We start from the raw sequence: 57,671 nt of genomic DNA on the forward strand, positions 1-57,671 counted from the left end.
TAATCAAACCAACCAGATGAGCCACATCCTCTCTTAGATCAGAGCGCCATCTGTCCCAAAATCCCTGACGACGGACAGACCAAGAAGCGTAAGGGAATGGTCAAGATGCCTGGCACGCTCCACGCGGAGATGAAGACCTGGGCCCAGGAGGGGCGCCACGTGGTGTCGCTTAAGGGGGCGCCGATAAATCGGATCGACAAGGCCTTTCGTGCGGCTGTCCAGCGGGCCGGTCTTAAGGACGTGACGCCGCACACCCTAAAGCACACTGCGGTTACCTGGGCGTTCATGCACGGCATGACGCTGGAGGACGTCACGGCCTATTTTGCAACCTCGCGCGAGACCTTGGAAAACGTCTATCGGTCCTACAGCCCAGATGCGCTTAAGAACGCAGCGGGAATTATGGACTGGAAGATATGAAGTGCTAATTCGGTAGTTGGTGGATGCCGGTAGTGAACGAACTGAGCACATCTATCGAACGAAACGTTGCGGATATCGTTGCGACGATTCCTCTCAAAACAACAAAGGCGCCCTCAGGTGCCTTGTTTTGTTGGTCGGAGTGAGAGGATTCGAACCTCCGACCCCTGCCTCCCGAAGACAGTGCTTGGTCGGCTTTTTGTCTGTCGCTGACACGTACTGCACGTCATCTGCAAGCGCAAGAACGTCCGTGTTGTCAGTGAGTTGACAGTCGCACGCATCGACACTGGTTGCAACATGCATTGTACGTACCGCTTGGGGCACCGCTACACTTGATGGGAGCAGATTGCAGCGCATCGCAGCGGAAGTGCAGCCAACAACTAGCGCCGCGTGTCGATGATGTTGACCAAATAAGCAACGATACGATGATGTTGGTTGTTCCGCCACAATGCACATACTCGTGTACCGCACTGAACCGCCCACCCTCTATCCGCGCAACATCCCCCCCGCCTAAGCCAAACATGGGGTATTTGATGCTGTGCTCTGCGCGGGGATGTCGGTCGTTCACCCCTTTATGTGAACCGGGAGCGTATAACGAAGTCTGCTGCATGCAGCGGCACGTATGGTCATCCAAAACAACACTGTGTAAACTTTACACAACTCTGTGGTGTATCCGCAGGCACAACACAACAAAATATAGCAGTGAGGTAGGGTTGATGGCCGATCCCAAGGTGAGTGGTCTCAGTTCGTTCGTATGGTCCATCTCGGAGATACTTCGCGGTTACTTCTTCAACAGGGCGATGCGCGCTGCACGTGAGGGATCTGCTGTATGAACCCGTACTACGGGGTCAGAAGACCTAGTCAGTTCGCAAAGCCTAATACGGAACAGCTTCGCAAGCTGATTGACAAAGACGCCCGTATCATCGGTTTGGCCATCGAACACGATGGCGTTTTCATCTTCACCGACCGAAATCACTGGGTGGATCAGTTCGGAAATGGCACGTTTAGGGCTGATAACGAAGCAGAGGTGGTGAAGCTCTTTAACCAAAATGTCCAGTCTTTAAGGGAGTTCTACGAGAAAAAGCTTCGGAACGAGCCCGAACGCTATAACAATTATGGTGCCGATGAGCCCGAGGATATCGAGGAGTTGATTTCGCGCCACCAGACTGTTTGGCACTCCGAGGAGGCGGATTTCTTGCCGCCGACCCGACAAGAGCTTGATTTCATCAAAAAGTACCTTCCGAAGTCTGAGAGGCCAGATTTTAAGAACGCTAGTGAAGCGGGAAGAAGGGATTGGTTAGAAACACGTGGCTACAGTCAAAGGTTCTCCCAAGACTGGCCCACACATCGGATCTTGTTGGAGCTCGCGGCGTTTGAAGAGAGACTTCAAAAGCAGCAGGAGGAAGAAAAGCGTAGCGACAAGAAAGTAGGGTTGATCTTTTACGCTCTGATGGCCGCGATTTTTGTTGGAGCACTTCTGTTCGGTAGGTGATGCAGTGCTCACTGTACCGCGATGTCGCACTTCACACGAGTTAGATTTGTTAACGGGCCACACCGGTCAAAGCGTGTGTATCCCCTGACAGCTTGGGTTTTGCTGGCACACTCAACAACTGTGACGGCTGCAACAAGACTTGACGTGCACCTCACACCATGTCTCCACCGTCAGACTACAGAGGGAGAGCATCATCCATGGGCCATCACGCAACATTGAACTGGACAAAGATCTGGAGCCGCCTCGGTTGGCACAACTGTTGGATGCCTCGCCATTTCTTTTATCGTTAGCAGGTCATCATCAACGAACCGCAACTCGGTCATCGCCTACGTCGCAGTCCGCGCCAGACCACCAGATGCTCTCATCGACAACCAAACACGATGTCATGGACGATGATTTGACTGAGATGCTTCGCAACAACGCACCTGATGCCGTCTTCAACGCGTTCAAGCAGGCGTATTTCATGGGTGCGGTCAAGTCGTTCGGTCGTGATGCAGAGATGAAGAACATCTTCATGCAGGACGAAGAAGTGCGCGAACGGGTCATCAAGCACATGTTTGGTAGAGCGATGCGTGAGGCGTGTGAAGGGAACGCCGCTTAGCTTGTTGCCTTGCGATACTTGGCATCGGGCAGTTAACGATCGCCACTCGCATACAGCACTGTGCAAAGAACCACGTTACTACGTGAAACCAAGCACGGTTTTCGCAGCTACGAACAAGTGTGCATCCCCTTGTTTCATAGGTTTGAACCGGTACACGCATCACTGTGACTGTTGCGATACTTCCTCGCTCGAAGTCGAAGATCTATGTGTTCGTTACGAGGCCTACCCCATACAAGAGACTAATTGCCCCATTGGTTACGTTCTTACTTGCCTTTCATGGCATCAGGGTGGAGCTATCGCACGAGGCTTTTGATAGCTTGCTAACAAACCATTCAATGTCAGGGCGAATGTGTGAAACGAATAGTAATAATCTTTGTGACGGTAGTGATCGCTATCGTGGTAGGCGCTGGTATTGTTGGGGTCATCGATAAGCCAAGTAATAACTTTCCCTCAGCAAAAATATCAATTGTTGCGGATGGCTGGACAAGCTTTCAGTGGCAGGACAAGAGCGGATACAAATGTGAACTTCGGGGTCCATCTCCATATGCTGACGAACCTGAGTTTGAATATAGGCTAACGTCTACCATCCCGGAAACCGACGACGAATGGGGGGATTACATTGAAACCAACACTCCGCCTTGGCGCGCGGAAGTACCACGAGAGGCTCAGGAGTGGATGTGGGATTGTGAGGTTGAGGCAATGTCAAAGATAGGCGCAGCACAAATATTGAAAGACTTGGAATAAGGACCACAGGCTACAGGGCTTTGTTGGAGGGAAGAACAAGGGAGGTACGCACTCATGTGAGTGTTGCCTCCTTTTCTCATTTATCGGGGCTGTGTGAGCCCCTTGTTTTCATAGCTTAGTCAGGCAATCCACCAATAGTTGCGGCGGTTTGCCGTTCGTCGTGCGAAGACGTTGCACAGGTCCCTTCGGACGCCTTCGGCGGGATCGGTTGCAAGGCTTGTAGCCGAGCTTAGCTGATTGAACTGCTCGCTAAGACCAAGTGGCCCCGTTTATCGTGCAACGGAGTGTTCGTGCCTGCTTCAACACCCGTGCCTCCGCCATCTGCGTCGTGACCAAACTCAAACAAGCGATGTGCGATGCTACCGAACAACGGGTGCATCTCGTGGTTTCCGAGGTCGTTGAAACGCATCAGACCGACAGCATGCAGTTCTTCCAGAACGCGCCACGTAAGTGTCCTGCCGCCCAGTGCGCGAACAGCATCTTCAAAGTTGCAGCTACCGCCGCCTCTATCCGCGTGCACAGTGATCATCCCAAGTAACAAACGCCGCGCTGCAGGCGAGAGCACGGCTAATGCACGTGCAGCAGCGTTGTTGCTGAGTGGTACTGAGCTTTCCGTCAGCGCCGTTTGCTTCATCCGCGCTAGTCGCTCAAAGGCTGCCCGCTCCTTAGCTTTCGCGGTACTTTGCGCCGCGTCTTTGAGTCTTGTTGCTCTATTGCTCATCTCTGCTGCTGCCTCCTCGTCCTTTCTGCGATCACCGATCCGTCGTCGGGCATATCGCCGCGCGCCTTGAGAGGTGACCCAACACCCCCGACTACGTTCAACTCTCGTTGCAGATCAGCGATCACACGCTGGGCTGCTTCCACGTTTTCGAACCTCCCTTGCAGCGCGGCCCGTACATAGATATTGCCTCCTGCCAGTCTCGGCGCAGCCTGCCAGACACGTCGCTTGGCTTCCGTGGTGACCGTTTCGTTTATGATGCCGTGCTTCTTCAACAGTCGGATAGTATCCCGCAAGTGCTGCTGCTTGGCGATGCCCATCTCTTCGCGGGCAGTTTTGTCGAAGATGTCTCCCGTCCTCCCAAACGGATGCAAAGCCTGCATCAACGTACCCGTACGGTTGGATAGCGGTTCCCAAGTTCCGACGTCGGTACCTTTGCAGATCACGCGAACATCGCCCGTCCGGTTGTCGATGCGACCAAACAACCACTCCATCATCCGCAGTGCGTTGTTCTGTTGGTGTCTAGTCAGGGTTTGGTCGGCCAAGATCAACTTGCCGACACTGCTGCGTTCGACATGAGCTGGACGGATGCGGTTTCGCTTTCCGTCAAGCCGCTTTGGTTTAGGCGTTTGAAACAGCGGTGTACGGTGCCGCTCGTGCAGGGCTGGTCGCCCGTTTACCCATGCCAACGGTGTAACCTCGACGTCGATGCTGAACAGAAAGGCTCGGTTTTCCCGTAGCTTCGCGAGTTCCAGAGCATCATCGAGATGGATCGAAGGTAAGGCGAAATCCTCTCTTGGTACGCGACCCGCCTGTGGGTCGTCATCTTCTGGCGCGACCCACGGGTGGGTCGTTGCCTCGGACGTATTGCTCGCTTGTAAAGATCTGATCTTGTACACTAATATTTCTCCTGTGGCGTCAGCTCATCGAGACAAGCTGGGCTATGCAATAAGCGACAACCACCGAAACGCTTGCTTCGCTTTTCAGACGTGCTTTCGGCTCCGCGATCCGGGATGAAGCACGCCACTGTACCGTGAGATCGCCCTCCCCAGCCTTCGTCCCGACCACCAGCCGCGCCACAGTCGCCCTGGCATCCCCTCGATGGTCTGAGTGGCCTTCCGTAGCCAAGCGGCCCGTGTGATGATCTGGGCTATCATCAAGCTTCTGCCTCCTGCATTGGACGGATGCCGGTCGCAGTCATCGCCCGCTGAATAGCCAACTGAACGTACTGAACACCTGCTCCTGTCTTCCGAGCCTCGCGCTCTTTGGCTTTCTCACTGGTTTCGATCAACATCGTGGCAACATGCTCGGGCGTGTCACCGGCACGGAGCATCACACACGCAACCTCGAAGTCAGCACGGCTCCGATCACCGCCATGCCGTGAGACCGCTTCGGCCAACATCGCCGCGACTTCCCGGCAGGCATGGTCGTCGCTGAAGGACGCAAGACCGCACAGCTTTTTGCTCTCTACGGCATCTTGCACGTCTTGCGCCGCTCGATCCTCTGCGTCGGCAAGTAAACGCGGTGACGGCGTAAACCGTGCGCGTTTCACAGTCACCAAGGGTGGTGTACCGTCTGACAACGCGCGACTTGGCTTCGGGTTCCTAGTACCGGGAAGTCTGCCGAGCTGGGATGGTTTTGCACTTCCGGGGTCACCACCGTAGCGCTCAGCCAGTATCTTGCATGCCGCTCGGTGAACTTCGACGCTGTGGTCACGTCCCGGAAGCGAACACCACGCTTGTGCATGGCCCGGCGATGTCTCCACGACCAGCGATGGCGTGATGCCGTCTAAGGCCATCAGGTTGAGTACTTCATCGAGCGCGTCTGGTGTATCCAAGTCTAGCAACACGTGCATCGGACCGCCGACTGGTCGCGTGAACACGTTCAGCCGTTGTGCCGACCATCCGCCAAACAGCTTCCACTGGCTGATCATCTCGTCCGGCGACAGTATCAACGTCTTGATGCATCGGCCTTGAGTACCGTCGGTCGGCTGAGTGATCAGTCTGATCTCGAAGCTCTTGCAAAGTAGCGCTTTCTTCACGTCCCGCATAATCCATCTGCGCCAGTCAGCGGCCATCAGACTGCCCTCCCGTAGAGCCAACCTCGACCCCGGCGGAGCCGCCCCTTGGGCACCTGTGGACGTTATCTTGCCAAGCTTCCCAGATGTGTAGCCAAGTGTGCCCGTGCTTGATGTTGCTGATCGTAGTCAGATTGCAATCGAACCGTTGTGCGATATCGGTCAGTGACATGCTTCCAGCGTTGACCATGTCCAACACCTGCCAAACTTGTTTGGCGGTCAGTTTCACGTTTGGCGCACGATCACCGACAGGCGCCGTGCCCTGTTCGTAACGATCAAGCGCGTTCTGCTGTCTTGTGCCATGCCGCAGGTGATCAAGGTTGACGCAAGCGCGGTTGTTGCATGTGTGCCGGGTGTCCCACTCGTCGCGCATGTTTAGGTCATCACGGCAGGCGACGATAAATCGAGCTACCCGCATCTTGCTTCGGCCACTACCGATTTGAGGTCTACCGTTGTCTCCATGGTTGCCGCTCAGGATGATGCACCCGCCATCCGTAAGGCGTTCGAACCGCGCAGCGATCTTGTTTAGTAGCGCACGGTCATCGAGATGTACTTGGAGTGTAGCCAACTGGACCTCAAGCACGCTCATCGCATTACTCCCGACCGCTTCTTGGGCTGCACTTCGCGTTGCTTGCGTTCGTAGTCACGCACATCGATCAGCTTATAGCGTATTGCACCTGCGATCTTGGTGAACGGCACAGGCGAGTTACATGCGCTGCGCTGGTTGGCGAGCCACTTTGCGCTGACCTTCCAGCGGTCTGCGAGTTCGATGGTGGTAAGGAAGATATCGTCGTCAAAAGTCGGCATGGCTGCTCCAGTCAGGTTGGCTGCAGCCTCCCCAACGCCACTTCGACGGAAGTGATAGCACGTTGCGTTCTTTGGTCCGACTTACGTTTTAACTTGAAACCATTCTAGTCCACCCCAGACCCGAGATCAAGCCCTCAAAACACCATATATTGTGTTTTAGATGGTCAAATTTTATGTTATACACAACATGCAGTGTATGCATGTGCGCGCAGCATCACTCCCTAACGCGCTCTGCGTGCAACTTCGCAACCACGTCCGTCGCACGAAGTCTCGCGTATCGTTCGAGCAGCACGCCGGCGTCACGATGCCCGGTCAACACCTGCACCTCGGCGACTGACCAACCGTCGAGTAGCTTGTCCGTCGCGGCTTGCGCACGCAGATCGTGCAGTCGTATGTCGGCAATGCCAGCACGGGCACGCAACCGTTGCCAAGCCAGCCTTACCGCGTTTGTTGTTATCGGAAGTACGCGTTCATCGTTACGGTGCAACTCGGCAAGAATGCCAACTGCTTTTGGCGACAGTGGCACCAGTCTGGCGTGTCCGTTCTTGGTCTGCGGCAGCAACACGGTGCATGCATCAAGGTCAACGTTGCACCACTCCATCGACAGCAACTCGCCTCGCCGCATCGCTGTCTCGCGTGCCAGCACGAGTAGGGGCCGCATCAATGGGTTCAAACACTCACCGGCAGCATCAAGCAACCGTTGCCACTCATGATCTGTTAGTCTGCGCTCGCGTCGGTCAACAACGCGTGGCCGCTTCAAGTGCCGTACCGGGTTTGCGGTGCTGTCGGCATACTCGCCAAGCTGCCTGTCGATGGCAGTCTGCATAAGTGACAACTCACGCACCACAGTTGATGGCTTGGCATCCAACATGCGCTGGTCACGCCACTGTGCGAAGTCATCGACAGTCAGCACGTTGATGCGCAACTTTGCCACCTGTGTTCTTGCCAGTGCGTTCAGCCGCCACCGTTCGCCAATTTGCTCGTTTGCCAAATGACGCAGGGCATCTGCCAAAGTAAACGCATTTGCTGTATCGGCACCTGCCAATGCGCGGTGGCTCACGATACCAGTGCGTTCGGCTTCAGTCTCAACAACTCTCGCCCACTTCAAGGCGTCGGCTCGCTTGGTGAATGTCTTGCTCGTACTGCGGCCTGCACGTCGCACCGTCGCTTGCCATTTGCCGCTCGGTCGCTTGTTGATCGTCGCCATCTCGCATCTCTCCTTGTGCGATAGGGGACGTGCTTGGTGTAGCAGATTGAGTGCAGTTGGCGTGTTGAGTGCAGCGGAAGTGCAGCGATCAGACGAGCAACGCGCTTACGTTGTGTGCAACTGCTTCGAGATGTTGTTGCATATCACGCAGTTACATTGGTCGGAGTGAGAGGATTCGAACCTCCGACCCCTGCCTCCCGAAGACAGTGCTCTACCAGGCTGAGCTACACTCCGACCGTGGCGCGTGATCTATACTCGCATTTTTGGATGTGCAAGGGGGTTTCCGTCCCGTTTGTGCGAATTGCCTTCGTCGTTTCCCTACATCAGGTCAGTCCAGCACACCGGTTCGATACAGTCGGATTTTGGTGCCGCCGTGGTCCACAATTGGCCCCGGGGGCAACAGCTGCAGACGGGTTGATCGAGCTAGGCCTGCGTTGCTTGTCACGATACCAACACGCCAGCCCTTGAACTTGGTTTGCAGTACCTTGCCCAAGCTGCCGTAAACGGATCGCAGGCGTTTTTCATCCCCGATCCGGGCACCATAGGGTGGATTGACAATAACAAGACCCGCAGAATCTGACGGGGGTTTTATGTCGCTGACCGAGCGCGTTTGAAACATGGTGAGATCGGCAACCCCGGCGCGGTCAGCATTTTTGGTCGAGGCCTCAATCGCTCCGCTATTGCGGTCCGAGCCATGGAAAACCACGTCCGGTTTGGCCGTAGGCTGCTGTTGGCGCATTGAGGACCAGACGTCGGGGTCAAAACTCGGTAGATTTTCAAATGCAAAGCTGCGGGAACGGCCGGGACGCAGCCCCAGCGCGATTTCGGCGGCTTCAATGACAAAGGTGCCAGAGCCGCACATCGGGTCCAGAACTGGCTCGGACCCATCAAATTCACACTCTCGGAGGAACATCGCGGCCATCGTTTCGCGCATCGGCGCTTTGGCGACAGCCGGTTTGTGACCCCGCTTGTGCAATGGCTCGCCGGAACTGTCGATCGAAAATGTGCACAGGTCCTTTTCGATGCGCACCAGGACGCGTACGGCCGCATCAGATGAAACCGGTGCGCCCAGCGTTTCCGAAATTGCCACTTCGATACGTTGCCGGGCGGCCCCTGCATGGTAGATTCGGGACTTGCGACTTGTCGCTTCGACTTTGACCGGCACATCGGGGCGCAAAAAATCGGCCCAGGGAAATTTTCGGGCCCGTTTATCCAGTTGTGCCAAATGAACTGCGGGAAACCCGCCCAGTCGCACCAGAACTTTGTTCGCGCCACGCAGACACAGGTTCGCGCGCCAGACTTCAGGCCAGCCTCCGCGACTGGTGACGCCGCCGGGTACGGGCTTTGCATCTGCGAATCCTTGTTCGACCGCTTCAGCATGCAGCGGGGCTTCAAGACCCGGCGTTGCGACCAGAAATATCTCAAAATCGTTGTTTAGTTCCATCCCGGGTGCTTACACCGGAAGTGTTGCGGGTGCGATATGCAATTTCAACAGGTCCAAAATGCAGCCCTTCAAGTTAATTTGACAAAATATCGGCAATTTAGGCGGCAACGGGTTTGCGTTTGGCAACATCCCCGCGTAAAGGGACCGTGATCAAAACGAAGCTTGGAATGAAAACAGGTGCCATGCGCCTTTTTTGCTCACAGGCTCCCACATACAGATCGTTTTGTGCCACTATGCAGTGGTGGGAACGATGTGTTGCAGGAAAGAGGCTTGGAAGACAGTAGCGACATGCAAACTTTCAAACTGAAAAAAGGGTTGGAGCTGCCGGTGCAAGGCACGCCAGAGCAGACGATCCAACCGGGTCCTGAATTCAGGTCTGTCGGGGTTTTGGGGGCTGATTATCTGGGCCTGAAACCGCGCATGCTGGTTCAAGAGGGTGAAGAGGTTCAGCGGGGCACACCGTTGTTTTGCCACAAGGACGTGCCCGTGGCGATGATGGTCGCCCCGCTCAGCGGCAAGATCGTGGCCATCAACCGTGGTGCGCGTCGGGTGTTGCAGAGCGTCGTGATCGAAGTCTCGGACGTCAACGACACAGGTCTGGATTTCTCGGCTGTGGGCGACGCCGATACCGCCGAGGGCGTGACCGAACGTCTATGTGCGGCTGGCCTGTGGACCGCTTTCCGCACGCGGCCCTATTCCAAGATGCCCGCACCGGGTACCAAGCCCACAGCAATTTTTGTGACCGCGATGGATAGTGAGCCTCTGGCCGCTGATGCCGAGATCATTATCCAGGATGCGGGTGACGCCTTTGCTGTCGGCTTGAGCGCAGTTGCCAAGCTGACCGATGGCAAGACGTATCTGTGCCAAAATGAGGGCGCAGCCCTGCCGGGCGCCGACATTCCGGGTGTTGAAGCCGCAGCATTTTCCGGACCGCACCCCGCAGGCCTGGCTGGAACCCACATCCACTTCCTTGAGCCACTGGCCGGCGAAAAGCAGGTTTGGACAATTGGCTATCAGGATGTCATCGCGATTGGTCGTCTGATGCAAACGGGTCATCTGGATCCGAACATCGTGGTTGCCCTTTCAGGCCCCGGCGCGCGTCAGCCCCGCCTGATCCGCACTGTCATGGGGGCATCGACTGATGATCTGACCCGCGACGAAATTAATGTGGACGGGACTGCCCGTGTGATCTCAGGCTCGATCCTGTCGGGCCGCCATGCAGAGGGGCCACAAGCCTACCTGGGCCGTTTCGCGCGCCAGATCAGCATCATCCGCGAAGACCATGATCAGCATACGTTGGGCTGGATTCTTCCGATGCCGTCGAAATACGCGGTTCAGCCAGTTCTCGGCTCGGCCTTTGCCAAGAAGCTGTTTGCATTCACGTCCAATCTGAATGGCGGACGCCGTGCAATGGTGCCGACCGGTACGTTCGAACAGTTGATGCCGCAGGACTATTTGCCGACGCAATTGCTACGCGCTTTGCTGGTAATGGACACCGATACTGCACAGGCGCTGGGTGCGCTGGAGCTGGACGAAGAGGACCTTGGCCTTATCGGCTTTGCCTGTCCGGCGAAATATGAATATGGGCTGGCGCTGCGCGACTGCCTGACAAAGATTGAAAAGGAGGGCTGATCCGAATGGGTTTGCGCAACTTCTTTGACCGGATCGAGCCGAACTTTACCAAAGGCGGCAAGTACGAGAAGTATTTCCCCATCTACGAGATGGTCGAAAGCTTCATCTACACTCCGAAAACCGTAACCTCCGTTGCACCCCATGCGCGGTCCTACGTGGATATGAAGCGGATCATGACTTATGTCGTGATCGCCACGATCCCCTGTATCCTGTGGGGAATGTACAATACCGGCTTTCAGGCGAACTCGGCCATTGCCGCGCTTGGACCCGATTCAGCCACTGGCTGGCGGATCGCCATTCTGCAGATGTTCGGTATCTCGCTGAACCCCGCCAGCATCTTTGCCAATGTGATGCACGGGATGATGTATTTCCTGCCGATTTACATCGTCACTCTGGTTGCAGGCGGTATCTTCGAGGTCATCTTTGCGACTGTTCGCGGCCATGAAGTGAACGAGGGTTTCCTCGTAACTTCCATGCTTTACACGCTAATCTTGCCCGCATCTACGCCACTTTGGCAGGTTGCGTTGGGCATCATCTTCGGGGTGGTAATTGGTAAAGAAGTCTTTGGTGGCACTGGCAAGAACTTCCTGAACCCAGCACTCGTCGGTCGTGCGTTCCTGTACTTTGCCTATCCGGCGAACATGTCAGGTGACACGGTTTGGACCCCGGTTGATGGCTTTTCAGGCGCGACAGCTCTGTCGGTATCCGCCTCAGAAGGATATCAGGCGTTGGCCACCGAGGGGCTGACATGGTGGAATGCATTTCTTGGTCAGATGCAGGGCAGCTTTGGTGAAACATCAACGCTGGCTTGTATGATCGGTCTGGCATTCCTGCTAACGACCCGCATCGCCAATTTCCGACTGATTGTCGGCTGTCTGGCTGGGACCATAGGTCTGACGCTGCTGTTTAACCTCATTGGGTCGGATACCAACCCGATGTTCGCGATGCCATGGTACTGGCACGTCGTCGTCGGTGGTTACGCTTTCGGTCTGGCTTTCATGGTGACCGAGCCCGTTTCAGCCAGCCATACCAACATGGGCCGGTATATCTACGGTGCTCTGATCGGTATCATGGTTGTGTTGATCCGTGTGGTGAACCCCGCTTTCCCCGAAGGCATGATGCTGGCAATCCTGTTCGGTAACGTCTTTGCACCGCTGATTGACTACTTCGTCGTTCAGGCAAACATCAAACGGAGGGCGCGTCGCCATGTCTGATACGCAATCCCCAGAACCCAAGGGCGCGATTGCCAAGTTTCTGGCGGCCTCGCCGGACTCGGTCGGTAAAACGATCTTTATCGCCGTCGCCGTTTGTCTGGTGGCCTCGATGGTCGTGTCAGCCGCAGCCGTTAGCCTGCGCCCGGTCCAGGAAGCCAACGCGCTGAAGGACAAGCAGATCAACGTTCTGCAGGTAGCTGGTGTTTATGAACCCGGCACCGACGTGTCTGAGGCGTTCGCCGCATTCGAGCCGCACGTTGTTGAACTTTCGACGGGTGAGTTCGTCGACGACCGGTTCGATCCCGCAACATTCGACGATCTGGCCGCCGCAAGCGATCCAGAGCTGAGTGTCGCACTGGACGATGACCCGGCTGGTATCGGTCGCAAGGCGTTGTACCGTGTTGTCTACCTGCTGCGCGACGAATCCGGCGAGTTGGACAAGGTGATCCTGCCGCTGCACGGCTACGGTCTGTGGTCGACGCTCTATGGCTTTATCGCGCTGGAAAACAACGGCAACGATATCTACGGCCTGCAATTTTACCAGCACGGCGAAACCCCCGGTCTTGGCGCCGAAGTGGACAATCCGCGTTGGAAAGCGTTGTGGAACGGCAAGAAGCTGCGGGATGATGCCGGTGATCTGCAGATCACAGTATCCAAGTCGCAACCTGCCGCTGGCCCCGACTTTTATGTAGATGCGCTGGCCGGTGCCACGCTGACCTCGGTTGGCGTTGATAACCTGGTGAAATTCTGGATGGGTGATGCGGGCTTCGCTCCGTTCCTGGCCAAACTGCAAGCAGGAGAGTTCTGATGTCCCAGACCAAGAGAGAGATGCTGGTCGACCCGCTTGTCGACAACAACCCGATCACACTGCAGGTGCTGGGTATCTGTTCGGCACTGGCGGTAACCTCTTCGCTGCAGGTTTCCTTCGTGATGGCGCTGGCGGTTACCTTCGTGACCTCGTTCTCGTCCTTCTTCATCTCATGCCTGCGCAACCAGATCCCGGGCTCGATCCGGATTATCGTCCAGATGGTGATCATCGCCTCGCTGGTGATCCTGGTGGATCAGGTTCTCAAGGCTTACGCCTTTGAGATTTCCAAAACCTTGTCGGTTTTTGTCGGCCTGATCATCACCAACTGTATCGTGATGGGCCGCGCCGAAGCATTTGCGATGAAGAACCCGCCCGTCGCGTCCTTCATTGACGGCCTGGGCAACGGAATGGGCTACGGTCTGATCCTGCTGCTTGTTGGCTTCATTCGCGAACTGTTCGGCAACGGGTCGCTGTTTGGCGTCACCATTCTGGAGACCGTCAACAATGGTGGCTGGTACGTGCCCAACGGCATGCTGCTGCTGCCGCCGTCCGCGTTCTTTATCATCGGCCTGATCATCTGGGCCTTCCGCACATGGAAGCCGAACCAGGTCGAAGAACGTGAATACAAAATTCAGCAGGTAGAGGCCCACTGATGGAAGGTCTGATTTCACTGGCCGTAAAGGCCATCTTTGTTGAAAACCTCGCGCTCAGCTTCTTCCTCGGGATGTGTACATTCATCGCCGTGTCCAAGAAGATCTCGACTGCGCTGGGTCTGGGTATTTCGGTGATGGTTGTGCAGGCGATCACCGTTCCCACGAACAACCTGCTGCTCAGCTATCTGCTGAAGCCCGGCGCGTTGGCCTGGGCGGGTTTCCCTGATGTGGACCTGACCTTCCTTGGTCTGATTTCCTACATCGGCGTGATCGCGGCGATGGTGCAGATCCTCGAGATGGTTTTGGATAAGTATTTCCCGCCGCTCTACAACGCGCTGGGGATCTTCCTGCCGCTGATCACGGTGAACTGCGCCATTCTGGGTGGATCGCTGTTCATGGTCGAGCGTGATTATAACTTCGCCGAAGCCGCCACCTATGGTCTGTCTTCGGGCTTTGGTTGGGCGCTGGCGATCACTGCGATGGCTGGTGTGCGTGAAAAGCTGAAGTACTCGGACATTCCGGATGGTTTGCAGGGTCTTGGCATCACCTTCATCACCGCGGGACTGATGGCTATGGCCTTCATGTCTTTCTCGGGCGTGAAGCTGTAAGGAGGGACGAATGGAAACTTTTAGCCTGGGCGTCGTCCTTTTCACCCTGATCGTTGTCGCTTTGGTGGCCCTCATCATGGCCGCCCGTTCGAAACTGGTATCGACCGGCGATGTGAACATCACAATCAACGGCGAAAAAACCATCTCCGTTCCCGCAGGTGGCAAATTGCTGCAGACATTGGCGGCCGAAAAGCTGTTTGTGCCTTCTGCCTGCGGCGGTGGTGGCACCTGTGCGCAGTGCCGTGTGCGTGTGCATTCAGGCGGTGGTTCAATCCTTCCTACCGAAGAAAGCCACATCACCAAGCGCGAAGCCTCCTGCGGCGACCGCTTGTCCTGTCAGGTTGCGGTCAAGCAGGACATGGACATCGAAGTTCCTGAAGAGGTCTTTGGTGTCAAGAAATGGGAATGCACGGTTCGCTCGAACGAAAACGTCGCAACCTTCATCAAAGCGCTGACGCTGGATCTGCCCGAGGGCGAGGACGTGAATTTCCGCGCTGGCGGATACATCCAAATCGAAGCCCCTGCGCATGCGTTGAAATACACTGATTTCGACGTGGAAGAGGAATACCGCGAAGATTGGGACCGCTTCAATCTGTGGCAGTATGAATCGGTTGTGAACGAACCGATCGAGCGCGCGTATTCAATGGCCAACTACCCGGACGAAAAAGGCATGATCATGCTGAACGTCCGCGTTGCCTCGCCACCTCCTGGTTCCGAGGGTATCCCAGCGGGTCAGATGTCGTCCTACATCTTCAACCTGAAACCGGGTGATAAGGTTACCATCTCGGGCCCGTTCGGCGAATTCTTTGCCCGCGACACCCAGAAAGAGATGGTCTTTATCGGCGGTGGCGCCGGTATGGCGCCCATGCGCAGCCACATCTTCGACCAGCTCAAGCGTCTGGAAAATCGCGACCGCAAAATCAGCTTCTGGTACGGCGCACGGTCCAAGAAAGAGATGTTCTTTGTCGAGGATTTCGACACTCTGGCCGAGGAATTCGACAACTTCGAATGGCACGTAGCCCTGTCGGATGCGCAGCCAGAGGACGATTGGAAAGGCTACACCGGCTTTATCCACAACGTTCTGTTCGAAGAATATCTCAAGAACCACCCTGCGCCTGAGGACTGCGAGTTCTACATGTGTGGCCCACCAATCATGAACCAGTCGGTCATCAACATGCTGCTGGATCTGGGTGTGGACCGCGAAGACATCATGCTCGACGATTTCGGCGGGTAAGAAACAAAGAACCGGCGCTTATAGCGCCGGTTTTCTTTTGTGCTTAAAGACGAAGGTCGCTGGCCTCTATCGGTAGAACCGACTTAACGTCGAAGACCACGCTTGTGTCTTTTCCATACGCTCTGATTTGCGCGGGTTTGACATCTAGGAATTCCTGATGTGCGACGGATAAAACGACGCCGTCATAGGCGCGTTCATTGGGGGTGACGACAAGGGAAATACCATACTCGGCCAACGCTTCGGCGGCATCGGCGTGCGGGTCGTGCACATCGACCTCCATACCGTAATCCTTAAGTTCGTCTATGATATCGACGACCCTTGTGTTGCGCAGATCCGGGCAGTTTTCCTTGAATGTCAGCCCCATGACCAGCACGCGCGCCGATCCTACGTCAATCCCGACGCGGGTCATCCGCTTTACCAGTTGCGACACGACATAGCCGCCCATGCTGTCGTTCAGGCGTCGCCCAGCCAGAATGATCTGTGGATGATGGCCGACCGCCTCTGCCTTATGTGTCAGGTAATAAGGATCGACGCCGATGCAGTGTCCGCCGACCAGGCCAGGACGGAATGGCAAAAAATTCCACTTGGTGCCAGCTGCGCGCAAAACGGCATCAGTATCAATGCCCAGGCGTCCAAAAATCATCGCCAATTCATTGACCAGCGCGATGTTCAGGTCGCGTTGGGTGTTTTCGATAACTTTCGCGGCTTCGGCCACGCGGATGCTTTCCGCTTTGTGCGTACCCGCCGCGATAATCCGGCCATAAAGCGCATCTACCAAATCGGCAACTTCGGGGGTTGAACCCGAGGTCACCTTGCAAATGTCCGAGATCCGATGGGCCTTATCACCGGGGTTAATCCGCTCTGGGCTGTATCCGGCAAAGAAATCCATGTTGAATTTAAGTCCTGAAACCCGCTCGAGGACAGGCACACAGTCTTCCTCGGTTGCACCTGGATAAACCGTGGACTCGTAAATCACCAAGTCACCCTTTTTCAAAACACGTCCGACCGTCTCGGACGCACTTAGCAAGGGCGACAAATCCGGTTGTTTGCCCGCCGTGATTGGCGTTGGAACCGTCACAATAAAGGTGTCACATCCCGCCAGATCGGTAGGTTCCGAAGTAAAGATCAAACCTGTCGCAGCGGTCAGATTTTCGCGTTCTACTTCCTGAGTGTTGTCCAGCCCCGCGCGCAACGCGTCAATGCGTTCGGCATTGATATCAAACCCAATGACCGGACCAGTCCCGGCAAATGCCACTGCCAGTGGCAGGCCGACATAACCCAGGCCGATGACGGCAATTCTACGGGAATTGGGGTTTGTTTCGAACATTCGGGAAATCAGCTCATTTTCCATGATAGTCGCGGAACCATTCCACGAACTGGGCAATCCCGACCTTGAAATCGGTTTGTGGACGATACCCGGTTAACCGCTGCAACAGATCGGTATCGGCCCAGGTGGCCGGGACATCGCCCATCTGTATGGGCATATAGTTTCTGACTGCTTTCTTGCCGACAGCTTCTTCAATCGCCTCTACAAAATCCAACAGGCGCACTTTGTCGCCGTTACCGATATTAACCACGCGCCAAGGCGCCACGGGCGAAAGGCTGTCGCCTTCTTCGATGTCATCTGCGCTGTCGGGGCGCGCGGGCGGGCTGTCGATCAACAGCCGGATTCCGCGGACAAGATCATCCACATTGGTAAAATCGCGATACATGTCGCCATGATTGTAGATGTCGATCGGACGGTCATCCAGAATGGCATCCACAAACTTGTACAGTGCCAGGTCAGGGCGTCCCCAGGTCCCATAGACAGTGAAGAACCTAAACATCGTCGTGGGCAAGTTCCAAAGATGCGCATAGGAATGCCCCATGGCCTCGTTGGCCTTTTTGGTCGCCGAATAGATGGTCAGAGGCGTGTCGGCCTTTTCAACCTCGGTAAAGGGCATAACCTCATTCGCGCCATAGACCGACGATGTTGAGGCCATCAAAAGATGTTCAACATTATGTTCGCGTGCAACTTCCATCACGTTGAACGTGCCGACAATGTTCGAGTCGATATAGCTGCGCGGATCCTCCAAGCTGTAACGCACGCCTGCCTGACCAGCGAGGTGCACGATCACGTCAGGTTGAAACTCATCACCAACCTGCTTGAGCTTTTCGTGATTTTCCAACAGATCCTCGGTGACGGAAAACCCAGGGTTTTGCAGCAGCATCTGATGCCGGCGGTTTTTTAGCGCGACATCATAGTAATCGGTCATCCCGTCATAGCCGTGCACCCGGAATCCTTCCGAAAGCAGCAGTTTCGCAAGATGGAACCCGATGAAACCCGCTGTACCCGTTACCAGAACGTGCTTCATTTTACCCTCGACCTTCAACCGAACAAATTTTTGCATCAAGGATACTGTCAGTCAGCCAAGGTCAAGGGCTTTCTACCGGAAGGGTCAGCCTACGATCATTTGTTTCATACGCAACGCTTCATACTCCAGCTCTTTTAGTCGGAAATGAACAACGTCACCGATTGTGATTACGCCGCGCAGTTTCCCGTCGCCAACAACGGGCATGTGGCGAAAACGTCCTTCGGTCATGGTTTTCAGGACATCATTCAACAGATCGTCTGGTGAACATGTCTTGACCTCGCGCGTCATCAGATCCTCGACGGATTGTGGCAAGGTCTGGCCGGGCGTATCAGCCATGCGCCGGACGATGTCACGTTCGGACAGAATACCCTGAAGGGTGCCGTTCTGGTCGGTCACGACCACGGCACCAATCCGCTTTTCACTGAGGGTATTCACGACCGAATGGATCGTGTCGTTTGGGCGCACCGCAAATACAGCATCCCCTTTACCCGCAAGCAATTTTGCCACCGTCGTCTGCGAGTGCGACAGATTGGATTCAACCGATTGGCTGTGCGTGCTTGTATCGGTCTTGTCGCCGCGGGTAGGGGGCTGATATGAGGTTGGGGCCATTGGCAATCTCCTCTTATTTTTGAGATGGCTTCCCTTACACCTTACCGCAGCAATGCGGCCTGTATAGGGTGCAAATGCCCAAACCGGGGAAAACTGCCGCTAAACAAGGATATCCAGCCTGTTGTCTGACCTGTACCTTACCCCGCCCGTCGCAGTGCTGATTTTCTTTGCCGTGGTCGTATGCGGGCATAACTTTAGAATGGCCTGGAAACAGCAGGCAGTTGGCTGGCAAAAGAAAGCTTGGCTATTTGGTGTGCCTGCCGGCATCGGGCTGCTTATGTTGGGCTTCCTGCCGCTAAAGCTGTGAAGTCGGTTTGACTCTGCAAGGGGCCGCTGGCATATGCCGGGCACAGTTTTCCTCTGGAGGTCTCTCGATGCGCCTTTTGCCTGTTCTGGCTGTTGCAACACTTGTTTCAGGATGTCTCTTTGACAAAGAACCCGAGGTTGTGCGCCTGTCGGGTGAGACCATGGGTACTACGTTCAACATCACCGCTATCGGCACGGATGTGGATGAGACTGCATTGGGGTCTGCCGTCGAAGAGACGTTGGCAGGCGTGAACGCCAAGATGTCCAACTGGGACCCCAACTCAGAGGTTTCGACATTTTCGGCGTCGTCCAGCACGGAACCCACCGAGGTTTCCGAAGAATTTGCGCTGGTTTTAGGTGCAGCAAATGACGTGCACGATAAATCGGGCGGCACGTTCGACGTAACGCTTGGCCCGCTGATCGAACTGTGGGGCTTTGGTCCGCGCAAGCCAGAAGATCCGGTGCCATCAGATGCCGAGATACAGGCGGCGCTGGAGAGCGTTGGGCAGGAACGCCTGCTGACGTTGAATAGAGACAACGGAACTTTGGCCAAATCAGATGCTGACGTGGGCATCAACCTGTCAGCAATCGCCAAAGGATATGGCATCGACGCGGTGGCTGCGACGCTGCGCGACGCTGGGATCGAAAACTATATGGTCGAGATCGGTGGTGATTTGGTCACCATGGGCCAGAACGACAAGGGTGAGGCTTGGCGGATCGGGATTGAAAAGCCCGAAGCGGGGGCCCAAAATCTGCAGTTGGTAGTTGAGCTGGACAACCTCGGTATGGCGACCTCTGGCGACTACAAGAATTTCTTTGAACAGGACGGCGTGCGGTATTCGCATATCATCGATCCAACAACAGGTCGTCCGATCACGCATCGCACGACCTCGGTCACGGTTCTGGCCGAAAATGCGATGATGGCGGATGCCTGGGCGACGGCAATGCTGGCGTTGGGTCAGGAAAAGGGCCTGGAACTGGCCGAAGAACATAAACTTGCCGTGTATTTCATCTCGCGGGATGTGACAGGCGGCGACGATGCCTATATTACCGTTCACAGCACTGCGTTCAAAAACGCACTGGGCACCAACTGACAAGTAGGAACCGCGATGAGCACCTTTATCATAGCTTTTTTTCTGCTTTTGATCATCGTGGTTGGCATGTCGCTGGGCGTCATGCTGATGGGCAAGACGATCAAAGGCAGCTGTGGTGGTCTGAACGCAATCTCGGGCGCGGACAAATGTGTGGTCTGCCAAAAGGATGTCGACCCGGACTCGCCCCTGCGAGATCAGTTGCAATGCAAACGTGCCAAAAAGATGCTTGAGCAGATGGAGCGTCAGGCCTGAACGCAGATTGCGCTTCGATGTAGTGATGGCAATGGCTAAATAAACCCCTGAGGCATCTTGCGGGAGGGCGCGGGTTTGGCCAAAGCTAAAAACATCCTGTTTATCATGTTCGATCAGCTGCGCTGGAATTACCTCAGCTGTTACGGGCATCCGCATTTGCACACCCCCAACATTGACCGGCTGGCTGCTGACGGAGCCCGCTTTGATCGGGCCTACATCCAGTCCCCGATTTGCGGCAGTTCGCGCATGTCGACTTATACCGGCCGCTACGTGCATTCACACGGTGCCTCATGGAATGGCATTCCGCTGAAAGTTGGTGAAATCACGATGGGGGATCACCTGCGCAAGGCAGGCATGGACTGCTGGTTGGTCGGCAAGACCCATATGCGCGCAGATGCGGAAGGCATGGAGCGGCTGGGGTTGGAGCCTGACAGTCTGATCGGCGCGCGCGTCGCGGAATGCGGGTTTGATGTATATGAACGCGATGACGGTATGCTGCCCGAAGGGCCCGACGGTTTTTATGATCCCGATGATGCGAAGGAATACAATAAGCATCTGGCTGCAAAAGGGTATGAGAGTGACAACCCCTGGCACGACTTTGCCAATTCGGGGCTGGATGAGGATGGCAATGTCCTGTCCGGCTGGTTTTTGAAGAACTCAACCGAGGCGGCCAACATAGCGGAAGAGGACAGCGAAACCCCTTATCTGACCGGACGAGGCATCAAATTCATGGATACCCATGATGGCCCGTGGTGCTGTCATCTGAGCTTTATCAAGCCGCATTGGCCATACATCGTGCCGGAACCTTATGCCTCGATGTACGGGCCGGGACATGTTCTGCCGGTTGTGCGCTCCGACGCGGAACGTCAGAATGCGCATCCGGTGCTCAAGGCGTTCATGGATACAAAAGTGGGGCAAGCGTTCTCGCGGCAGGATGTACGTGATGCGGTGATCCCGGCCTATATGGGGCTGATCAAGCAGGCCGATGACCAGATGGGGCGACTGTTTGCCTGGATGGAGAAGACCGGCCGGATGGAGGACACAATGATCGTGCTGACATCCGATCACGGCGATTTTCTGGGTGATCACTGGATGGGCGAGAAAACGTTCTTTCAGGATGCCTCGACCAAGGTGCCGCTGATCATCTACGATCCCTCGCCTGAGGCGGATGGAACGCGCGGAACCGTCAGCGATGCGCTGGTCGAATCCATCGACCTTGCTCCGACATTTGTGGATGTGGCGGGCGGTGAGATCGCAGGGCATATCCTTGAAGGGCATTCCTTGCTTCCGATCCTGTATGGGCAGCAGAACGAAACACCCCGCGATGTGGTGATTTGTGAGTACGATTACTCCGCATCACCAATTGCAGACATGCTGAATGCCTCTGTCCGGGACGCAGTAATGTTCATGGCAGCTAACAAAAAATGGAAGCTGATCCACTGCGAAGGCGGCCATCGGCCTATTCTGTTCGATCTGGAAAATGACCCTAATGAGCTTGTCGATCTGGGGGACAATGCCGATCACGCCGATGTAATTGCCAAAATGTACGACCATCTTTTCGTTTGGACACGCCGCCAGTCGCAACGCACCACGCGGTCGGAACAGCAGTTGATTGAGATGCGGAGCAAAAGCCGGGGCAGGGGGATCATGGTCGGGGTCTATGATGAAAAAGATGCGCCGCTGGACCTGACCGTCAAGTATCGCGGTCGCACGGCGCGTCCGTATACGGAATTGATAAACAAGGGTTGGGCGGCCTAAGTATTAAATCTGCACGACCGCGCACAAAATAAGGTTCAATTGCCCGAGGGCAGGCGATACAAGACCGACCAGAGCAGAAATCCGGAGAGCCGCAATGACCGCCCCCAAACCTGTCGTCCTGTGCATTCTTGATGGTTGGGGCCTGTCCGAAGACACACGGTCTAACGCGCCGTATCTTGCAAACACGCCGACCTTTGATGCGATCATGACCAATGGGCCGCACGCGACCATAGTTACACATGGCCCTGATGCCGGCTTGCCCAGCGGCCAGATGGGCAATTCCGAGGTTGGCCACACCAATATTGGCGCGGGCCGTGTTGTTGCGATGGATCTGGGGCAGATCGACCTGGCAATTGAAGACGGCAGCTTTTTCGACAGTGCCGCATTGCAGACCTTCATCGCAAAGGTGAAGGCAGCGGGTGGAACGGCGCATCTAATGGGTTTGGTCTCGGACGGTGGTGTCCACGGTCATTTGAACCACATCGTCGCTGCTGCCAAGGCGATCACCGATGCGGGCGTTCCGGTGGCGTTGCACGCCATGACGGACGGGCGCGACGTCGCTCCGAAATCGGCATTCACCTACCTATCGGAACTTGAAGATCGTTTGCCCGACGGGGCGCGTATCGTCACGGTTTGCGGTCGGTATTTTGCAATGGATCGGGACAATCGCTGGGAACGCGTCAGCGAGGCTTATGATGCGATGGTCAAAGGCCAGGGTCGGGCTGCCACAACCGCGCATGGCGCTGTGGATCACGCATATAACCAGTCTGAAACCGATGAGTTCATCGCTCCCACTGTTCTGGAAGGTTACGGCGGCATTCAGGATGGTGACGGGGTTTTCTGTTTGAATTTCCGAGCGGACCGCGCCCGTGAAATCTTGCGTGCGATTGGCGAACCGGGCTTTTCGGACTTCGATACGGGCCCGCGCCCGCAGCTTTCCGCCCTGTTGGGAATGGTCGAGTATTCCGACGGTCACAATGCCTATATGACAACCGTGTTCCCCAAGCGGAAAATCGTGAACACTTTGGGTGAGTGGGTTGCCAAGAAAGGATTGCGCCAGTTCCGTCTGGCCGAGACCGAAAAATACCCTCATGTCACGTTCTTCCTCAATGGTGGCAAGGAAACGCCCGAGGAAGGCGAAGACCGGTATATGCCAAAATCGCCCAAAGTGGCCACCTATGACCTGCAGCCCGAGATGTCTTCGGCCGAAGTGACGGCGAAATTTGTCGAGGCGATCGAGGCGGACTATGACCTGATCGTCACGAATTATGCCAACCCCGACATGGTTGGTCACACCGGCGATCTGCAAGCCGCAATCAAGGCATGTGAGGCCGTCGATCAAGGCTTGTCGCAGGTTGTCGAGGCACTGAACAAGGTCGGTGGCGCGATGATCGTCACTGCGGATCACGGCAATTGCGAGGTCATGGTTGACCCCGAAACCGGCGGGCCGCACACCGCGCATACTCTGAACCCGGTTCCCGTGGCGCTGGTCGGTGGGCCAAAAGGTGTCTCGTTGCGCAACGGCCGCCTTTCCGATCTAGCCCCGACGCTGTTGGACATGATGGGTCTTGAGCAACCGCCCGAGATGACGGGGCAGAGCCTGCTGTCATGAGGATGCGCGCGCTTATCTTTGCGATATGTCTTGCGTCGCCTGCCAGCGCGCAGAATGATCCGTCCACAGCAGCCTTGAATGCGGCGCGCATGCTGGAACAGGCCTCGATCAACCTGACTGAAGCCGACGGTGCCCGCGACCGCGTGCGTGCCCTGACCGAAACTATCCAGGCTTATGAGGCCGGGCTTTCAGCGATGCGGGACGGGTTGCGCATGGCAGCGACCCGCGAGGCACAGCTGACAGCAGAATTGCGGTCGCGGGAACAGGAGGTCGCGCAGCTGCTGGGTGTATTGCAGACCATTGAGACCACGGCACCACCCGTTCTGATGCTGCACCCGTCCGGGCCCCTTGGTTCCGCGCGGGCAGGCATGATGCTGTCCGAAGTTACTCCCGGACTGAACGCGCGCGCGCAGGCACTGGCCCATGATCTGCAAGAGGTCCAGACCCTTCGAAAACTTCAGCAAAGTGCTGCAGACACTCTGGTCGAAGGGTTAACCGGTGTGCAAAACGCGCGCACCAGCCTCAGTGAAGCCATCGCTGACCGCACGGATTTGCCCCGTCGCTTTGTCGAAGATCCGGTTCGCACGGCCATCCTGATCTCATCAACTGAGACGCTGGATGGGTTTGCCAGCGGATTGTCCGAAATCCCGGAAGGCGAAATTGCTGAAACAGACGCGGATGTCTCTGACCGTAAGGGGCGGATTGAATTGCCGACCCAAGGTGTTGTTTTGCACCGCGCGGATGAGACTGACGCGGCTGGTGTGACGCGCCCCGGTGTGGTTTTGGCCACCCGTCCTCGGGCAATTGTTACAGCGCCAACCGCGGCAACGATCCGGTATCGTGGACCATTGCTGGAGCTCGGGAACGTCATGATCCTCGAGCCGCAACCGGGCTTGTTGTTCGTGTTCGCCGGGCTGCAAGACGTTTACGGAGACATGGGCGAGGTCATCCCCGAAGGCACTCCGGTGGGTTTGATGCCGGGTGAATCGCCCGAAATCGGCGCAATTTTGTCAACAAGCGGTGATGGCACTGGAACTGACCGGTCAGAAACGCTCTATATAGAGGTAAGACAGAATAACAGCCCCGTGGACCCGGAATCATGGTTTCGGACCGACAAGGATGGATAAACGAGTATGAAGAAATTTCTGATGGCCGGTCTGGCCGGAACCGTGGCAGGTGTAATCGCAACTACACAAATCGCTGGTCCTTTGCTGGCGCAAGAAGCTGACCGCAAGGCCAGCGTGTACGAGCAATTGGATCTGTTTGGCGATATTTTCGAACGTATCCGCGCCCAGTATGTCGAAGACGTTGAGCCGGAAGAGCTGATTGAGGCGGCCATTGACGGCATGCTCACGTCGCTTGACCCGCATTCCAGCTACCTTTCACCCGATGATGCCGAGCAGATGCGCGTGCAGACACGGGGCGAATTTGGCGGATTGGGCATTGAGGTCACGCAAGAAGAAGGGTATGTCAAAGTTGTCTCGCCAATCGACGACACGCCTGCGGATGAGGCTGGTATCGAAGCAGGTGATTTCATCACTCATGTCGATGGGGAAAGCATCCTTGGCCTGACATTGGACAAGGCCGTCGATCTGATGCGTGGCCCGGTCGGGTCGGAAATCGTGATCACAGTCGTCCGCGAAGGCGAGCAAGAGCCGTTTGATATCACCATCATTCGCGACACTATCAAACTGACAGCCGTGCGTGCCCGGACCGAAGGCACCAGCGTAGTCCTACGCGTCACCACCTTCAACGATCAGACATTCCCGAACCTGCAAGAAGGCCTAAATGAGCAGATTGAGGAAGCCGGTGGTCTGGACAAGGTCAATGGTGTTGTCCTTGATCTGCGGAACAATCCCGGCGGGTTGCTGACCCAGGCGATCAAAGTTTCGGACGCATTCCTGAACGAAGGCGAGATCGTGTCCACGCGTGGTCGCGACCCAAGCGATGGTGAGCGGTTCAACGCAACGCTGGGTGATTTGGCCGAAGGCAAGCCGATTGTTGTTCTGATCAATGGCGGTTCGGCATCAGCCTCGGAAATCGTAGCTGGCGCATTGCAAGATCACCGTCGTGCGATCGTTGTCGGCACCAAGAGTTTTGGCAAAGGATCGGTGCAAACGGTCATGCCGTTGCGCGGCGATGGTGCAATGCGCCTGACGACTTCGCGCTACTACACGCCCTCGGGTCGTTCAATTCAGGCACTTGGCGTCAGTCCCGACATCATCGTTGAACAGCCGCGCCCGGCGCCGGATGCCGAGGAAGAGGAAGCCAACGCCCGCACGCGGTCCGAAGCTGATCTGCGCGGCAGCCTGAACAATGACAGCCTGAGCGAAGATGAAATCCGTCAAATCGAAGAAGATCGCGCCAAAGCCGAAGCCACGGCTGAATTGCGGGAAGAGGATTATCAGCTGGCCTACGCCATCGACATCCTCAAAGGTTTGTCGGCGTTCAACCCCAACGGACCGTCTCAGTAAGACAAACAGGGCCGCCGATACTGGCGGCCCTTTCTTCAAAGGCCGGGATCAACCCTCAACCTTGTGCAGTTTCTCTTCGTCAAGCATCATCGCCAGAACAATGCCTATCGAGACCGAAATGGCCGCAAAGACAAAGGCCATGTTCATGCCTGCATCAAATGCGGCAGCGATGGCAGATTTGACCTTTTCAGCCTCTTCCGAGCTTAGCTTTTCCATAACAGCGCGGGCTGTACCGGTCGTAAGCGTTCCACCGTTGATCGCCTTTTGATCGGTTACAGACATGTTGATCCCATCCGCAACCAGCTGTTTGCTGAGGCTGGACAGGCTGACAACATACATAATTGCGGTCGCGAAGGCGACGGAAATGGCGCCATATACCAGATGGGTCATAAAGCTCAGGCCGCCCACAAGGCCAGCGCGTTCAGGTTTGACGGCGCACACGGCTGCAGTGCCTGACGGCCCAACCGTCAGTGTTGCGCCCAGCCCGATCATCGCCATGCCAGGCAAAATCTGAAAATAGCCCAGCCCCGCCGGCAAGATGATAATGCTGAGAACGCCAGTCGTTGCGATCAAATACCCCCAGAACAGCAGGCGCTTTGGCCCGAAATCATTATAAAGAGTGCCCGAAACAATCGAACCGACGGCCAGCAGGAGTGTCAGCGGGGCAAGCCCAATCGCCGACTCAAACACAGACCAACCAAGGACCTTTTGCATGTATTGAGGGAAGTATAGCAGCCCGACAAAGGCCGCCGACACGTTGAACATGTTCAGTCCCAGCGTGATCCGAAACTCGCGGTTCTGCATCATTTGTGGCAGCAAGAGAGGCTCTTTCACGCGCTTTTCGACTTGCGGGAAAAAGAAGAACAGCGCGGCGCTGACGAAAAACAACATCAGCAGCGGGACAGACGTCCAGCCCCAGTCCGCACCGACGTCCAGCCCATAAAGCAGCAAAAGAACAGCAAGCGAGAGAATACCCATCCCGGCAAAGTCAATATGTTCGCCCTTTTTATGTTGGGTTTCACGTTCCATAAGGATCAAGGCCGTAACCATCGAAATGGTCGAGAACACAACGTTTGCCAGGAAGAAAAACCGCCAATCCCCAAAGCTGACTGCGGCACCGCTGATCAGCGGACCAAAGACATTGCCGCTGGTCACACCGGCCAGGATCATGCCCATGATCATGGCGCGGTGTTCGGGGCGCGAGACTTTGGTTGCGCCAAAAGCCAATGTGCAAGGCCAAACGCAGCCGGAGCCAATCCCCTGCAATGCGCGAGCCACAATCAGAAAGTCGAGACTGGGAGAGACAAAGCACATGACGGACGCAAACAGAAAGATTGCCAGCCCAATGATCATCATCTTGCGGTGCCCAAACATGTCCCCCATGCGCCCCCCGGCGACCATAGTCATGGCAAAAAACAAGGCGTAGATGTTCAGCACCCACTGGGTGCTGGTAATATCAGCGTCAAAACTGTTTTCGATGGCGGGGACAAGAATAAGAGCGCCGGTAAAGTCGATACCGATCCCGAACCCTGTCACCATCAGAGCGATGACCTTGACGATACTGCTGCGGTCCATTTTCGCACCCGGGTTGCTTCGGATGACATTTATGATGCACGGATTCCGCCTGAAAGATAGACAAAGGCTTGGAAACGAAGAAAACCCGGATCAGTCCGAAGGTACCTGAGACCGTCTAAACGCCCGTTTCAACAAGTCGAGTTCCGCCCGCAACAAAGCGATTTCGGTCCGCAAATCATCCGCGGTTGATGCCCCCGCAATGATTGTGAATTCACCGATCTTCTGTGATGTGTTTGCATCGGCTATTACAAAGCAATGAACCCCGTCGGCAATCGCGGTTGATGGCACTGGCACACTCAGCTCCCAACCACCATCGGTGGCGGTCATGAATACACCCTCCAGCGCCTGGCCCATATAACGGACTTCGACGTGCGGTTCAGTGTCGGCCTGCAGGTACCCGCGCCAGAGGCCGTTTTCGAACAGGGTTGGGGTCAGGGTTGGTTGTGTCATGGCCAATGCTCTCACATGTCGGCGCGGTGGTGGCGGCAAAGGGTCAGGTCCCGCAGAACTATGCGGTTCATAGCCGGATTGGTCAGAACCAGATCCAGCCAGATCTTGTCTATACGCCGTTCGTTCAGCGGCAAATTGGCAAGATCGAAATCCAGAACATTCGAACTTGTCGACAAATCAAGAGACCGTGGAACGGAATCAGTGTTTGGGCCGTGCCGAATATTCAATCGCGCGGTCACGTCCAGCGGACGCTCTGTTTCAATCTGGGCATCGACCCGCATCAGGTGCTGCCGCGTCAGACCTTGCACAGCCTCGGGCGGCAAATCCAGCGACACGGACAGGAATGACCCCGCAAAGCCAAACACTTCGACGCCAAGTCCAAAAGCGGCTAGGTCCTTTTCGTCCATGTTCCGTGCCTGTCGAACACTGATCTCGGATAGAGCGCAGTCATGGAATATCTTTACCTGTTGATCCAACTCGACCTTACGCGGGATTGAGGCGAGACCAGGCCGGGGCAAGGGACCCCGCCACAAATCAGGTCGCCAGCACCAGTCAGTACCCAGCGGCTTGGGGAATTGCTTTGATCCAATCAGGGGCAGCGTTAGTCTTTCGTTTGCTTCCCGTAGCAAACGGTCCAATTGCGCACGCAGTTTGCGCGCCTCGTCGCGCTGTTGACGCAATTGGGGGTTCGTGGCCCAGGCCGCGTCTTGAACGGCCCGTTGCCAACGCGCAATAGTTTTGCGGTGTAGATATCGTTCGAGAAGTTTGCCCATGATCCCATCGTCTGAACTTGACCTTCTTTAGTCAAAGACAACGGCGAGGATAAGGCCGAATTGGTGAAATCCGCATAAAACTATCCGACACTAACGTTGTTGTGACTGGGCGGTTTTGGTTGTGTCTGCTAAGGCCCCGATCGCCGTTCTTGCAATCATCTGGGACTGTGCGTACCGTCCGGCACCTGATTGCTTTGGATTATCCGAAAAACCGCGTACTAAATTCTTTGAGGCAAGGCCGGGGCATGGAACCCACACTATTTTCGTTCATCTGGAAACACTCGAAAAAGCAGCAGCTTGTGCTGTTGTTTCTGACGGTGTTGTCGTTTCCGTTTCTCTACGCCTCGCTTGAGCTGCCAAAACAGATCATCAACGACGCAATTGGTGCGCCCAACGATAGCGTTACACTTTTTGGGTTCACCTTCACGCAGGTCCAATATCTGCTAATCCTCTGTTTTGCATTTTTGGCCACTGTAATCGCCAGCGGCTTGATGAAGATGCGCATCAACACGATGAAGGGCATATTGGCCGAGCGTATGCTGCGCCGGCTTCGGTTCACGCTGATTCACCGCGCGATGCGATTCCCGAAATCGTATTTTGCCACCACCAGCCAAGGTGAACTTGTTTCAATGATCACCTCTGAGGCCGAACCGATGGGCGGCCTGATGGGTGATGCGATTGCCCAGCCGGTGTTCCAGTTTGGTCAGATGATGACCATTGTCACCTTTCTGTTCATGCAAAGCGTTTGGTTCGGTCTGGCCAGCATCGCGTTGATTCCGTTGCAGGCATGGCTGATCCCAAAACTGCAGCGCCAGATCAACCTGCTGAACAAGGAACGTATTCAGCAGGTCCGCCACCTCAGCTCGGAAATTGGCGAAAGCGCAGCGGGCATCAGCGATTTGCGGGCCAATGGCGGCTGGCGCTATCGGTTGGCACAATTCAGCCATCGGTTGGGAACCTTGTTCGAGATCCGGTTCAAGATCTACAACAAGAAGTTCTTTATGAAGTTCCTCAACAATCTGATCACTCAGATGACGCCGTTCCTGTTCTATTCGGTCGGTGGCTATCTGGCGATCACGGGTGAAGTGACAGTGGGTGCGTTGGTCGCGGCGCTTGGGGCATACAAGGACCTTAGCGGCCCATGGAAAGATTTGCTGACCTATTACAACCAGGTTCAGGATATGTCGTTGCGTTGGGAAATCGTGATTGAACGCTTTGCCCCGGACAACATGATCCCTGAAGAGCTATTTGTGGGTGAGCCAGAGTCCATTCCGCATCTCAGCGGCGATATCGAACTGCGCAATGTAACAGTGCGCGATGATGACGGGAAAACCATCCTTGAAGATATCGATCTGACCATCCCCAAGGGCGCCCGCGTTGCTATTCAGTCGTCAAGCGCCGCCGAGCGCGGCGCGTTGGCGCAACTGCTGACACGAGAGCTTTTGCCGATACAAGGCAGCGTCACAATTGCGGGTCACGATTTGCTAAAACTCCATCAGACGGTAATTGCGGCGCGGATCGGCTATGCCTATTCGCGACCCTATCTGTTTGACGGGACTTTAGGCGATAACCTTTTGATGCCGTTGCGAACCCATCCACAACACGAACCCGACGCAAAGAAGGCCCCAAGCCGGTGGCAGATCGAAGCGGTGCGGGCCGGGAACCCTCCGGATTCTCTGTCGGATGAGTGGATCGATCCCGGCCTGGCAGGGTTGGAAGACATCGAGGATATCCGCAACTGGTGGTTTCAGCTGGTCGAGGCGATGGGCATCGACGAGTTCATGTTCCGCCGGACATTACGTACCCAGTTCGATCCAGTGCAACATTCTGCCCTGGCGCGTGATATCGTAAATCTGCGCGATACGGTCGCGCAGAGGTTGGAAGAAAAAGACCTGGCGCGGTATGTCTATCGGTTCGAACCGGACCGCTTTAACCCGGCTGTTCCGCTGGGGGGCAACCTGCTGTTTGCCGCTCCGTCTCGCGATATCTCACCGGATATTCTGGCGGGCGATGATCGGTTCATGTGGATGCTGCGCCATCACGATCTGGATGATGATGCAATGAGCATTGCAAGCGCGGTGCTGGAAACACTGCACCAGACGTTTGGGCGGGACGGGGCAGATCACCCGCTGTTCCTTCGTCTGGGTATGGCCAAGGATATGTTCCACCGCCTGCTTGATATCGAGGATCGGCGCAAAGCCAAAGGGGATGAAGCAATCAGCGAGGGCGAGCGTGCCTTGTTGCTGACCGTTCCGTTCCTGCTGACCGCGGAACAGATCGGGCCTGATTTTCCGGACGAGTACAAAGATAAGATCTTGGCCATCCGAAGGGGGCAAGCGGAACAGCTGCGTGCCTCGATGGATGGGATGTTCGTTCCGGTCACGCCGGATGCATATATTGAACGCATGACTGTCATGGAAAATGCCCTGTTCGGGCGGGTTTCTTTGATGGCCGGGGCGCACACGGATGAAATCGAAGATGTCGTCGCCGAAGCCATGAACGAAGCTGGTCTGCGCCGCCGGGCGGCGGCCATTATCTATGACCTGCCCTCGGGTCTGGGTGGGAATAACCTGCCGACGGTATTTCAGGAACGCGCCGCATTCTCGCGCGCGGGAATCAAGCGTCCTGATGTGTTGATCCTGGACAAAGCTCTGGCCAGCCATGATTCCGAGAGTAGGCTGAGAACTCGGCTGAAACTGCGGGAATTGTTGCCGGATTCCATCATGGTCTTCATGGAGGATTACTTTGCCCATCCCGAAGCCTATGATCTGTTCGTCGAGATCAAGGATGGTCGAATTGACGGCGTCTCGCGAACCCGTCCAGAAGAAGAGGCCAGCTCAACAGATGACCTGAGCCGCAAGCTCAAGATTATCTCGTCGACCGAGCTGTTATCCGGCATTGACGGTCGCAACCAGCGCCTTCTGGCGTTTTCGGCGCAATGGTACGATGCCGCAGCCGGGCAGATCATCTTTTCCGAAGGGCAAACGCCAGATGCCGCTTATCTGTGTATTTCGGGCGAAGCCGACCTGATCTGGAATGAAGGGAACGGAACCGCGCGTACGATCTCGGTCATCGAGCCGGGGCGTCTGATCGGAGACTTGTCGATCATCACGGGTGAAATTCGGCAATTTGATTTGGTCGCGGTCAAGAATTGTTCGTTCCTGCGCATTGGGGCCGAGGAATTGCGCGCGGTTATTGAAAGTGACGCAGGTGTTGCGATGCAGCTGCTGCAGACGGTTGCCGGCTATCTGACTACGATTTCCCAAAGGCTGAACGCCGCCAATGCAACCTCATTGATCTTCGACGATGACGCGCCGAACCGGGATGTGGCCGACAATGCCTGACGCCCACCCCGGCAGATACATAGCGCATGAACGGCTGGTTGCACCTTCGCGCGCACGGCCAGAGCTGTGGCGCCTGCTGGTCGGGCTGACCATTGTTGGCGTGGTTGGCATCCTGCTGAATTTTCTACTTTTTGGATTGGTTGCGGGCCTTGGGTCCGTGGAGTGGGCTCAAGGTTTGTTGACCGGCGCATCCCCGGTTGCACTTTTGGTGCTATTGGCAAGCTTTGGCTTCATCACATTGGGCGTGTCCATCGCTGCAAAACGCCTACAACATCGAACGCTGAGCTCAATCTGTGGTCCATGGCGCGAGGGCATTGGGCAATTCTGGAGTGTTTTTAAGGCATTGCTGATCGTTGGGATCGTCGTGGCCATCTTGCCGCCATATGGCATGGGCGCAACGCTGACGCAGAATTTGGCACTGTCGACCTGGCTGTTGTTTCTGCCTTTCTCGCTTTTTGCAGTGCTGATTCAGACAAGCGCTGAAGAGGTGCTTTTTCGGGGATACATTCAGCAAAGTCTGGCAGCGCGATTCCGATCGCCGGTTATTTGGTTGGGCGTACCGTCGATTTTGTTCGCGGCAGGTCACTATGCCCCCGGCGCGGCCGGAGACAACGCGCTATTGGTTGCTGTGTGGTCTGGGATGTTTGGCCTGATGGCGGCGGATCTGACGGCACGGGCAGGGACGTTAGGGCCTGCTATCGCATTGCACCTGTTCAATAATATGGTCGCTCTGCTGTTTGTTTCCTTACCCGATGGCTTAAGTGGTCTGGCATTGTATCTGCTTCCTTACGACATGTCGGATACCGGGGCGCTGCGGCAATGGCTGTATGTGGATTTTGCTGTGATGATCGTCAGTTGGCTAACGGCGCGGGTTGCGCTCAGGCGTTGATTGCATTTCTTTCCGTAGCGTCTTATTTGACGTCAAAGCCGCACAAGCCAAGGTTCCGATATGAACTGGATTACAAACTACGTCCGCCCACGGATCAACTCGATCTTCTCGCGCCGAGAAGTGCCTGAGAATCTTTGGCACAAATGCGATGAATGCGGAACCATGCTGTTTCACCGTGAGTTGGCAGAAAACCAGAATGTCTGCACCCAGTGCGATCATCACATGGCGATCACACCGCGCGCGCGGTTCGATCATCTGTTCGATGGTGGGATCTTTACCGAGGTTGAGGTTCCCGCGCCCAAAGACGATCCGCTTCAGTTCCGCGATCAGAAGAAATACCCCGACCGGATGAAAGCCGCCCAAAAGAAAACGGGCGAGAAAGAGGCGATGTTGGTCGCCTTAGGCGAAATTGGCCGGACCCCGATTGTTGCGGCCGCGCAAGACTTTTCGTTCATGGGCGGATCCATGGGCATGTATGTCGGCAACGCGATCATCGCGGCCGCGCAAGAGGCTGTGAAACAGAAACGCCCGCTGATCCTGTTTTCCGCTGCTGGTGGCGCGCGGATGCAAGAAGGTATCCTGAGCCTGATGCAGATGCCCCGCACAACCGTGGCAGTAGAAATGCTGAAAGAGGCAAATCTGCCCTACATCGTAGTGCTGACTCACCCAACGACAGGCGGTGTGACGGCTTCATACGCGATGCTGGGTGATGTCCATATCTCGGAACCCAATGCGCTGATCTGTTTTGCCGGTCCCCGCGTGATCGAACAGACGATCCGGGAAAAGCTGCCCGAAGGCTTCCAACGCGCGGAATACCTGTTGGATCACGGCATGTTGGACCGTGTGACCAAGCGGACCGAAATGCGCGATGAGTTGATCACCATCACGCGGATGTTGATGAACCAGCCTCCGGCGGTCAAAGGCGATCTGCCTGCGCCCGAATCCGAAGATGCAGTGGCAGAAGCCCCGGCTGAAGACGCGGAAGAGAAATGACCCCTCAGACATCGGACGTCATCCTGGAAAGGATGATGGCGCTGCATCCCAAGATCATTGACCTGACCTTGGATCGTGTCTGGCGTCTGCTGGCCGCGCTGGACAATCCGCAAAACAAACTGCCGCCGGTGATCCACATCGCGGGAACCAACGGCAAGGGCTCGACCCAGGCCATGATCCGAGCGGGGCTGGAAGGGGCAGGGCTGACCGCCCATGCCTATACCTCGCCCCACCTGGCCCGGTTTCATGAGCGTATTCGTCTGGCGGGTGAACTCATTTCCGAACCGGATCTGACGGCGGTTCTGGACGAATGTTATGCCGCCAACGGTGGCGAGAACATCACGTATTTTGAGATCACGACCTGCGCGGCCCTGCTGGCTTTTGCCCGGTCCAAGGCGGACTACACGTTGCTTGAGGTCGGGTTGGGTGGCCGGTTGGATGCGACCAATGTCATTCACGACCCAGCGGTAACGGTCATCACGCCGGTTTCAATCGACCATGAGCAATTTTTGGGCGATACCTTGGGCAAGATCGCCGCAGAAAAGGCCGGCATCATCAAGCCCGGTGTTCCCTGCATCGTTGGCCCGCAACAGGATGAGGCGCTGGAGGTCATTGAATACACTGCCGCGCGTCTGGGTGCACCTTTGTTGGTGCATGGCCAACACTGGCACGTCACCGAAGAAAACGGGCGGCTCGTCTATCAGGACGAAACTGGCCTGCGCGATCTACCGCTGCCAAATCTGTTGGGCGCACATCAGTATCAAAATGCCGGTGCTGCGCTAGCGGTCTTGCGTTATCTGGATCTTGGGGAAGACGCCTATGAGGCTGCGGTGACCAAGGCTGAATGGCCAGCCCGCATGCAGCGATTGAAAACCGGCCCTCTGGTCGAACAGGCCCCCGAGGCCGAGCTCTGGCTGGATGGCGGTCACAACGCCGCCGCAGGTTTGGCATTGGCCGATCTACTGGCGAAGCTGCCTGCACGTCCAACCCATATGATCTGTGGGATGTTGAACACAAAGGACGTCACCGGGTATCTGGCTCCGCTTGCCGCGCAGGCGCAAAGCCTGACGGCAGTCTCTATCCCGGGTGAGGTCAATACGCTGAGCGCTGACGACACCGCTGAAGCCGCTTCTCGGGTTGGGCTAGCAGCGTCCACCGCCGACAGTGTGACCGAGGCCCTGAAAAACATTACCGAAAATGACCCGCAGGTGCGGGTTCTGATCTGTGGATCACTATACTTGGCCGGTAATATTCTGCGCGAGAACGGCTGACGAACGCACATCCGCACAGCTTCATCTGGCCAAAAATATCCCGGGGAGACGCGCAAAGCGCGGCGGGGGCAGCGCCCCTATTGCCCCCAATCCTGATCCTGCATTTCGCGCAGGCGCGACGCGGTGCGTTCAAACTCAAATGTGCCTTCACCTTCGACATACAGCATCTCGGGCTCTGCCGCAGCTGAACAGATCAAGCGGACTTTTCCCTCATACAGTGCATCGATCAACGTTACGAACCGTTTGGCTTCGTTAAAATTATTGCGCGACAGGCGCGGGATGTCCTCAAGCACCAGAACTTTTACCGCTTCCGCGATAGCAAGATAATCTGCCGGGCCCAGCAACCTTCCACAAAGGTCGTAAAAACTGGCCCGCGCCACGCCGTTTCGAAAAGCGGGCAGTTCTACCGCACGACCGTTGACCTGCAGGATCAGCGGGTCCGCCGCCCCCCCGGCCAGGTCATTCCAGACGCTGCGAATGCTCGCGCGTGCTTCGGGGCCTATGGGCGTAAAGTAAACAGGTGCGCCTTCCAGCCGGTTTTGGCGGTAATCCGTGGGTGAGATCAGCTCCCACACCTCAAGCTGTTCTTTGATATGTGCAATGAAAGGCAAAAATAGCTGACGGTTTAGCCCGTCCTTGTAAAGGTCATCCGGATGGCGGTTCGATGTCGTCACGACCACGGTACCACCTTCATGCAGCAGATCGAACAGACGACCAACAATCATCGCGTCCGTGATATCGGTGATTTGCATTTCGTCAAATGCCAGTACGCGCGCGGACTTGATCACCGAGGCGGCCACTGGAGCCAACGCGTCTTCCACTCCATCCTTACGGGCCTTGTGCATGCCTGCGTGGATTTCCTGCATAAAGGCGTGAAAATGCACTCGGCGGGCGGGGATGTCTGCCAAAGAGTCGACGAACATATCCATCAGCATGGATTTTCCGCGCCCGACTCCGCCCCACAGATATAAACCCTTGGGCGGCGGCGGGGCTTTTCGAAAGAACCCCCGTTTCACAGGTTCGGCCAATGCCGCCCGGATACGTTCGAAATGAGGAAGAACAGCCTCTTGCGCGTCGTCTCTGGTCAGGGTGCCGTCGGCCACCTGCGTGTCATAAAGCGATATCAAACCCGTCATGTTTTGAGGCATAGCGCCCGGTTTGCCCGTTGAAAAGCAGCCATTTCTCGGACGCATCAATTTTGCTGATCCGTGACCGCAAAACTCCTGAATTGACGCACAAACTAAACGCGGTAACGTCTGGTTCTTGAACGCCCGAGGACCTAATGCCCCAACACACGCGCTTGCTGAACCCCATCCTGATCGTCGGGTGTATCATCATCACCGTCAGTTTTGCCGTGCGCGCATCGTTTGGCGTGTTTCAAATCCCCATCGCAGATGAATTCGGCTGGCTGCGCTCGGACTTTTCGATGGCAATCGCAATTCAGAATTTGGCCTGGGGCATTGGGCAGCCAATATTCGGCGCCATCGCCGAAAAAGTCGGCGACAGGCGCGCGATTACTCTGGGGGCTCTGACCTACGCGGCGGGTATGGTTCTGTCGGCCTGGTCCGTCACCCCGTTCGAACACCAGATGTACGCATGGCTCGTGGGGTTCGGTATCGCGGGAACAGGATTTGGCGTGGTCCTTGCCGTGGTGGCGCGGGCATCGTCGGACGAAAACCGCTCCATGTCGCTCGCGATTATCACAGCTGCGGGCAGTTTCGGTCAGGTCCTGGGGGCCCCTACAGCCGAATGGATGCTAAGCTTTATGCCCTGGCAGCAGGTGTTCATTGTATTCGCCACAGTGATTTTGGCACTGGTGCTGACATTGCCGTTCATGCGCGCCCCGCAGGCCGCCAGCAAGGCAGAGCTCGAAGAAAGCATGAGCCAGATCCTGACCAAAGCGTTCCGCGATCCATCCTATACGCTGATCTTTCTGGGCTTTTTCAGCTGCGGCTACCAACTTGGCTTCATCACCGCACACTTTCCCGCTTTTGTGACCGAGATGTGCGGACCCATTCAACCCGGCGGCGTTCTGCATTCGATCGGCATCACTACTACATCAGCACTAGGGGCTGTTTCGATTTCACTAATTGGTCTGGCCAATATTGCAGGCACTCTGTTGGCGGGTTGGGCCGGGAACCACTTTCCCAAAAAATTCCTTCTGGCAGGTGTTTATACAGCGCGTACACTTGCGGCGGCGGCTTTCATCGTGTTCCCGATCACGCCCCTGTCGGTCATCGTGTTTTCGCTGGTCATGGGTTCGCTTTGGCTTGCCACCGTTCCGCTTACTTCGGGGTTGGTCGCGCATCTCTATGGGCTGCGCTACATGGGCACGCTGTATGGGATCATCTTTTTCAGCCATCAGGTCGGCAGTTTCCTGGGGGTCTGGTTGGGCGGCCGGATGTACGACCAGTACGGCGACTACACCATGGTCTGGTGGATCGGCGTTGCGATTGGGGCGTTCAGCGCCATCGTCCACCTGCCCATTCGCGAAAACCGATCATTGGCCACCGCCTAAGCTATCGCGCCTCTTCGACCGTCAGCAAGCCTTCTTGCACAAGCCGGTCCGCCCAGCCTTCTGGTCCGGTAAAGTGATGCGTTTGCCATCCCCGGGCGCGCGCCGTTGCGATATTGTCGATCCGGTCATCGGTGAACAACAGCGCTTCGGGCGGCAGGCCACAGTCTTCTTCTACCATTTCATAGATCGGAACGTGCGGTTTGACGGTCTGCATCCGTCCTGACACGTATTGTTTGTCGAACTCGTTGAGAAACGGGTAAACCGTCGTCGCATAGTCGAAATTTTGCACCCCGAAATTGGTCAATGTAAAAACCGGCACGCCTTTGGCCCGCAAGGCCCGCTGCAGGCGAACTGAATGGGGGATTTCGGGCGTGGCAAGTTCGATCCACTTGTCGTGCCACAGGCGAATTTCATCTCGCCATTCGGGGTACTTCTCGGCCCAATCATAGATCGTATCAGTGAAGTGGTGACCCTGATCCACGAGGTCATTCATTCCGTGCAGATCGACCTCAGAGAACATGGCGCGACGGCGCTCTTCTCCGATGACCCGGTCATAATAGCGTTCGGGTTGCCATTCGATCAGAACGTTCCCGATGTCAAAAACAACAGCTTTCACCGACATGTTAGTACCTGTCTTCTTGTTCCTTAGTTGGTGCTACTGAACCAAGCGCGACAGAATTGTTCAAGGCACAACCGCAGCGCGCAGCGCTGCCCGGCCCAATTGTCAAAGACGCATCTTTGATGCGTCGCTGGAAAGCGGGAGGACTAGCCCCGCTGCGCAGCCCTCAATTCCCGTTCCAGGGCGTCCAAAAACCGGGATCGGTCAGCCTTGCCAAAAGGTTTTCCGCCGCCGCCCGCGCCCAATGGGTTGGATGCGCGCAAGTCGGCCATCAAATCACGCATGGCCAGTTGCTGGCCGATATTGGCCGCGGTAAAGGCTTCACCGTTTGGCCGCAGAACCCGCGCACCGGCTTCGACACATTTTGCGGCCAGCGGGATATCGGATGTCACCACAACGTCACTAGGCCCACAGCGTTCGGCGATCCACTTGTCAGCCTCATCCGCACCCTCGGACACGATAACCACCTGCACCAATGGGTTTGCAGACGGCCGCAAGCCACCGTTTGACACCAGTGCCATCGGAACTTTGTGCCGGGTTGCAACCCGTTCAGCCTCGGCTTTCACGGGGCAGGCATCGCCATCGATATAGAGGGTCGTCACGCCTTCTTGGCCTCTTTCTTGGTCGGTTCTGCTGGTTTCTTGCGCACTTTGAATTCTTCCGGAATGGGCATCCGGTTGAATGCATCCAGGCCGGCGATCTTGTAGGCCTCGGCCAGGGTTGGATAGTTGAACGTATTCTGCACGAAGTAATCCACCGTGCCCTTCAGATTCAGGACCGCCTGCGCGATATGGATCAACTCGGTCGCGCCTTCACCCACGATCTGAACACCCAACACCCGGCGGGTTTTTAGTGAAAACAGCATCTTCAGCATGCCGTGTTCCAACCCCATGATATGCCCGCGCGAGGTCTCCCGGAACCGCGCCACGCCAACTTCGTATGGGATGCCGCGTTCTTGCAGTTCCTCTTCGGACATGCCGCAAGTTGAGATCTCGGGGACCGAATAAATGCCGTAAGGATACCAGGGACTTTCCGGCAGGGTAGGGGTTTCCAGCGCGTGACATGCAGCCACACGGCCCTGTTGCAGCGAGGTTGAGGCCAATGATGGGTGCCCAATCACATCGCCAGTCGCGTAGATATGCGGCACTGCAGTTTGATACGTCTTGCGATCCACGTCGATCCGATTGCGATGATCGGTTTCCAAGCCAACGGCCTGCAGGTTCAATGCCGATGTCGCCCCCATGCGCCCGGCGGCGAACAGTAGCATCTCAGCTCGCACGTGGCGGCCATTCTCGAGAGTCACTTCGACATGGCCCCCAGCGTCTTCTATCTTTTGAACGGCTGAGCCCAGACGTAGGTCCACGCCGTTTTCGCGGATCTGATGGGTGAAATCATGGATTAGGCGGGTGTCGATGAAATCTAAGAAGGTTTCACGAGGTTCAATTAACGTCACCCGAACGTCCAATGCCGAGAACATGGTGGCGTATTCCACGCCAATCACTCCGGCACCTATCACGACCAGCGAGCGTGGGATCTCTGCCATCTCAAGAAAATCGTCACCGTCCACAACGGTCTTTCCGTTGAATGGCACATAATCCGGGCGATAGGTTTTTGTTCCGGTTGCTATCAGGAACTTGGCTGCTGTCAGTCGCGTGGTCTCACCTGCATCAGTGGCGACTTCCACCTCGTGCGGCCCAACGAACCTGGCCAATCCGTTCAAGGTCTCCACATGGTTGCGGTTGAACTGGTGCTCCAACACGTCAACTTCGTGATCCAGCGTCATATGAAGACGTGCCTTAAGGTCTTCGGCCCGGATCTGATCTTTGACCCGGTACGAGCGGCCGTAGAAGCTGCGCTCGCGCCAGCCCGACAAGTTCAGAACCGTTTCGCGCAAGGTCTTTGACGGGATCGTACCGGTGTGGACGGACACGCCGCCGAACCGATCCTTACGATCAATCACCAAAACGCGCCGTTTCAGCTTGCCCGCCTGAATCGCGGCCGACCGACCCGAGGGGCCGGACCCGATGATGATCAGGTCATAGTCGTATTGGCTCATGCCTCAGTCTCCGTACAGTGCCTCAGCGTGGAAGGTGATGTGGTCTTCCATGAAGGTCGACACGAAGAAGTACGAATGATCGTAGCCCGGTTGCAGGCGGAAGATTGCCTGCTGACGACGTTCGGCAATCGCCTGCGCCAAAGTTTCGGGGCGCAGCAAGTCGATGAATTGGTCACTGGCACCAGTGTCGATCAGGATAGGGCCATCAAAGCCGATTTCTTTCATCATGACCGAGGCATCGTGTTTGACCCATGCCGTCTCATCGTCGCCAAGGTAGGCGCTTAATTGCTTGCGACCCCAATCCGCACCCGTCGGGTTCGATATGGGTGCGAAGGCGGAGACAGACCGGAAGCGACCCGGCAGGTTCATCGCGAGCGTCAGCGCCCCGTGACCTCCCATCGAATGTCCGGTTATTGCCTGACGCTCCGCATCGATCGCGAAGTTTTCGATCAGCAAAGCAGGCAATTCTTCGGCCACGTAATCCCACATGTTGAAATGCGGCGCCCAAGGTTGCTGCGTGGCGTTCAGATAGAACCCGGCGCCCTGGCCCAGATCATAATCCTCGTGATCCGCGACACCCTCACCGCGCGGGGAGGTGTCCGGGAAGACAACCGCGATGCCTTGCTCGGCCGCCCAAGCCTGAGCACCTGCTTTGGTCATCGCGTTTTCATGGGTGCAGGTCAGGCCTGACAGATACCACAAAATCGGAACCGGGCCGTCCTTGGCCTCGGCTGGCAGGAACAGGCCAAAGGTCATGTCGCATTGGCAGGCAGTCGAGGCGTGGCGGTAGACGCCCTGAACGCCTCCGAAACATGCATTTTCCGAAAGGGTTTCCATTTGGTTTTGTCCTTACGTTGGGTTTGCGACATGGCTATCCTTCCACGCTCGATACGTAAAGGCTGAGCGGCTTTGATGTGCCATTTTTGACAAGGCCTAGATCAGGGCGTTCCAACCCAGGCGATGACCAATGGCACCGTCAGAATGCTGGCCGCTGTGGACAAAAGTATCGCAGCAGATGCACGGTGCGGCGCCACCCTGTAATGGGCGGCCAGCATATAGACGTTACCCGCCACCGGCAGTGCCGCGGCGGCGATGGCGACGGAAGCAGGAAACGCAGCCACGGGCAAAACCCAAAGCAACACAACGGCGACACAAGCAGGGTGGACAACCAATTTACAAAAGCTCAGCCAGCCTGCAATGTGAACGCGTTCCGCGGATTTGCTGGCCAGAGAAGCTCCGATCGCGAACAGGGCACCCGGTGTGGCTGCCCCGCCCAGAATTGTCAGGAAATCATTCAATGGGACAGGAACGAGGATCTGCAAGGCGGACCACAGCAATCCTGCTGAGATCGAAACAATCATTGGATTCTTGATCAACCCAATCCCGATCAGGCGGAAGGTTGCAGGCGTCAACCGTCCGTCGCGCCCACCATTTATCAGGATGACGATCAGGGATGAAAACACCACAAGATCTACCGTCAGAACCAGCATAACCGGGCCAATCGCGGCTTCGGTAAACAGCAGCGCCAGCATGGGCAGGCCCAGAAAACCGACATTGCCGATGGCCGCGCATTGTGCCTCTACCGCTGCGGTCGGGATATCAAGCCGGCGTATCCATGCGACAACCGTCGCCAAGACGTACACAGCGGCGGTTCCGATCAAGTATCCAACGACTAGCCTTGCATTGAAGATATCCGCAAAGGGCAGGGTGGCGGCAAAGCGAAACAGCATGGCCGACAGCGCAAAATAGAAAACGAATTTCGTCAGGTACGCCGTTGCTTCTTCAGAAAAAAATCGACTGCGCCCGGCCCAGTACCCCAAGCCGATGATCGCAAAAAAGGGCAGTGTGCGCAGAAAGATATCGACCATGTGCAACGTGGTAGCACGTAACACACAGGCTGCAAGATGTGACGGGCCAGTTATAGGGTTTTGGGGACGCGCGTTGTAAAATAACTTAACTGGTCAATCGAAAACCTAACGTCATCTGTGTTGCCAGATGCCTGCTAATTGTGCGATTTGTTGTATCTGAACTGAACGGTTTATACATTTGTCACCCAATCGACCGAAGGAGAGTACATGACCGAAGCAGCCGTCATTCTGCGAACAGGCCGAAAATTTGATCAGGTCCTGCGCGGAGCCCGAGAGGTTTTCATGGCGGATGGTTTCGAAGGTGCAAGCGTCGACGACATCGCGCGCGCTGCGGGGGTGTCGAAGGCGACGCTCTACAGTTATTTCCCGGACAAACGCCTGCTGTTCATGGAAGTGGCGCAGGTCGAGTGCAGGAGAATGGCCGAAAACGTCGTGGCGATGGTCGACGACTGCAAGCCAGCGCGCGAAGTTCTGACTATCGCGGCGACGGAACTGACGACTTTTTTAGTCTCGGACTTCTCGCAACAAATGTTCCGCATCTGCATCGCCGAGCGTGACCGGTTCCCCGAGCTGGGCCAAACATTTTATGAGGCCGGGCCGCAGAACGGTCAGCGCCAGATGGTCGAGTATCTGGAAAAGGCAGTCAACAAGGGTGAGCTCGCCATCGACAACCTGCAATTGGCGGCCGAACAGTTCAGTGAACTATGCAAGGTTCGGATTTGGACCCGCGCTGCCATCGGTGTTCAAAAGAGCTTTTCCAAAGCAGAGTTGGATGCAATTGCGACGCAGGCCGTTGATATGTTCATGGCGCGATACGGCGTCTAACCTGCTGCATTTAATCACAAGAAAGATGTGAACGACCCGCACCCGGCAAGCCGGATGCGGGCAAAACAAGTCACTCGATAAAAGTCTTGGCCAGCCGGTCACTGATTGGCTGTGACAGATAGCTGATTACTGCGCGCTCGCCGGTTTTCACGAACAGATCCGCGGGCATTCCTGGCAACAGATCCAGTGCGGCGACTTCGATGGGTTGATCGGGATCCAGTTTCACCCGGGCTTTGTAATAAGGCTCGCCTGTGCGATCGTCCTCCAGCGCGTCGGCTGAGATGTCAAAAATCCGGCCGCTGGCTTCAGGCACATCGGTCTGCGTAAAGGCTGACAGGCGAATGCGCGTTGCCTGACCGATCTGCAACTTGTCGATGTCGGCGGTCTTGATACGTGCTTCGACGATCAGGGCTTGATTGGCGGGAACAATATCCATGATCGCCTCTCCGGGGCGAATGACGCCGCCGGTTGTAGATACTGCCAAATTAACGACCCGCCCGCTGGCAGGGGCCAGGACCTGTGTTCGTTTCAACCGTTCCGATGCCCCTGAATATTGTGACCGGATCAGATCAAGCTGGGCATCCACAACCGCAAGCTCTCCGGCGATCACCTCGTCGCGCAGCTTTTGTTGGCTGAGCAGGGACAGCTGCAACTCTTGCATCTGGTCCTGGGCCTGCGCGATCTGGGTGCGCAACGACGCATCGACACCGCCCAGACGTTCCATTTCGATCTGGCGCGCGCTGACCCGTGTGACGGCCACAAGCCCTTTGTCCAGCAAAGATTTCAGATTGGACAGCTCAACCTGCGTGATGTCCTTCTGATTTTGGGTTGAGAGGCGTTGTTCGTTCAGGCCGGCGATCTGATTGCGCAGCCCCTGAATGCGCTGCGCGTTGATTTGAGCCTCGGTCCGGCGGGCGCGGGCTTCGGCGTCAAATAGTTGTTTCTGCGTCAGGTAGGGCGACAACCAATGCAGCCGCTGCATTCCATCGCTGAACCCGGCCAATGCGGTTGGTTCGTCAAACCTGTCCGTGCCGTTGATCTGCGCCAGCAAGCGGGCGCGCCGGACCGACAATTCGCCCAATTGGCTGCCCAGGACGCTCAGATCTACGTCGATATCCGAGCTGTCAAGCCGTACGAGGGGCTGACCTGCCTGAACAAATTCACCGTCCGTGACAAGGATCGAGTCGATGATCCCTCCGTCCAGATGTTCAACCGTTTTGCGGTCACCTTCCACCACAAACTGTGCTGGCGCGACGACCGCACCATCCAGTTTCGAGGCGAAGGCCCAATAGATGCTGCCGCCGACGAAAGCCATCAGGGTAAACAACCCAAACAGGACATAGCGTTTGATGCCAGAGGCTTCGGTCGTGATGTCCAATACTTGCACATCCTGGGCGGTGAGCACGTTCGGGGATTGTGTGCGTTTCATCAACTTGGTCATTGGGCAGCTCCGCTGATCTGAGTTGTATTGGCAGAGCGCGCGGTGGGTTCCTGCGCCCCGGATTGAGTCGGTTTGTCCAGAACGTTCCGGCGATTGACCTTAAGGACGTCCTCTTTATCCCCGAACTGTGTTTGAGCGCCGTTTCGCAGAACCATTACTTTGTTGGCAGCCTGCAACGTTGCAGGACGATGGGTCATGACGATGGCAATTGCGCCGCGGGACTGCGCTGCTGTAATCGCATCACGCAGGGCCTGTTCGCCTTCGGCATCCAGATCCGAATTCGGCTCGTCCAAAACCAACACAAACGGATCGCCATAAAGCGCCCGGGCCAGTGCCAGCCGCTGACGTTGACCACCCGACAGAAAGAACCCCCGACCGATGCGCGTTTCATATCCATCGGGAAGGGCGCTGATCATTTCGTGCACACCGGCTTCGCGTGCGGCACGCAGCATTTCGGCATCGTCTATGGCGACAGAGAAGCGCCCGATGTTTTCGCGGATCGTGCCGTCGAACAGCTCGATATCCTGTGGCAGATAACCGATCTGTTTGCCCAGATCCTCGTGGTTCCATTTGGACATCGGGCTGCCGTCCAGCAGAACCTCACCCCGTTGGGGGTGCCAGATACCGGCAATCATCTTGCCCAAGGTGGTCTTGCCCGAACCGCTATGCCCGATAACTGCCAACACATCTCCGGGCACAAGGCCAAAGTCGATCTGGCGGAGCGAGGCGTTGACGGCGCGCGGGGGGCCTGCCTGCGCAATCTTGACGTCCAGAGATTTGAACGCGCGCGGCAGGTGCAGATTGGGTGGGGCTTCGGCAAACTCTTCGGTTAGTTTTGCCAGCTTGGAATACGACCCGCGCGCGGCCAGAAAGCTGCGCCATTGACCGATCAATTGGTCAATTGGAGCCAGTGCACGGGCCAGCACGATGGTTGCCGCGATCATGACGCCAGCGGTGGATTCTCCGGTGATGGCCAGTGCCGCGCCAAGTCCCAGAATGGCCGACTGCAAACCCATCCGAACGGTCTTGGACACGACAGAAAAGCTGGCAACCCGGTCAGCGGCGCGGGTTTTGTGCAGATGGGCTTCAGCCTGAAGCGACGTCCAACGCCGCACCAAATCGGATTTCATGCCAAGTGCCTGAACCAGCTCGGCGTTCTTGTCACTGGTGCCGAACAACGCATCGGAACGACCGCGCGCTTGCGAAGCCGACCGCATCGGCTCCCGGGCGCGCGAGTTGTTGATCAGAGCCATGATCGTCAGCATGACGGCCCCGGCCAGACCAAGCAGACCCAGATAGGGGTGAAGGGCATAAAGGACCAACAGATAGAGCGGGATCCACGGCGCGTCGAAAAACGCGGTCAGCGTGGTTCCCGAGATGAATTCACGAAAGCCGTTCACGTCTTCGACAAGGTTTTCGCCAGCCTCGGCTTCGCCATGGACACGGCGGCGCATAGCCGCACCGAGGACCGGCGCGCCAACGTTCAGCTCAAAGCGGGCGGCCAGACGTCCCAAAATGCGCATCCGCATCAGGTCAAGGCAGGCGACGACAACAAAAACACCAGCCAGCAATGCAGACAGCGCGATCAAAGTGTCGACATTCTGACTGGTCAGGACCCTGTCATAGACCTGCAGCATATAAAGCGGACCAGCCAGCATCAGCAGGTTCAGAAACAAGCTGAAGAAGGCAACTGCGACAAAACCCTTGCGCAACGACCCCCAGGCGGTTTTTACGGGATTGGTTTGCTGGGACATCAGGGAACCCTTTCCGGTTTGACAAACGGGGCGACCTGGGCCGCCCCGCTGTTGATTGGTTAAACGATGAAGTCGTTTTCGGTCAGGTCAGCGGCATCGACACCGGTCAGACGGATCGAGCCTGCGTCGCCGAAGCTGATGACGGCGTCGTCACCATCCTGAACGGTACTCGGACCGCCGTCGAAGTCAGAGCCCAGATCTCCGATCTGAATTCTGTCCACGCCCGTTTCAAAGTCCGAGAGGGTATCGTCACCAAAGGTGCCCTGGAACAGGAAGGTGTCAGCGCCTTCGCCGCCAATCAGGACGTCATTGCCGCCCTCACCGTTTAGCAAGTCGTCGCCATCCGCGCCGTTCAGAACGTTCTCCAGATCGCTGCCGACGATTACGTCACCATCATTGGAGCCGATGACATTCTCGATCGAGACCAGCACGTCGGTTTCAACCTGATTGTCGATCACGTCCAGCCCGACAACACCGGTGCCACCTGTATCCACGTTACCCAGCGTCGCGCCCGCATCCACCAACGTGTCCTGCACAACCGGGCCGTTTTCTCCCGCTGGCGCATTGTGCAGATGGATTGCCGAGAGGACACCGGAGTTCGGCGTGGCAAGGTCGGCTTCGTTCAGGCCCACTACGCTCAGCTCGCTCGAGTAGATGACTTCGCCGGTTGCAAGGTTCTGAGTGATGACGACGGTTGCGTTGCCGGAGGCCTCGCTGTCCGATGTCGGCCCAGGCTCTTGCGCCGCGTCTAGACCGCCGCTCAGCGTGACGGTGCGGATCCCGTTCTCGGTCACGTCGCCGTCGACCAGAAGCTGCCCGCGAATTTCCCCACCAGGGAAGTCGGCGGTGTGGATGTTGTAGTACAGGTTGCCCAGAACGGCCTCTTCTACAAACCAACCTCCATCCGGGATATTCGCCCCGAACTGGTCCGGTGCCACAACAGCAGCATCCACGATCGAGACATTAAAGCCGGTATCGCGTGTGGCCGTGCCGTTGCCGTTGGCATCCAGACGAACTTCGACTGCGACATCCAGGTCCGAGAAGTCGGCTGTATCGATGCCTTCTCCACCGTCGATGAAGTCATTGCCCAGACCACCGGTCAGCACATTGTCTGCATCGCCTGCGATCAAAACATCATCACCTGCGCCACCGTTGATGTCACCGTTGGTGGTGCCCAGATCGACAAAGATGTCATTGCCATCGCCCAGCAGGACGTTGCCGTTGATCACACCTTCGTCGTCGTTGACGATGGTAACGTCACCAGCATCCGATGCATCGATCGCGTTGACCGTTCCGCGGATTTCGCCCTCGTTCAGGACCGCACCCAGAAGGTTCAGACCCCCATCAATACGGATACCAGCTGCGGCGCCCGAATGCTCGGACCCGGCAATGAGACCTTCGTTGATGACAACCCCGGCAAAGGACGCGTCGTTCTGACCCGTGAACAGGCGCAGACCATCGCCGACTTGATTGCCCTCGGTGACATCGCCGTTACCCTGGAAGATTCCTTGGTTTACGATGGTTGCCAAGACGATATCGCCATCAACATCACCGGTTTGCAGCGATACGGCAGAACCGTTGGCGCCATCATTGACGCTGACCGTACCAGTGTTGGTGAAGTTATAGTTGTCAGCGGTTCCATCGGCATAAACTGCGCCGTTGCGCTGATTGCCTGCGCCGACAATCTGGCCTTCGTTGATGACCTCAAGGCCTTCGCCATCGATGTTCAGCGCGCGGCTTTCCGAAGCGACAATACCTGAGTTCACGAACGAACCACCTGAGTGGTCACCGGTGCCAAAGTATACACCGTTCTGGATGCCGGTAATGAAGCCCTGATTTTCCAGCGTACCTTGGAAATTCACGCCATTGACGACACGAAGGCCAGCAACTGTGCCGTTGGCACCGCTGGAGGAGACGTTTCCGGTGTTTAGAATGGTCGCATCAGTGGTGCCGGTGTTGCCGACATTGCCGATACGAATGCCATCACCGGCAAGCGACGTAGCCGCACCAGCGTTTCCGCGCCCGGTGATCTCACCGGAGTTTTCCAGCGTGAAGGTGTTAGCACCGTCTGCCGCACCCCCGATTTCCACACCAAACCCGGAACCCTGGTTGTCTTCACCAGCGTCAATCCGGCCAGAGTTGATAACCGAGAAATCATCGGCAGTACCATCGGCGTAGACCGTCCCATTGCGCTGATCCCCGGTACCGAAAATGAACCCAGAGTTCTCAACGGTCAGGCCGATGCCATCAATGTTCAGAGCGCGACTGCCGGAAGACACGTTGCTCCCGTTGATGAACGAACCACCTGTGTGATCGCCATTGCCAAAGTAGACACCGTTGCGCACACCGGAGATGCCGCCGAGGTTAATAAATTCACCCTGAAAGTTCACTCCGTCGACAACACGGACGCCAGCGACGGTGCCATTGTTCCCTTCTGACGAAATGATGGTGATATTGCCGATCGACCCGTCGACGGTACCGGTGTTGCCAACGTTACCGATGCGAATGCCGTCACCGGCCAGCGACGAAGCTGCATCAGCGTTTCCGCGCCCAGTGATAACGCCGGCATTACCTAGCACAAAGGTGTTTGCACCGTCTTCTGCGCCACCGACTTCAACTCCGATGCCTGAACCCTGATTGCCCTCACCTGCGTCAATCAGACCGGAGTTCTGTACAGAGAAGTCATCCGCGGTTCCGTCAGCATAAACCGTCCCGTTGCGCTGATCGCTGGTGCCGAGGATCTCACCCTGGTTGGAAACCTCAAGACCGATACCATCAATGTTGAGTGCGCGGCTGTCAGATGACACAACACCGCCTGCTTCGTTCACAAAGCTACCACCTGTGTGATCCGCGTTGCCAAAGTAGACACCATTTTGAACACCCGAGATCGTGCCCGAGTTGGTGAATTCACCCTGAAAACCGACACCATCTACAAAGCGCACACCGGCTACAGTGCCATTGGCACCTTCCGAGCTCACCTCGCCGCGGTTGGTAATGTTCACCTCAGCAACGCCTTCATTGCCGGGGTTGCCGATGCGAATACCGTCGCCCGCCAGGCCTGTGCCTGCCGCGCCGTTGCCGCGACCCTGGATAACGCCGTCGTTTTCCAGCGAGAATGTGTTGGCGCCGTCGGCGGCCCCACCAATTTCTGCGGCGAAACCAGAACCTTGGTTGTGCTCGCCTGCGTCAATCGTTCCGTTGGCCAGATTGCGAACCGAGAAATCATCCGCAGTGCCGTCGGCATAAACGGTACCGTTGCGTTGGTCGCCAGTGCCCAGAATGTCACCGCCGTTGATCAGGTTGACACCCGAGCCGTCGATGTTCACTGCGCGGCTGCCGGATTGGATGGTGCCAAAGTTCAGCACGTCCAGGTCGTGTTCGCCTTCGCCGATATACAGACCGTTACGGGGACCTTCAATCACACCGGTCGAGGTGTTCAGGATCTCACCTTCGGCATTTACGCCATCGGCGATGCGGATACCGGCGGCTGTGCCCTGGTTGCTTTCGGTCGAGATCAGGCCGCTGTTGATGATTTCGGTTTCCAGCGTGGCGCCTTCGGCACCGTCATCAATGCGGATGCCGTCCCCGGCCAGCCCGGTATTGGCCGCACCTTGGCCACGGCCCTGAATCGTAGCACCAAAGCCGTTGAAGATGTCAGTTTCCACACGGTCGCCGACCTCGTCGCCGATTTGCAACGAGATACCAGCGCCCTGGTTGCCTTCGCCGGCGTCAATCGTGCCGCCCACAAAGTTCGAGATCGAAATGTCTTCGGTGGTGCTGTTGGTATAGATCGTGCCATTGCGCTGATTGCCGGTGCCGATGATGCCGCCAAAGTTGCGCACATCAATGCCTTGGCCCTGAATGTCTACTGCACGGCTGTCCGAACTGATCACACCGCCGCGGAAGTTATCCAGACCGCCAGAGCTTTGAGAGCCCGCAAACTGCACACCGTTGAACTCGCCCGCAATCTCACCAAAGTTGCGAACGCTTGCGCTGCCGGTGACCTGAACGCCTGTGGCCAATGCGTCAGGGCCGTTGTTCGCCTCAATCAAGCCCGAGCGGAAGTTGAATACGTCAACATCCTGCCCCTGCGCCTGAACAGCGGCGACGGCGTTGTTGGTGATGATCTCGCCAAAGTTCAGCAGGCGCGAGAAGTCATTTGCCAGAACAAAGGCTGGAGTGTCGTCGACGACGGTACTTTGAAAGAAGTTATTGAAAAGGGTTTGGCCGGCACGGTTGGTCTCTTGGGCTATGGTAGACGTGGTCAAGAGCTGAGCGCGCAGGCTTGTCAGCATTTGGGACAGCATGGGGTACTCCGTCAAAAATTGTTACGTTTGGCGGTCCGCCCGGTGTTTCGGACATTCCACGTAGCAAAGGGGTAGACGGCACCCCGTGTAAGCTGAAATTCATCGTGCAAATCGGTTGTATAACAAATGCTAATAATCACGGTTTTCGTGAGCGTCTGGGAAGTTCAACTTATATAAATCAACACGTTACGTCACAATTGTCCCGCATGACGTTCTATTCGAATGCGCTGGTTAACAGTTTTGTCAGCGAAATTGATCTGTATTTCATGCACCTTTCCCCGCTTTACGGTAGAGAAGGGAACGGTCCAGTGCCGTCTTTTGTATGACCGCAGAGAGATTGGGCGGATGAATTTCAGAGATTTGGAATACGTGCTTGCCATCGCGAAGCATGGCAAGTTCAGCCAGGCGGCGGTTGCGTGCAACGTTTCGCAACCTGCTCTGTCGAACCAGATCAAGAAGCTGGAACAGGAACTGGGTGTTGAACTGTTTCTGCGGCTGAATAGCGAAGTGCGGCCAACCGCGTTTGGTCAGAGCATCCTGAGTGTCGCTGAATCCATTCTGTCGGACGCACAGAAGATCCGCGATTCCGCCACCCAATTTCGCGACCCCGAGGCCGTTGCATATCGGATTGGCATGACGCCAACGCTTGCACCGTACCTGACGCAGTATTTTTCAGAGCTGTTCAGCGATATTTTTCCGCGTATGCGAGTGACAATGATTGAGGATCTTCCACAGAACATGTTGCAGATGGTTGAAGACCATCAGCTGGACATGGCGCTGGTGGCTCAGGTCAACAACAGTGACGCTTTGGCTTTCACGTCGATTTGGTCCGAACCCCTGTTTCTGGCCATGCGCGAGGGGCATCCGCTGTGTATGCTTCCTTCAATAGCACCTGAGGGCGTTCCCGCGCATGACTTTATCCGGCTTCCTCACAGTTTCGGCTATGAGCTTGAGGACCGTTTGCCCAAAGCTGATCCTGCGATCCGGGTCGCAAAGCGGTTTGATCTGAGCGCGCTGAGGTTTGAAACGATCTGTCGGCACATCTGTCATTCTGATGATTGTACAATTGTGTCGGCCCTGGCTGCCGAGCAATTCAAGCGGGACAAATGGCCCTTGTGTTTTGTTCCGTTTGAGGGCCCAGGAAACCTACGCAACCTTGGGGCCGCGACCCGCCCGGGATGCCCCAGAAACCCCGTGCTGAACCGTGTCGGTGCATATATTCAGGACCGGCCACCGGTTGGTGTGACCCCAACATTCTCGCAATAAATACCCGTCGATCCTTTTGATCATGCAACGCAATGATGCGGGGCAGTCTTTCGGCTGCTTCCTTTGCATTTGGTTAAGCTGTGCAAGAGCTATCAAAGTGAGTTGACAATGGATTTTGTATTTTGGATACATTGGGCACAGATTTCGCGGCGATGAGAGTCGTCAGAAATTGCTTGGTCAACAAAAGCAACGCGAAAGCCGATTGAAAATTTTTCTGGGAGACAATCATGAAACTTAAATTTTTGGCTGCAACAGCGGCAGTTGCCCTGTCCAGCGCAGCCGCTCAGGCAAATACGCTTGTTTATTGTTCAGAAGGCTCACCCGAAGGGTTTGACCCGGCGCTTTTTACGGCCGGAACCACCTTTGATGCCTCATCGCACCCGATCTACAACCGCCTGCTGGAATTCGAAACCGGTACGACCAACGTTATCCCCGGTCTGGCCGAAAGCGTCGAAGCCAGTGATGATGGTCTGGAGTACACATTTAAGCTGCGTCAGGGCGTTAAATTCCATTCGAATGACGAATTCACACCGACCCGCGATTTCAACGCGGATGACGTGATCTTCTCGTTCATGCGCCAAAAGGATGACAGCCATCCTTATAATCAGGTGTCAGGCGGTACGTGGGAATACTTCAAGGGTATGGGTATGCCCGATCTGGTCGAGTCCATCGAAAAGGTCGACGACTACACCGTCAAATTCACGCTGACCAAGCCTGAAGCGCCGTTTGTTGCCAATATGGCGATGGATTTCGCTTCGATCCTGTCTGCAGAATATGCAGATGCAATGATGGAAGCCGGGACGCCTGAAAAGCTGAACACCGCGCCCATCGGTACTGGCCCATTCTCGTTCTTGGCGTACCAGAAAGATGCCGTGATCCGCTATGCCCAGAATGCCGACTACTGGAAGGCTCCTGCGGATGTTGAGAACCTGATCTTTGCGATCACTCCGGACGCATCCGTGCGTTATCAGAAGCTGAAGGCTGGCGAATGCCACATCATGCCGTATCCCAACCCGGCCGACATTCAGGCAATGCAGGATGATGCTGACATCAACATGATGGAGCAAGAGGGTCTGAACGTCGGTTATCTGGCCTACAACACCACGATGGCGCCGTTTGATAACCCGAATGTCCGCAAGGCGCTGAATATGGCGATCGACAAGAACGCGATCATCGACGTGGTGTTCCAGGGCTCGGGTCAGGTTGCCAAAAACCCGATCCCGCCAACAATGTGGGGCTACAACGACGCAATCACCGACGATGCCTATGATCCGGAAGCGGCCAAGGCGATGCTGGAAGCCGAAGGTGTTTCCGACCTGTCGATGAAGGTATGGGCAATGCCGGTACAGCGTCCGTACAACCCGAATGCGCGCCGTATGGCCGAACTGATCCAGGCGGATTTCGCGAAGGTTGGCGTGGACGTCGAGATCGTGTCCTACGAATGGGGCGAGTATCTGTCGCGTTCGAAAGATCTGGACCGTGACGGTGCCGTTCTGCTGGGTTGGACCGGTGACAATGGCGATCCAGACAACTTCCTGGCGGTTCTGCTGGGCTGTGACGGTCGCGAAGCGTCGAACCGAGCACAATGGTGCCATGAGCCGTTCGAAGATCTGATCCTGAAGGCCAAACAGTCCACCGATCAGGCTGAACGCACCAAGCTGTATGAAGATGCCCAGGTCATCTTCAAAGAGCAGGCCCCGTGGGCAACCATTGCGCACTCGGTCGTGTACATGCCGATGAGCAATAAGGTTCAGGGCTATAAAGTGCACCCGCTGGGCGGCCACATCTTCTACGGTGTGAGCGTCGAATAAACCACCACTCAACGACCGGAGCCGCCCAATTGGCGGCTTCGGTTTTCTTTATTGGGAGGTCGGCGCAAATGCCGGATTTGTCCGAGTACCAACAACTGGCAAAGGACATGTCAGTAGATGCCGTGGCACTGGTGCCCGGCCCGAATTTTACCCGAGCTTTGGGAAAACCCTTCATGAGCCACGAGCGGCCTTTTGTGGTCGTCATCCCGGCCATAGGTGAACCAGCCGCGATTGTTCCCAATCTGGAATTGGGCTCATGGGCGCTGGTCGGATTTGACGGCGCTGTCTTCGACTGGCGCGACCAGACGGGCTATGACGACGCCTTCGCGGCGCTGGCTGAACACATGCCGCTGCGATCTCTCGCGGTCGAAGGGCAGGTGATGCGGGTCTTTGTCTCCAAGGCCTTTACCCGTGCCTTGCCTGAGCTGCGGATCGTGGACGCGGAACGCGAGATATCCGGTCTGCGCATCATCAAGACGGACGATGACATTGCAGCGCTGCAAGCCGCGATTGATATCTCGGAACGAGCGCTAGAGCGGGTAATTGCGGATGTTCGTGTGCGTCAGACAGAAGTACAGATTGAACAAGCCTTGATCCAGGCGTTGTTCGCAGAAGGTGCCGCGTCGCTGGCCTTTTCACCTATCGTGACAGCCGGAGGAAACTCGGCTCAACCGCATGGTAAAGCGCGCGCGGATTATCAGATCAAAGCGGGCGACGCGCTGCTGTTCGATTTCGGCGCACGTAAACACGGGTTTGCCGCGGACATCACGCGTACCTTTTTCGTCGCCGAAGCCTCGGATGAAGGCAGGGCGGTCTACGACACCGTTCTGCGGGCCAATCTAGTCGGCTTCGAAGCTTGCAAACCAGGAGTAACCGCCCACGATATCGACGATGCGGTGACCAGCGTGCTCGAGGCCTCGCCCTATGCTGATCGTATCCGCACCAAGACCGGTCATGGGCTGGGCCGCGATGTGCACGAAGCGCCCTACATCATGCGTGGCAACGGCCAGATCATGCGCGCGGGCATGGTTTGGACCAACGAGCCGGGCCTCTATGATCTGGACAATTTCGGCGTTCGGATCGAAGATGACGTACTGGTGACCGAAGACGGTTGCCGGTCGCTGACCAGCTTTCCCAAAGAACTAATAATCATAGGCCGCTGATGTTTGGCTATTTCCTTACCCGCCTCGGCATGTTCATTCCGACATTTCTGGGCGTAACACTGATCTCGTTCATGTTCATTCGGGTGCTTCCAGGCGATCCGATCATCGTCATGGCCGGTGAACGCGGAATGTCCGAAGAACGCTATCAGGAGATGGTCGAGAAGCTGGGTTTCGACAAACCTGTTCTGCAGCAATACTGGGACTATTTGGTTGGCGTGTTGCATGGTGATCTGGGCGAGAGCTTTGTCACCAAGAAGCCGGTTTGGGACGAATTCTTTGCCCTGTTTCCGGCCACGCTGGAATTGTCGATCTGCGCCATGATTTTTGCAGTAGCTTTGGGGCTGCCTGCGGGCGTTATTGCCGCTGTGAATCGGGGCAAATTCTTCGACCGGGCGCTGATGTCGTCCGCGCTGATCGGGTATTCCATGCCGATCTTCTGGTGGGCGCTGTTGTTGATCATCGTGTTTTCCGGCAACCTTGGTTGGACGCCTGTCTCAGGCCGGATCGACCTGCTGTACTACTTTCCAAGTGTCACAGGCTTCATGTTGATCGACAGTCTGCTGTCCGGGCAGGAGGGGGCGTTTGGATCGGCTGTACGCCATCTAATTCTGCCGACCATCGTTTTGGGCACGATCCCTTTGGCCGTAATTGCACGCCAGACCCGTTCGGCCATGTTGGAAGTGTTGGGTGAGGATTACATCCGCACGGCCCGCGCCAAGGGCCTCGCCCCTGCGCGGATCAATGGACTGCATGCGCTGCGCAATGCATTGATCCCTGTGATTACAGTGATCGGCCTGTCGGTCGGCACTTTGCTGGCCGGGGCGATCCTGACCGAGACAATCTTTAGCTGGCCAGGCATCGGCAAGTGGATGGTCGATAGCATTTTCCGCCGCGACTACCCGGTGGTGCAGGGCGGCCTGCTGATGATCGCCGTGATCGTCATGCTGGTGAACTTACTGGTCGATGTCCTTTACGGCGTCATCAACCCCAAAATCCGGAGGCGATGATGGCTGAATTGTCCGCGACCCCACCAAAAACCGAAGACCGCCCCAGCGCCCTGCGAGAGTTCTGGTATTACTTCAGCGAAAACCGCGGTGCGGTGATGGGCCTTTGGGTCTTTGCCGCTTTTGTCTTCTGCGCGGCCTTTGCGCCTTTGTTGGCCCCCTACGACCCGACTGAACAGTTCCGCAATCACATTCTGCAACCTCCTGCGTGGCAAGAAGGCGGCAGTTGGGCCTTCCCGTTGGGCACCGATCCGTTGGGTCGGGATATGCTGTCGCGGCTGATCATGGGATCGCGTTATTCCTTCTTTGTCGGCATCGTGGTGGTTTGTGTGGCCGTGACGGGCGGGGTGATTGTCGGCCTCCTGTCGGGTTTCGCGCCCAAATGGGTCGATACGATGATCATGCGTGTGATGGATATCATCTTGTCCTTCCCCTCGCTACTGCTTGCGCTGGTTCTGGTCGCCATCCTTGGCCCCTCGTTGACCAACGCGATGATCGCCATCGCCATTGTGTTCCAACCACATTACGTGCGTTTGACCAGGGCATCAGTGTTGGCAGAGCGGCAAAAGGACTATGTGACTTCGGCCCGCGTTGCCGGTGCCAGCAAGGCCCGGCTGATGTTCAAGACCGTGCTGCCGAATTGTCTGGCTCCGATCATCGTTCAGGCGGCGCTGTCGTTTTCGACCGCTATTCTGGATGCTGCAGCCCTTGGCTTCTTGGGCATGGGGGCGCAGCCGCCCACGCCGGAATGGGGCACCATGCTGGCCGAAGCGCGTGAGTTTATTCTGCGCGCATGGTGGGTGGTGACGTTCCCCGGTTTGGCCATCTTGGTCACTGTGCTGGCCATCAACCTGATGGGCGACGGTCTGCGCGACGCGCTGGACCCTAAGCTAAAGCGGAGCTGACGACATGAGCCTGTTGGATATCCGAAACCTCACCGTCGAATTCGCAACCGCTTCGGGTCAGTTCCGGGCCGTAGATGGCGTTGATCTGTCTGTCGACAAGGGCGAATTAACGGCCATCGTCGGCGAAAGCGGCTCGGGCAAATCGGTGTCGATGCTGGCATTGATGGGTCTTCTGCCCTGGACGGCCACGATTACGGCCGACCAACTAAGCTTTGAAGGCATTGACCTGACCAAAATCTCGGCCCGCGACCGGCGCAAGATCATCGGCAAAGACATTGCCATGATTTTTCAGGAACCGATGTCATCGCTGAATCCTTGCTTTACGGTTGGCTTCCAGATCAAGGAGGCCTTGCGCATCCACCTGGGCCTGAACCGAAAGGACCGCCACCAACGCGCTATTGAACTGTTTGATCAGGTCGGAATCCCCGCACCCGAAAGCCGACTGAACACGTTTCCGCATCAGATGTCCGGCGGCATGAACCAGAGGGTGATGATTGCGATGGCCATCGCCTGCAAACCCAAGCTGTTGATTGCGGACGAGCCGACAACAGCACTGGACGTGACAATTCAGGCGCAAATCCTTGATCTGTTGGTTCGCCTTCGGGACGACCAGGGCATGGGTTTGGTCCTTATCACTCATGATATGGGTGTTGTCGCCGAGACCGCCGAGCGGGTTCAAGTCCAATATGCTGGCCAAAAGGTCGAGGAGCAGGCAGTCAAAGACCTG

General features: G+C 56.5%; 51 protein-coding genes and 1 tRNA gene (1 of these 52 running past the window's edge). 29 read left to right on the plus strand and 23 right to left on the minus strand.

All coding sequences use genetic code 11. From position 1 onward, the window contains the following. Nucleotides 1–129: 129 nt before the first annotated feature. The 4 genes from AC2FFP_RS20425 (at nt 130) to AC2FFP_RS20440 (ending at nt 3,251) form a co-directional block, all read left to right on the plus strand. Complete coding sequence (locus tag AC2FFP_RS20425; RefSeq protein ID WP_496881445.1) at nt 130–417, plus strand: hypothetical protein; 288 nt, start codon at nt 130–132, stop codon at nt 415–417. A gap of 826 nt (nt 418–1,243) precedes the next feature. Beyond that, nucleotides 1,244–1,906 (plus strand): hypothetical protein, encoded by a 663-nt coding sequence (locus AC2FFP_RS20430; protein WP_496881446.1) that lies wholly within the window; start codon nt 1,244–1,246, stop codon nt 1,904–1,906. 355 nt (nt 1,907–2,261) lie between these two features. Further along, nucleotides 2,262–2,507 carry a hypothetical protein gene (locus tag AC2FFP_RS20435; RefSeq protein ID WP_496881447.1) on the plus strand — a complete coding sequence of 82 codons (246 nt, stop codon included), beginning with the start codon at nt 2,262–2,264 and terminating at the stop codon, nt 2,505–2,507. A gap of 351 nt (nt 2,508–2,858) precedes the next feature. After that, nucleotides 2,859–3,251 (plus strand): hypothetical protein, encoded by a 393-nt coding sequence (locus tag AC2FFP_RS20440; RefSeq protein ID WP_496881448.1) that lies wholly within the window; start codon nt 2,859–2,861, stop codon nt 3,249–3,251. Nucleotides 3,252–3,480: 229 nt separating this feature from the next. Here the strand turns inward: AC2FFP_RS20440 and AC2FFP_RS20445 are convergent, their stop codons facing one another. The 8 genes from AC2FFP_RS20445 to AC2FFP_RS20480 all read right to left on the minus strand — a co-directional run bounded on the left by AC2FFP_RS20445 (nt 3,481) and on the right by AC2FFP_RS20480 (nt 9,504). Then, nucleotides 3,481–3,972, minus strand: a complete 492-nt coding sequence (locus AC2FFP_RS20445) for a hypothetical protein (protein WP_496881449.1) — start codon at nt 3,970–3,972, stop codon at nt 3,481–3,483. After that, nucleotides 3,969–4,868 carry a hypothetical protein gene (locus AC2FFP_RS20450; protein WP_496881450.1) on the minus strand — a complete coding sequence of 300 codons (900 nt, stop codon included), beginning with the start codon at nt 4,866–4,868 and terminating at the stop codon, nt 3,969–3,971. The genes AC2FFP_RS20445 and AC2FFP_RS20450 overlap by 4 nt, the downstream gene beginning before the upstream one ends. 257 nt (nt 4,869–5,125) lie before the next feature. After that, a complete protein-coding gene (locus tag AC2FFP_RS20455) occupies nt 5,126–6,046 on the minus strand; it encodes a DNA-primase RepB domain-containing protein (RefSeq protein WP_496881451.1) in 921 nt (306 codons plus the stop codon). Next, entirely contained in the window at nt 6,036–6,635 is a 600-nt protein-coding gene (locus AC2FFP_RS20460) for a hypothetical protein (protein ID WP_496881452.1), read from the minus strand. The genes AC2FFP_RS20455 and AC2FFP_RS20460 overlap by 11 nt, the downstream gene beginning before the upstream one ends. Continuing rightward, on the minus strand, nt 6,632–6,853 hold the full coding sequence (locus AC2FFP_RS20465) for a hypothetical protein (RefSeq protein ID WP_496881453.1): 222 nt from the start codon (nt 6,851–6,853) through the stop codon (nt 6,632–6,634). Before AC2FFP_RS20465 ends, AC2FFP_RS20460 begins: the two co-directional genes overlap by 4 nt. A gap of 214 nt (nt 6,854–7,067) precedes the next feature. Beyond that, nucleotides 7,068–8,060, minus strand: a complete 993-nt coding sequence (locus AC2FFP_RS20470; protein ID WP_496881454.1) for a site-specific integrase — start codon at nt 8,058–8,060, stop codon at nt 7,068–7,070. 157 nt (nt 8,061–8,217) lie between these two features. Continuing rightward, a tRNA-Pro gene (locus AC2FFP_RS20475) sits at nt 8,218–8,294 on the minus strand. A 94-nt stretch (nt 8,295–8,388) separates the two neighbouring features. Next, a complete protein-coding gene (locus AC2FFP_RS20480) occupies nt 8,389–9,504 on the minus strand; it encodes a THUMP domain-containing class I SAM-dependent RNA methyltransferase (RefSeq protein WP_496881455.1) in 1,116 nt (371 codons plus the stop codon). A gap of 288 nt (nt 9,505–9,792) precedes the next feature. Here AC2FFP_RS20480 and AC2FFP_RS20485 point away from each other — a divergent pair, with 288 nt between their 5' ends. From AC2FFP_RS20485 to nqrF, 6 genes are read left to right on the plus strand one after another with little or no spacing between them, the layout of a single operon-like run. Beyond that, nucleotides 9,793–11,136 carry a Na(+)-translocating NADH-quinone reductase subunit A gene (locus AC2FFP_RS20485; RefSeq protein ID WP_496770064.1) on the plus strand — a complete coding sequence of 448 codons (1,344 nt, stop codon included), beginning with the start codon at nt 9,793–9,795 and terminating at the stop codon, nt 11,134–11,136. Nucleotides 11,137–11,141: 5 nt separating this feature from the next. Further along, entirely contained in the window at nt 11,142–12,350 is a 1,209-nt protein-coding gene (locus tag AC2FFP_RS20490) for an NADH:ubiquinone reductase (Na(+)-transporting) subunit B (protein ID WP_109311030.1), read from the plus strand. After that, the gene (locus AC2FFP_RS20495) at nt 12,343–13,158 is read left to right on the plus strand and encodes a Na(+)-translocating NADH-quinone reductase subunit C (protein WP_496734630.1); all 816 of its coding nucleotides are present in this window, start codon (nt 12,343–12,345) and stop codon (nt 13,156–13,158) included. Before AC2FFP_RS20490 ends, AC2FFP_RS20495 begins: the two co-directional genes overlap by 8 nt. Beyond that, nucleotides 13,158–13,811 carry an NADH:ubiquinone reductase (Na(+)-transporting) subunit D gene (locus AC2FFP_RS20500; protein ID WP_058272101.1) on the plus strand — a complete coding sequence of 218 codons (654 nt, stop codon included), beginning with the start codon at nt 13,158–13,160 and terminating at the stop codon, nt 13,809–13,811. The genes AC2FFP_RS20495 and AC2FFP_RS20500 overlap by 1 nt, the downstream gene beginning before the upstream one ends. Then, nucleotides 13,811–14,419: an NADH:ubiquinone reductase (Na(+)-transporting) subunit E gene (gene nqrE, locus AC2FFP_RS20505; protein ID WP_010441340.1), complete on the plus strand. Its 609-nt coding sequence runs from the start codon at nt 13,811–13,813 to the stop codon at nt 14,417–14,419. Before AC2FFP_RS20500 ends, nqrE begins: the two co-directional genes overlap by 1 nt. A 10-nt stretch (nt 14,420–14,429) precedes the next feature. Beyond that, a complete protein-coding gene (gene nqrF, locus AC2FFP_RS20510; RefSeq protein WP_058272099.1) occupies nt 14,430–15,653 on the plus strand; it encodes an NADH:ubiquinone reductase (Na(+)-transporting) subunit F in 1,224 nt (407 codons plus the stop codon). Between the two features lie 43 nt (nt 15,654–15,696). Here the strand turns inward: nqrF and tviB are convergent, their stop codons facing one another. From tviB to AC2FFP_RS20525, 3 genes are all read right to left on the minus strand, one after another. Beyond that, nucleotides 15,697–16,980: a Vi polysaccharide biosynthesis UDP-N-acetylglucosamine C-6 dehydrogenase TviB gene (gene tviB / locus AC2FFP_RS20515; RefSeq protein WP_496881464.1), complete on the minus strand. Its 1,284-nt coding sequence runs from the start codon at nt 16,978–16,980 to the stop codon at nt 15,697–15,699. A 13-nt stretch (nt 16,981–16,993) separates the two neighbouring features. Beyond that, nucleotides 16,994–18,007, minus strand: a complete 1,014-nt coding sequence (locus AC2FFP_RS20520) for an NAD-dependent epimerase/dehydratase family protein (protein ID WP_496780817.1) — start codon at nt 18,005–18,007, stop codon at nt 16,994–16,996. An 84-nt stretch (nt 18,008–18,091) separates the two neighbouring features. Beyond that, nucleotides 18,092–18,616 carry a CBS domain-containing protein gene (locus tag AC2FFP_RS20525; RefSeq protein WP_109311025.1) on the minus strand — a complete coding sequence of 175 codons (525 nt, stop codon included), beginning with the start codon at nt 18,614–18,616 and terminating at the stop codon, nt 18,092–18,094. A 121-nt stretch (nt 18,617–18,737) separates the two neighbouring features. Here AC2FFP_RS20525 and AC2FFP_RS20530 point away from each other — a divergent pair, with 121 nt between their 5' ends. The 7 genes from AC2FFP_RS20530 (at nt 18,738) to AC2FFP_RS20560 (ending at nt 26,112) form a co-directional block, all read left to right on the plus strand. Further along, nucleotides 18,738–18,923: a hypothetical protein gene (locus AC2FFP_RS20530; RefSeq protein WP_108859706.1), complete on the plus strand. Its 186-nt coding sequence runs from the start codon at nt 18,738–18,740 to the stop codon at nt 18,921–18,923. Nucleotides 18,924–18,990: 67 nt separating this feature from the next. Then, a complete protein-coding gene (locus AC2FFP_RS20535) occupies nt 18,991–20,016 on the plus strand; it encodes an FAD:protein FMN transferase (protein ID WP_496770054.1) in 1,026 nt (341 codons plus the stop codon). Between the two features lie 15 nt (nt 20,017–20,031). Further along, complete coding sequence (gene nqrM, locus AC2FFP_RS20540; RefSeq protein ID WP_058277146.1) at nt 20,032–20,268, plus strand: (Na+)-NQR maturation NqrM; 237 nt, start codon at nt 20,032–20,034, stop codon at nt 20,266–20,268. A gap of 75 nt (nt 20,269–20,343) precedes the next feature. Beyond that, nucleotides 20,344–22,026 (plus strand): sulfatase-like hydrolase/transferase, encoded by a 1,683-nt coding sequence (locus AC2FFP_RS20545; RefSeq protein WP_496881456.1) that lies wholly within the window; start codon nt 20,344–20,346, stop codon nt 22,024–22,026. A 94-nt stretch (nt 22,027–22,120) separates the two neighbouring features. Further along, nucleotides 22,121–23,638: a 2,3-bisphosphoglycerate-independent phosphoglycerate mutase gene (gene gpmI / locus AC2FFP_RS20550; protein WP_496844383.1), complete on the plus strand. Its 1,518-nt coding sequence runs from the start codon at nt 22,121–22,123 to the stop codon at nt 23,636–23,638. Beyond that, a complete protein-coding gene (locus AC2FFP_RS20555) occupies nt 23,635–24,765 on the plus strand; it encodes a murein hydrolase activator EnvC family protein (RefSeq protein WP_496770046.1) in 1,131 nt (376 codons plus the stop codon). Before gpmI ends, AC2FFP_RS20555 begins: the two co-directional genes overlap by 4 nt. Before the next feature lie 6 nt (nt 24,766–24,771). Continuing rightward, complete coding sequence (locus AC2FFP_RS20560; protein ID WP_496740916.1) at nt 24,772–26,112, plus strand: S41 family peptidase; 1,341 nt, start codon at nt 24,772–24,774, stop codon at nt 26,110–26,112. Between the two features lie 48 nt (nt 26,113–26,160). Here the strand turns inward: AC2FFP_RS20560 and AC2FFP_RS20565 are convergent, their stop codons facing one another. The 3 genes from AC2FFP_RS20565 to AC2FFP_RS20575 all read right to left on the minus strand — a co-directional run bounded on the left by AC2FFP_RS20565 (nt 26,161) and on the right by AC2FFP_RS20575 (nt 28,910). Beyond that, entirely contained in the window at nt 26,161–27,687 is a 1,527-nt protein-coding gene (locus AC2FFP_RS20565) for an MFS transporter (RefSeq protein ID WP_496770043.1), read from the minus strand. Nucleotides 27,688–27,777: 90 nt separating this feature from the next. Continuing rightward, nucleotides 27,778–28,137: a hypothetical protein gene (locus AC2FFP_RS20570; protein ID WP_496770041.1), complete on the minus strand. Its 360-nt coding sequence runs from the start codon at nt 28,135–28,137 to the stop codon at nt 27,778–27,780. A gap of 11 nt (nt 28,138–28,148) precedes the next feature. Beyond that, complete coding sequence (locus AC2FFP_RS20575; RefSeq protein ID WP_496770035.1) at nt 28,149–28,910, minus strand: DUF6478 family protein; 762 nt, start codon at nt 28,908–28,910, stop codon at nt 28,149–28,151. A 245-nt stretch (nt 28,911–29,155) separates the two neighbouring features. On the opposite strand from AC2FFP_RS20575, the gene AC2FFP_RS20580 reads away from it, so the two are divergent. Genes AC2FFP_RS20580 through AC2FFP_RS20595 form a run of 4 tightly spaced genes read left to right on the plus strand, consistent with a single transcriptional unit; the run spans nt 29,156 to nt 35,407 of the window. Next, nucleotides 29,156–32,254 (plus strand): ABC transporter transmembrane domain-containing protein, encoded by a 3,099-nt coding sequence (locus tag AC2FFP_RS20580; RefSeq protein WP_496770034.1) that lies wholly within the window; start codon nt 29,156–29,158, stop codon nt 32,252–32,254. After that, nucleotides 32,247–33,143 (plus strand): CPBP family intramembrane glutamic endopeptidase, encoded by an 897-nt coding sequence (locus tag AC2FFP_RS20585; RefSeq protein WP_496881457.1) that lies wholly within the window; start codon nt 32,247–32,249, stop codon nt 33,141–33,143. The genes AC2FFP_RS20580 and AC2FFP_RS20585 overlap by 8 nt, the downstream gene beginning before the upstream one ends. Nucleotides 33,144–33,203: 60 nt before the next feature. Then, entirely contained in the window at nt 33,204–34,136 is a 933-nt protein-coding gene (accD, locus tag AC2FFP_RS20590) for an acetyl-CoA carboxylase, carboxyltransferase subunit beta (protein WP_496770032.1), read from the plus strand. Beyond that, nucleotides 34,133–35,407, plus strand: coding sequence for a bifunctional folylpolyglutamate synthase/dihydrofolate synthase (locus tag AC2FFP_RS20595; protein ID WP_496770031.1), 1,275 nt, complete (start codon nt 34,133–34,135; stop codon nt 35,405–35,407). Before accD ends, AC2FFP_RS20595 begins: the two co-directional genes overlap by 4 nt. Nucleotides 35,408–35,484: 77 nt before the next feature. Here AC2FFP_RS20595 and zapE read toward each other — a convergent pair whose 3' ends face one another. Then, nucleotides 35,485–36,543: a cell division protein ZapE gene (gene zapE / locus AC2FFP_RS20600; protein WP_496770028.1), complete on the minus strand. Its 1,059-nt coding sequence runs from the start codon at nt 36,541–36,543 to the stop codon at nt 35,485–35,487. A gap of 146 nt (nt 36,544–36,689) precedes the next feature. Here zapE and AC2FFP_RS20605 point away from each other — a divergent pair, with 146 nt between their 5' ends. Next, nucleotides 36,690–37,925, plus strand: a complete 1,236-nt coding sequence (locus tag AC2FFP_RS20605) for an MFS transporter (RefSeq protein WP_496770026.1) — start codon at nt 36,690–36,692, stop codon at nt 37,923–37,925. 1 nt (nt 37,926) lies between these two features. Here the strand turns inward: AC2FFP_RS20605 and AC2FFP_RS20610 are convergent, their stop codons facing one another. The 5 genes from AC2FFP_RS20610 to AC2FFP_RS20630 form a co-directional block, all read right to left on the minus strand. Next, a complete protein-coding gene (locus tag AC2FFP_RS20610) occupies nt 37,927–38,547 on the minus strand; it encodes an HAD family hydrolase (protein ID WP_496770023.1) in 621 nt (206 codons plus the stop codon). A 143-nt stretch (nt 38,548–38,690) separates the two neighbouring features. Continuing rightward, nucleotides 38,691–39,146 (minus strand): YaiI/YqxD family protein, encoded by a 456-nt coding sequence (locus tag AC2FFP_RS20615; RefSeq protein WP_496770021.1) that lies wholly within the window; start codon nt 39,144–39,146, stop codon nt 38,691–38,693. Continuing rightward, nucleotides 39,143–40,600 carry a Si-specific NAD(P)(+) transhydrogenase gene (gene sthA / locus AC2FFP_RS20620; RefSeq protein ID WP_496770019.1) on the minus strand — a complete coding sequence of 486 codons (1,458 nt, stop codon included), beginning with the start codon at nt 40,598–40,600 and terminating at the stop codon, nt 39,143–39,145. Before sthA ends, AC2FFP_RS20615 begins: the two co-directional genes overlap by 4 nt. A 3-nt stretch (nt 40,601–40,603) precedes the next feature. Next, complete coding sequence (gene fghA / locus AC2FFP_RS20625; protein WP_496726933.1) at nt 40,604–41,437, minus strand: S-formylglutathione hydrolase; 834 nt, start codon at nt 41,435–41,437, stop codon at nt 40,604–40,606. Between the two features lie 101 nt (nt 41,438–41,538). Beyond that, nucleotides 41,539–42,468 (minus strand): AEC family transporter, encoded by a 930-nt coding sequence (locus AC2FFP_RS20630; protein WP_496770016.1) that lies wholly within the window; start codon nt 42,466–42,468, stop codon nt 41,539–41,541. A 207-nt stretch (nt 42,469–42,675) separates the two neighbouring features. Between AC2FFP_RS20630 and AC2FFP_RS20635 the strand changes: the two genes are divergently transcribed. Beyond that, the gene (locus AC2FFP_RS20635; protein WP_496697795.1) at nt 42,676–43,293 is read left to right on the plus strand and encodes a TetR/AcrR family transcriptional regulator; all 618 of its coding nucleotides are present in this window, start codon (nt 42,676–42,678) and stop codon (nt 43,291–43,293) included. Between the two features lie 70 nt (nt 43,294–43,363). Here AC2FFP_RS20635 and AC2FFP_RS20640 read toward each other — a convergent pair whose 3' ends face one another. The 3 genes from AC2FFP_RS20640 to AC2FFP_RS20650 are packed head-to-tail and all read right to left on the minus strand — an operon-like array spanning nt 43,364 to nt 50,795. Continuing rightward, nucleotides 43,364–44,734, minus strand: a complete 1,371-nt coding sequence (locus AC2FFP_RS20640) for an HlyD family type I secretion periplasmic adaptor subunit (protein ID WP_496770012.1) — start codon at nt 44,732–44,734, stop codon at nt 43,364–43,366. Beyond that, a complete protein-coding gene (locus AC2FFP_RS20645; RefSeq protein ID WP_496734589.1) occupies nt 44,731–46,488 on the minus strand; it encodes a type I secretion system permease/ATPase in 1,758 nt (585 codons plus the stop codon). The genes AC2FFP_RS20640 and AC2FFP_RS20645 overlap by 4 nt, the downstream gene beginning before the upstream one ends. 59 nt (nt 46,489–46,547) lie before the next feature. Further along, the gene (locus AC2FFP_RS20650; RefSeq protein ID WP_496881458.1) at nt 46,548–50,795 is read right to left on the minus strand and encodes a beta strand repeat-containing protein; all 4,248 of its coding nucleotides are present in this window, start codon (nt 50,793–50,795) and stop codon (nt 46,548–46,550) included. A gap of 345 nt (nt 50,796–51,140) precedes the next feature. Here AC2FFP_RS20650 and AC2FFP_RS20655 point away from each other — a divergent pair, with 345 nt between their 5' ends. The 6 genes from AC2FFP_RS20655 to AC2FFP_RS20680 all read left to right on the plus strand — a co-directional run. Then, nucleotides 51,141–52,061, plus strand: a complete 921-nt coding sequence (locus tag AC2FFP_RS20655) for a LysR family transcriptional regulator (protein WP_496740889.1) — start codon at nt 51,141–51,143, stop codon at nt 52,059–52,061. Nucleotides 52,062–52,288: 227 nt separating this feature from the next. Further along, nucleotides 52,289–53,872 carry an ABC transporter substrate-binding protein gene (locus AC2FFP_RS20660; protein WP_496740887.1) on the plus strand — a complete coding sequence of 528 codons (1,584 nt, stop codon included), beginning with the start codon at nt 52,289–52,291 and terminating at the stop codon, nt 53,870–53,872. A gap of 68 nt (nt 53,873–53,940) precedes the next feature. Further along, on the plus strand, nt 53,941–55,035 hold the full coding sequence (locus AC2FFP_RS20665) for a M24 family metallopeptidase (RefSeq protein WP_496844391.1): 1,095 nt from the start codon (nt 53,941–53,943) through the stop codon (nt 55,033–55,035). Next, entirely contained in the window at nt 55,035–56,042 is a 1,008-nt protein-coding gene (locus AC2FFP_RS20670; protein WP_282169492.1) for an ABC transporter permease subunit, read from the plus strand. The genes AC2FFP_RS20665 and AC2FFP_RS20670 overlap by 1 nt, the downstream gene beginning before the upstream one ends. Then, nucleotides 56,039–56,944 (plus strand): ABC transporter permease subunit, encoded by a 906-nt coding sequence (locus AC2FFP_RS20675; protein ID WP_082637042.1) that lies wholly within the window; start codon nt 56,039–56,041, stop codon nt 56,942–56,944. The genes AC2FFP_RS20670 and AC2FFP_RS20675 overlap by 4 nt, the downstream gene beginning before the upstream one ends. 4 nt (nt 56,945–56,948) lie before the next feature. Beyond that, nucleotides 56,949–57,671, plus strand: the 5' portion of a protein-coding gene (locus AC2FFP_RS20680) for an ABC transporter ATP-binding protein (RefSeq protein WP_496844392.1). The gene runs 255 nt beyond the window's last position; only the first 723 of its 978 coding nucleotides appear in the window; its start codon is at nt 56,949–56,951; its stop codon lies beyond the right edge, outside the window.

It is taken from the genome of Ruegeria sp. YTSC004 (assembly GCF_059609805.1).

Excerpts from the sequence above, each read along its gene's own strand:
- AC2FFP_RS20660 (WP_496740887.1), top strand. The coding sequence starts at position 52,289 with ATGAAACTTAAATTTTTGGCTGCAACAGCGGCAGTTGCCCTGTCCAGC.
- AC2FFP_RS20675 (WP_082637042.1), top strand. The coding sequence starts at position 56,039 with ATGATGGCTGAATTGTCCGCGACCCCACCAAAAACCGAAGACCGCCCC.
- AC2FFP_RS20560 (WP_496740916.1), top strand. The coding sequence starts at position 24,772 with ATGAAGAAATTTCTGATGGCCGGTCTGGCCGGAACCGTGGCAGGTGTA.
- AC2FFP_RS20430 (WP_496881446.1), top strand. The coding sequence starts at position 1,244 with ATGAACCCGTACTACGGGGTCAGAAGACCTAGTCAGTTCGCAAAGCCT.
- AC2FFP_RS20665 (WP_496844391.1), top strand. The coding sequence starts at position 53,941 with ATGCCGGATTTGTCCGAGTACCAACAACTGGCAAAGGACATGTCAGTA.
- AC2FFP_RS20435 (WP_496881447.1), top strand. The coding sequence starts at position 2,262 with ATGCTCTCATCGACAACCAAACACGATGTCATGGACGATGATTTGACT.
- AC2FFP_RS20470 (WP_496881454.1), bottom strand. The coding sequence starts at position 8,060 with ATGGCGACGATCAACAAGCGACCGAGCGGCAAATGGCAAGCGACGGTG.
- AC2FFP_RS20465 (WP_496881453.1), bottom strand. The coding sequence starts at position 6,853 with ATGCCGACTTTTGACGACGATATCTTCCTTACCACCATCGAACTCGCA.
- AC2FFP_RS20640 (WP_496770012.1), bottom strand. The coding sequence starts at position 44,734 with ATGACCAAGTTGATGAAACGCACACAATCCCCGAACGTGCTCACCGCC.
- AC2FFP_RS20575 (WP_496770035.1), bottom strand. The coding sequence starts at position 28,910 with ATGGGCAAACTTCTCGAACGATATCTACACCGCAAAACTATTGCGCGT.
- AC2FFP_RS20525 (WP_109311025.1), bottom strand. The coding sequence starts at position 18,616 with ATGGCCCCAACCTCATATCAGCCCCCTACCCGCGGCGACAAGACCGAT.
- gpmI (WP_496844383.1), top strand. The coding sequence starts at position 22,121 with ATGACCGCCCCCAAACCTGTCGTCCTGTGCATTCTTGATGGTTGGGGC.
- AC2FFP_RS20480 (WP_496881455.1), bottom strand. The coding sequence starts at position 9,504 with ATGGAACTAAACAACGATTTTGAGATATTTCTGGTCGCAACGCCGGGT.
- AC2FFP_RS20455 (WP_496881451.1), bottom strand. The coding sequence starts at position 6,046 with ATGGCCGCTGACTGGCGCAGATGGATTATGCGGGACGTGAAGAAAGCG.
- AC2FFP_RS20460 (WP_496881452.1), bottom strand. The coding sequence starts at position 6,635 with ATGAGCGTGCTTGAGGTCCAGTTGGCTACACTCCAAGTACATCTCGAT.
- AC2FFP_RS20490 (WP_109311030.1), top strand. The coding sequence starts at position 11,142 with ATGGGTTTGCGCAACTTCTTTGACCGGATCGAGCCGAACTTTACCAAA.
- AC2FFP_RS20445 (WP_496881449.1), bottom strand. The coding sequence starts at position 3,972 with ATGAGCAATAGAGCAACAAGACTCAAAGACGCGGCGCAAAGTACCGCG.
- AC2FFP_RS20570 (WP_496770041.1), bottom strand. The coding sequence starts at position 28,137 with ATGACACAACCAACCCTGACCCCAACCCTGTTCGAAAACGGCCTCTGG.
- fghA (WP_496726933.1), bottom strand. The coding sequence starts at position 41,437 with ATGGAAACCCTTTCGGAAAATGCATGTTTCGGAGGCGTTCAGGGCGTC.
- AC2FFP_RS20425 (WP_496881445.1), top strand. The coding sequence starts at position 130 with ATGAAGACCTGGGCCCAGGAGGGGCGCCACGTGGTGTCGCTTAAGGGG.
- AC2FFP_RS20535 (WP_496770054.1), top strand. The coding sequence starts at position 18,991 with ATGCGCCTTTTGCCTGTTCTGGCTGTTGCAACACTTGTTTCAGGATGT.
- AC2FFP_RS20500 (WP_058272101.1), top strand. The coding sequence starts at position 13,158 with ATGTCCCAGACCAAGAGAGAGATGCTGGTCGACCCGCTTGTCGACAAC.
- nqrE (WP_010441340.1), top strand. The coding sequence starts at position 13,811 with ATGGAAGGTCTGATTTCACTGGCCGTAAAGGCCATCTTTGTTGAAAAC.
- AC2FFP_RS20585 (WP_496881457.1), top strand. The coding sequence starts at position 32,247 with ATGCCTGACGCCCACCCCGGCAGATACATAGCGCATGAACGGCTGGTT.
- AC2FFP_RS20595 (WP_496770031.1), top strand. The coding sequence starts at position 34,133 with ATGACCCCTCAGACATCGGACGTCATCCTGGAAAGGATGATGGCGCTG.
- AC2FFP_RS20655 (WP_496740889.1), top strand. The coding sequence starts at position 51,141 with ATGAATTTCAGAGATTTGGAATACGTGCTTGCCATCGCGAAGCATGGC.
- AC2FFP_RS20670 (WP_282169492.1), top strand. The coding sequence starts at position 55,035 with ATGTTTGGCTATTTCCTTACCCGCCTCGGCATGTTCATTCCGACATTT.
- AC2FFP_RS20610 (WP_496770023.1), bottom strand. The coding sequence starts at position 38,547 with ATGTCGGTGAAAGCTGTTGTTTTTGACATCGGGAACGTTCTGATCGAA.
- sthA (WP_496770019.1), bottom strand. The coding sequence starts at position 40,600 with ATGAGCCAATACGACTATGACCTGATCATCATCGGGTCCGGCCCCTCG.
- AC2FFP_RS20645 (WP_496734589.1), bottom strand. The coding sequence starts at position 46,488 with ATGTCCCAGCAAACCAATCCCGTAAAAACCGCCTGGGGGTCGTTGCGC.
- AC2FFP_RS20580 (WP_496770034.1), top strand. The coding sequence starts at position 29,156 with ATGGAACCCACACTATTTTCGTTCATCTGGAAACACTCGAAAAAGCAG.
- AC2FFP_RS20605 (WP_496770026.1), top strand. The coding sequence starts at position 36,690 with ATGCCCCAACACACGCGCTTGCTGAACCCCATCCTGATCGTCGGGTGT.
- AC2FFP_RS20555 (WP_496770046.1), top strand. The coding sequence starts at position 23,635 with ATGAGGATGCGCGCGCTTATCTTTGCGATATGTCTTGCGTCGCCTGCC.
- nqrF (WP_058272099.1), top strand. The coding sequence starts at position 14,430 with ATGGAAACTTTTAGCCTGGGCGTCGTCCTTTTCACCCTGATCGTTGTC.
- AC2FFP_RS20520 (WP_496780817.1), bottom strand. The coding sequence starts at position 18,007 with ATGAAGCACGTTCTGGTAACGGGTACAGCGGGTTTCATCGGGTTCCAT.
- AC2FFP_RS20485 (WP_496770064.1), top strand. The coding sequence starts at position 9,793 with ATGCAAACTTTCAAACTGAAAAAAGGGTTGGAGCTGCCGGTGCAAGGC.
- AC2FFP_RS20565 (WP_496770043.1), bottom strand. The coding sequence starts at position 27,687 with ATGGACCGCAGCAGTATCGTCAAGGTCATCGCTCTGATGGTGACAGGG.
- AC2FFP_RS20650 (WP_496881458.1), bottom strand. The coding sequence starts at position 50,795 with ATGCTGTCCCAAATGCTGACAAGCCTGCGCGCTCAGCTCTTGACCACG.
- AC2FFP_RS20630 (WP_496770016.1), bottom strand. The coding sequence starts at position 42,468 with ATGGTCGATATCTTTCTGCGCACACTGCCCTTTTTTGCGATCATCGGC.
- AC2FFP_RS20635 (WP_496697795.1), top strand. The coding sequence starts at position 42,676 with ATGACCGAAGCAGCCGTCATTCTGCGAACAGGCCGAAAATTTGATCAG.
- zapE (WP_496770028.1), bottom strand. The coding sequence starts at position 36,543 with ATGACGGGTTTGATATCGCTTTATGACACGCAGGTGGCCGACGGCACC.
- AC2FFP_RS20495 (WP_496734630.1), top strand. The coding sequence starts at position 12,343 with ATGTCTGATACGCAATCCCCAGAACCCAAGGGCGCGATTGCCAAGTTT.
- accD (WP_496770032.1), top strand. The coding sequence starts at position 33,204 with ATGAACTGGATTACAAACTACGTCCGCCCACGGATCAACTCGATCTTC.
- nqrM (WP_058277146.1), top strand. The coding sequence starts at position 20,032 with ATGAGCACCTTTATCATAGCTTTTTTTCTGCTTTTGATCATCGTGGTT.
- tviB (WP_496881464.1), bottom strand. The coding sequence starts at position 16,980 with ATGTTCGAAACAAACCCCAATTCCCGTAGAATTGCCGTCATCGGCCTG.